The 57,671-nt window shown below is 62.8% G+C and carries 42 protein-coding genes (1 of these 42 running past the window's edge); 20 read left to right on the forward strand and 22 right to left on the reverse strand.

Annotated features, from left to right (window positions below; genetic code table 11):
* Window positions 1-304: 304 nt before the first annotated feature.
* From J5J06_13970 to J5J06_14005, 8 genes are all read right to left on the reverse strand, one after another.
* Window positions 305-913, reverse strand: a complete 609-nt coding sequence (locus tag J5J06_13970; GenBank protein ID MCO6438196.1) for a hypothetical protein — start codon at window positions 911-913, stop codon at window positions 305-307.
* Window positions 910-1,347, reverse strand: a complete 438-nt coding sequence (locus J5J06_13975; protein MCO6438197.1) for a hypothetical protein — start codon at window positions 1,345-1,347, stop codon at window positions 910-912. Before J5J06_13975 ends, J5J06_13970 begins: the two co-directional genes overlap by 4 nt.
* Complete coding sequence (locus J5J06_13980) at window positions 1,344-1,973, reverse strand: hypothetical protein (GenBank protein MCO6438198.1); 630 nt, start codon at window positions 1,971-1,973, stop codon at window positions 1,344-1,346. Before J5J06_13980 ends, J5J06_13975 begins: the two co-directional genes overlap by 4 nt.
* Window positions 1,970-2,560, reverse strand: coding sequence for a hypothetical protein (locus J5J06_13985; GenBank protein MCO6438199.1), 591 nt, complete (start codon window positions 2,558-2,560; stop codon window positions 1,970-1,972). Before J5J06_13985 ends, J5J06_13980 begins: the two co-directional genes overlap by 4 nt.
* 136 nt (window positions 2,561-2,696) lie before the next feature.
* On the reverse strand, window positions 2,697-4,148 hold the full coding sequence (locus tag J5J06_13990; protein ID MCO6438200.1) for an aldehyde dehydrogenase: 1,452 nt from the start codon (window positions 4,146-4,148) through the stop codon (window positions 2,697-2,699).
* A 9-nt stretch (window positions 4,149-4,157) separates the two neighbouring features.
* A complete protein-coding gene (locus tag J5J06_13995) occupies window positions 4,158-4,949 on the reverse strand; it encodes an SDR family oxidoreductase (GenBank protein ID MCO6438201.1) in 792 nt (263 codons plus the stop codon).
* An 81-nt stretch (window positions 4,950-5,030) separates the two neighbouring features.
* The gene (gene tdh / locus J5J06_14000) at window positions 5,031-6,164 is read right to left on the reverse strand and encodes an L-threonine 3-dehydrogenase (protein ID MCO6438202.1); all 1,134 of its coding nucleotides are present in this window, start codon (window positions 6,162-6,164) and stop codon (window positions 5,031-5,033) included.
* 167 nt (window positions 6,165-6,331) lie between these two features.
* Window positions 6,332-7,174, reverse strand: coding sequence for a hypothetical protein (locus J5J06_14005; GenBank protein MCO6438203.1), 843 nt, complete (start codon window positions 7,172-7,174; stop codon window positions 6,332-6,334).
* Between the two features lie 266 nt (window positions 7,175-7,440).
* Between J5J06_14005 and J5J06_14010 the strand changes: the two genes are divergently transcribed.
* From J5J06_14010 to J5J06_14020, 3 genes are all read left to right on the forward strand, one after another.
* Window positions 7,441-8,985, forward strand: a complete 1,545-nt coding sequence (locus J5J06_14010; protein MCO6438204.1) for a hypothetical protein — start codon at window positions 7,441-7,443, stop codon at window positions 8,983-8,985.
* A gap of 120 nt (window positions 8,986-9,105) precedes the next feature.
* Window positions 9,106-10,293, forward strand: coding sequence for a pyridoxal phosphate-dependent aminotransferase (locus J5J06_14015; protein MCO6438205.1), 1,188 nt, complete (start codon window positions 9,106-9,108; stop codon window positions 10,291-10,293).
* Window positions 10,294-10,322: 29 nt separating this feature from the next.
* Entirely contained in the window at window positions 10,323-11,384 is a 1,062-nt protein-coding gene (locus J5J06_14020) for a TlpA family protein disulfide reductase (GenBank protein ID MCO6438206.1), read from the forward strand.
* 19 nt (window positions 11,385-11,403) lie between these two features.
* Here J5J06_14020 and J5J06_14025 read toward each other — a convergent pair whose 3' ends face one another.
* The 4 genes from J5J06_14025 to rny form a co-directional block, all read right to left on the reverse strand.
* Complete coding sequence (locus J5J06_14025; protein MCO6438207.1) at window positions 11,404-11,997, reverse strand: hypothetical protein; 594 nt, start codon at window positions 11,995-11,997, stop codon at window positions 11,404-11,406.
* Window positions 11,998-12,072: 75 nt separating this feature from the next.
* The gene (locus J5J06_14030) at window positions 12,073-13,305 is read right to left on the reverse strand and encodes a tyrosine--tRNA ligase (protein ID MCO6438208.1); all 1,233 of its coding nucleotides are present in this window, start codon (window positions 13,303-13,305) and stop codon (window positions 12,073-12,075) included.
* Window positions 13,302-14,135: a TIGR00282 family metallophosphoesterase gene (locus J5J06_14035; protein ID MCO6438209.1), complete on the reverse strand. Its 834-nt coding sequence runs from the start codon at window positions 14,133-14,135 to the stop codon at window positions 13,302-13,304. Before J5J06_14035 ends, J5J06_14030 begins: the two co-directional genes overlap by 4 nt.
* A 46-nt stretch (window positions 14,136-14,181) precedes the next feature.
* Entirely contained in the window at window positions 14,182-15,777 is a 1,596-nt protein-coding gene (rny, locus tag J5J06_14040) for a ribonuclease Y (protein MCO6438210.1), read from the reverse strand.
* 840 nt (window positions 15,778-16,617) lie between these two features.
* On the opposite strand from rny, the gene J5J06_14045 reads away from it, so the two are divergent.
* Both J5J06_14045 and J5J06_14050 read left to right on the forward strand, forming a co-directional pair.
* Window positions 16,618-19,038: a thioredoxin family protein gene (locus J5J06_14045; GenBank protein MCO6438211.1), complete on the forward strand. Its 2,421-nt coding sequence runs from the start codon at window positions 16,618-16,620 to the stop codon at window positions 19,036-19,038.
* 66 nt (window positions 19,039-19,104) lie between these two features.
* Complete coding sequence (locus tag J5J06_14050; GenBank protein MCO6438212.1) at window positions 19,105-19,773, forward strand: flavin reductase family protein; 669 nt, start codon at window positions 19,105-19,107, stop codon at window positions 19,771-19,773.
* Window positions 19,774-19,882: 109 nt separating this feature from the next.
* Here the strand turns inward: J5J06_14050 and J5J06_14055 are convergent, their stop codons facing one another.
* Entirely contained in the window at window positions 19,883-20,041 is a 159-nt protein-coding gene (locus tag J5J06_14055; protein ID MCO6438213.1) for a hypothetical protein, read from the reverse strand.
* A gap of 83 nt (window positions 20,042-20,124) precedes the next feature.
* Between J5J06_14055 and mutY the strand changes: the two genes are divergently transcribed.
* The 7 genes from mutY (at window position 20,125) to J5J06_14090 (ending at window position 28,383) form a co-directional block, all read left to right on the forward strand.
* A complete protein-coding gene (gene mutY, locus J5J06_14060) occupies window positions 20,125-21,207 on the forward strand; it encodes an A/G-specific adenine glycosylase (GenBank protein ID MCO6438214.1) in 1,083 nt (360 codons plus the stop codon).
* Between the two features lie 337 nt (window positions 21,208-21,544).
* Entirely contained in the window at window positions 21,545-22,717 is a 1,173-nt protein-coding gene (locus tag J5J06_14065) for a hypothetical protein (GenBank protein MCO6438215.1), read from the forward strand.
* Window positions 22,704-23,219 (forward strand): O-acetyl-ADP-ribose deacetylase, encoded by a 516-nt coding sequence (locus tag J5J06_14070; GenBank protein ID MCO6438216.1) that lies wholly within the window; start codon window positions 22,704-22,706, stop codon window positions 23,217-23,219. Before J5J06_14065 ends, J5J06_14070 begins: the two co-directional genes overlap by 14 nt.
* Window positions 23,220-23,512: 293 nt before the next feature.
* On the forward strand, window positions 23,513-26,527 hold the full coding sequence (locus tag J5J06_14075; protein ID MCO6438217.1) for a S8 family serine peptidase: 3,015 nt from the start codon (window positions 23,513-23,515) through the stop codon (window positions 26,525-26,527).
* A gap of 225 nt (window positions 26,528-26,752) precedes the next feature.
* Entirely contained in the window at window positions 26,753-27,217 is a 465-nt protein-coding gene (locus J5J06_14080) for a hypothetical protein (GenBank protein ID MCO6438218.1), read from the forward strand.
* The gene (locus tag J5J06_14085) at window positions 27,214-27,714 is read left to right on the forward strand and encodes a hypothetical protein (GenBank protein ID MCO6438219.1); all 501 of its coding nucleotides are present in this window, start codon (window positions 27,214-27,216) and stop codon (window positions 27,712-27,714) included. The genes J5J06_14080 and J5J06_14085 overlap by 4 nt, the downstream gene beginning before the upstream one ends.
* A 171-nt stretch (window positions 27,715-27,885) precedes the next feature.
* The gene (locus J5J06_14090) at window positions 27,886-28,383 is read left to right on the forward strand and encodes a YHS domain protein (protein ID MCO6438220.1); all 498 of its coding nucleotides are present in this window, start codon (window positions 27,886-27,888) and stop codon (window positions 28,381-28,383) included.
* 126 nt (window positions 28,384-28,509) lie between these two features.
* Here J5J06_14090 and J5J06_14095 read toward each other — a convergent pair whose 3' ends face one another.
* Complete coding sequence (locus J5J06_14095) at window positions 28,510-29,937, reverse strand: adenosylhomocysteinase (protein MCO6438221.1); 1,428 nt, start codon at window positions 29,935-29,937, stop codon at window positions 28,510-28,512.
* Window positions 29,938-30,294: 357 nt separating this feature from the next.
* Here J5J06_14095 and J5J06_14100 point away from each other — a divergent pair, with 357 nt between their 5' ends.
* The 5 genes from J5J06_14100 (at window position 30,295) to J5J06_14120 (ending at window position 35,965) form a co-directional block, all read left to right on the forward strand.
* Entirely contained in the window at window positions 30,295-30,930 is a 636-nt protein-coding gene (locus J5J06_14100) for a sigma-70 family RNA polymerase sigma factor (protein ID MCO6438222.1), read from the forward strand.
* 120 nt (window positions 30,931-31,050) lie between these two features.
* Window positions 31,051-32,733, forward strand: coding sequence for a hypothetical protein (locus J5J06_14105; GenBank protein MCO6438223.1), 1,683 nt, complete (start codon window positions 31,051-31,053; stop codon window positions 32,731-32,733).
* 143 nt (window positions 32,734-32,876) lie between these two features.
* Window positions 32,877-33,719: a hypothetical protein gene (locus tag J5J06_14110; protein MCO6438224.1), complete on the forward strand. Its 843-nt coding sequence runs from the start codon at window positions 32,877-32,879 to the stop codon at window positions 33,717-33,719.
* 9 nt (window positions 33,720-33,728) lie between these two features.
* Window positions 33,729-34,127 (forward strand): NUDIX domain-containing protein, encoded by a 399-nt coding sequence (locus J5J06_14115; GenBank protein ID MCO6438225.1) that lies wholly within the window; start codon window positions 33,729-33,731, stop codon window positions 34,125-34,127.
* The gene (locus tag J5J06_14120) at window positions 34,106-35,965 is read left to right on the forward strand and encodes a flagellar basal body P-ring protein FlgI (protein ID MCO6438226.1); all 1,860 of its coding nucleotides are present in this window, start codon (window positions 34,106-34,108) and stop codon (window positions 35,963-35,965) included. The genes J5J06_14115 and J5J06_14120 overlap by 22 nt, the downstream gene beginning before the upstream one ends.
* Before the next feature lie 46 nt (window positions 35,966-36,011).
* Here J5J06_14120 and J5J06_14125 read toward each other — a convergent pair whose 3' ends face one another.
* Window positions 36,012-36,995: a zinc-binding alcohol dehydrogenase family protein gene (locus tag J5J06_14125; GenBank protein MCO6438227.1), complete on the reverse strand. Its 984-nt coding sequence runs from the start codon at window positions 36,993-36,995 to the stop codon at window positions 36,012-36,014.
* A gap of 221 nt (window positions 36,996-37,216) precedes the next feature.
* On the opposite strand from J5J06_14125, the gene J5J06_14130 reads away from it, so the two are divergent.
* Window positions 37,217-40,357 carry an ankyrin repeat domain-containing protein gene (locus J5J06_14130; GenBank protein ID MCO6438228.1) on the forward strand — a complete coding sequence of 1,047 codons (3,141 nt, stop codon included), beginning with the start codon at window positions 37,217-37,219 and terminating at the stop codon, window positions 40,355-40,357.
* A gap of 148 nt (window positions 40,358-40,505) precedes the next feature.
* On the opposite strand, the gene J5J06_14135 is transcribed toward J5J06_14130, so the two are convergent.
* From J5J06_14135 to J5J06_14145, 3 genes are all read right to left on the reverse strand, one after another.
* Window positions 40,506-43,751, reverse strand: coding sequence for a trypsin-like peptidase domain-containing protein (locus J5J06_14135; GenBank protein MCO6438229.1), 3,246 nt, complete (start codon window positions 43,749-43,751; stop codon window positions 40,506-40,508).
* 221 nt (window positions 43,752-43,972) lie between these two features.
* Entirely contained in the window at window positions 43,973-45,394 is a 1,422-nt protein-coding gene (locus J5J06_14140; GenBank protein ID MCO6438230.1) for a thrombospondin type 3 repeat-containing protein, read from the reverse strand.
* A 3,516-nt stretch (window positions 45,395-48,910) separates the two neighbouring features.
* The gene (locus J5J06_14145) at window positions 48,911-50,611 is read right to left on the reverse strand and encodes a DUF3365 domain-containing protein (protein MCO6438231.1); all 1,701 of its coding nucleotides are present in this window, start codon (window positions 50,609-50,611) and stop codon (window positions 48,911-48,913) included.
* 335 nt (window positions 50,612-50,946) lie between these two features.
* Between J5J06_14145 and J5J06_14150 the strand changes: the two genes are divergently transcribed.
* Window positions 50,947-51,366: a YjbQ family protein gene (locus J5J06_14150; protein ID MCO6438232.1), complete on the forward strand. Its 420-nt coding sequence runs from the start codon at window positions 50,947-50,949 to the stop codon at window positions 51,364-51,366.
* A gap of 140 nt (window positions 51,367-51,506) precedes the next feature.
* Window positions 51,507-52,310, forward strand: coding sequence for a sugar phosphate isomerase/epimerase (locus J5J06_14155; GenBank protein MCO6438233.1), 804 nt, complete (start codon window positions 51,507-51,509; stop codon window positions 52,308-52,310).
* Between the two features lie 117 nt (window positions 52,311-52,427).
* On the opposite strand, the gene J5J06_14160 is transcribed toward J5J06_14155, so the two are convergent.
* From J5J06_14160 to alaS, 4 genes are all read right to left on the reverse strand, one after another.
* On the reverse strand, window positions 52,428-53,210 hold the full coding sequence (locus J5J06_14160) for a 3-ketoacyl-ACP reductase (protein MCO6438234.1): 783 nt from the start codon (window positions 53,208-53,210) through the stop codon (window positions 52,428-52,430).
* Between the two features lie 233 nt (window positions 53,211-53,443).
* Window positions 53,444-53,635 (reverse strand): 30S ribosomal protein S21, encoded by a 192-nt coding sequence (rpsU, locus tag J5J06_14165; protein ID MCO6438235.1) that lies wholly within the window; start codon window positions 53,633-53,635, stop codon window positions 53,444-53,446.
* A gap of 200 nt (window positions 53,636-53,835) precedes the next feature.
* Window positions 53,836-55,179 carry an ATP-dependent protease ATPase subunit HslU gene (gene hslU, locus J5J06_14170; protein MCO6438236.1) on the reverse strand — a complete coding sequence of 448 codons (1,344 nt, stop codon included), beginning with the start codon at window positions 55,177-55,179 and terminating at the stop codon, window positions 53,836-53,838.
* Window positions 55,180-55,210: 31 nt separating this feature from the next.
* A protein-coding gene (gene alaS, locus J5J06_14175) for an alanine--tRNA ligase (protein ID MCO6438237.1) crosses the window boundary here: on the reverse strand, window positions 55,211-57,671 show its 3' portion. The gene runs 527 nt beyond the window's last position; 2,461 of the gene's 2,988 nt are visible here — the last part of the coding sequence; its start codon lies beyond the right edge, outside the window; the stop codon is at window positions 55,211-55,213.

The raw sequence follows: 57,671 nt of genomic DNA on the forward strand, positions 1-57,671 counted from the left end.
GTTGCCGCGCGATTCTCGTCCGCTACAACAAAAAGGCGCACAACTACCTCGGCTTGATTCAACTGGCGTGCCTTCTGCTGTGGTATCGTCGATCATGGCGACTGGCTAATTTGAGATAGTTTCTAAGAAGAAGCCGACCGGTGAGCCGCCGTTTTCAACGCAAAACGGGGCAAGTACAAATGCAGAGAGCAATGCTCCGCTCATTAACGCCGACATCCAGGCAGCCAAGGATATGGCGTCATTCGGGCTGCAGCGACGCGCGACAATAGCTAATCGCCAGGGCTTCGTAATGAGCCCGATGGGCTCAGCGCTCTTGTGCATTCTTCACCTCCCTCCCGCACTCGGGGCAGCGGTTCGGTGTGGCGCGGAGGTCGTAGCCGCACTTGAGGCACAGGCCGAGGCGGCGACGGCGCCGGGTGCGCAGTCTCCTCCACAGGGCGGCGAGCGGGTAAGGCGCGAGGACCGCAACGGGGAACCACGCGGGGCAGTAGACGTTCAGCGTTCCCAGTTTCCTGCCCACCGTCGCCGAGCCGAACGCCAGGCCGTTTGAGATGCTTCGGCTCATGCGAAAGCCCCACATTCCGGTGCCGCGGTAGAGGTCGGTCGTTGCGGACGGAACCACGTAGTGCAGGTGAAGCGAGACTCTTCCGTTACCGCTGACGAGCGCCACGCCCGGCTCGGGGCTGGGGCCGCGCCAATGTACTGAAAATGTCGACAGTCCGAAGAAATTGCTTCGCTGATAGGTGAAGACGAATCGCGTAGTCACGCGTTCTTTTGGGTTCGGGTCGTTCATGACCTTCTTGGCCCCGTGCGGCAGGTACGCAACAACGCACAGGATGGCTGCGACAAGGAGCGCCAGCGCCGTAAGCCCGGCTAACGTCATGTTGAGCCATCGCCCGACGTTACCCATCATGGCTCGGCTCCATCAACCTCCCGACCACACTCGGGACAGCGGCCGCTGACGTTGCCGGTGAGGTTGTAGCCGCATTTGCAGTGGCCGGGTTCGACTCCGCGCGGAAGCACGAGCATCAGAAGGCCAATGGCGAAGCCGATTGCCGCCATTGGCCAAAGGGGCAACCAAATCCCCGGGGGCAACCGACGTGGGAGCAGCCCGAATTGCCAAGGCATGAAGGCTCGGGATGACGTCATTCCGTACCCGCCGTAGGGCAGTTTCTGCGTCAAACTCTGATCGAGGATGACGATTCCCCCACCCACGAACTGAACCTGTGATGCCTGGGCGGTCACGTGCAACTCGCGATCGAACCCTGCTATGACCCACATGCCGATTGCCGCGAGGCAAAAGAGCCATGCGCCGCGCCGGATTCGTATTGTCTTTCTACGAGTCACGGCCTGGCTCCCTCGACCTCCCTCCCGCACTCGGGGCAGCGGTTCGGCGTAGCGCGGAGGTCGTACCCGCATTTGACGCACAGGCCGAGGCGGCGACGGCGGCGGGTGCGGCAGAGGCTGACCGGCACAGAACTGAGAGGCAGGAGCAGGACTGCCGAAATAATGAAACACATCCAGGCTGGGAATTCCAGCACCACCCTGGCCGACCATGATTGGTTCTGCGATATTTGCGCGATGGCCACGCGCCAGCTACGGCTCGTGTAGTAATTTCGCGGCCTCACAGGTGCGACCGTCGGAGTTGTTACGCTGAACGCGACAGCGTGCGAGAAGCTGTCTATTCGAATAGACGCGCTTGCGCTTTCGATGGGTCTTTGTGAAGGCGCCGTACCGAGGCGGCGGGCCAACGACTCGCGAAATATCTGGTACTGCAGGGCATTTTGTGCTGCCGTCCAGGTCCGAGGGGCGTAGTACGTTACGACAAAGGCTGCGTTGGGGGTGCTCAAATACCACTCAAACGGCTCACCAGCCCCATAGCCCAGCGCTCCCACTCCGGCGACGAGCAACGCCCATAGCGTCGCTACGACGACCAGAATACGCCATGACCATCGTCTGAATGCGCGCATCATGGCCACGTCCTTTCGACCTCCCTCCCGCACTCGGGGCAGCGGTCCGGCGTGGCGCGGAGGTCGTAGCCGCACTTGAGGCACAGGCCGAGGCGGCGACGACGGCGGGAACGACGGGTTTTCCAGAAGAAGAATGCCGGGTAGGGTGCCAGAATCGCAAACGGGAACAATGCGGGACATGCCAAGTCGAGCCGCCATTTCCGCGCTCGGTCCCGTTTCTGCTTGTTGGGTGAAAGTGCACTGAAGCCGACGCCACAATGTACCGGCGGCGGATCGGCGATTCGCACGGCCGCGTGGAATCCCAGGAGGTCAAGGCTGCGCGAGTACGTTGGTGTCGTGTCTGCAACGATGCGCTCGCCAGAGACCCGCAGACGCCCACTGTCAACGGCAGCGGCGAACTGGCTCCAACCGCCTTGCTTGGGCAGCAATAGAAGTAACAGGCCGTTGCCACTAAAGGAACGGGCGCACAGGCCCAGAAGCGTTTCGCTGTTGTGCTGCCATCGAGGATCGGGCGTAAGCGACGCCGGCAGGTAGCTCAGCACGCCCAGGGTACCGGCGAGCAGGGCCGCCAGCGTTAGTGAATAAATCACTGTCCTCTGCAACCATCGTCCGACATGCAGCGACACTATTCGCCCCCGTGGATACGCAAGCCGCGTGAAATCCACACCATGGCAGCCACCTATTCTACCGTCGGAATTCGCCGATTGATGCGGGAATCGGCCGGAATCAGCCCGCTTGCATCTTCACGCACACGTTTTTCGCCTCGGTGAAGAAGCGCAGGGCCTCGTCGCCGCCTTCCCGGCCGACGCCGCTCTGCTTCATTCCCCCGAAGGGCACGCGAAGGTCGCGCAGCAGCCAGCAGTTGACCCAGACCGTGCCGGACTGGATGCGGTCGGCCACGCGATGGGCCCGATTCAGGTCGCGGGTCCAGACCGTGGCGGAGAGGCCGTAGTCCGTGCCGTTGGCGCAGGCGATGACTTCGTCCTCGGTGTCGAACGGCGTGATGCTGACGACCGGGCCGAAGATTTCCTCGCGGTTGGTGCGACAGTCCACGGGCAGATCGACGATGACGGTGGGTTCGAGGAAGAAGCCGTCCTCGCAGCGACGGCTGAGCGTGGCGGGGCGGCCGCCGCCGCAGAGAATCGTGCCGCCTTCCTCGCGGGCGAGCTGCACGTAGGACGTGATCTTCTCGAGGTGGACGCGGGAGACGACGGCGCCCTGCCTGGTGTCCGGCTCGAGCGGATCGCCGACCTTGAGCTTGCGGGTCTCCTCGACGAAGCGCTCGACGAAACGATCGTAGATCGGGCGCTCAACGAACACGCGCGATCCACACAGGCAGACCTGCCCCTGGTTCGTGAATGCCGCGCGCACGCTTTCCGCCACGGCCTCTTCCGGGGCGTCGGCGAAGACGATGTTGGGGTTCTTGCCGCCCATCTCCAAAGCGACCTTCTTGAACATGGGGTTGGCGACGCGGGCGATTTCCCGCCCCGTGACGGTCCCGCCGGTGAAGGAGAGCGTGGTCGTCGTGGGATGTTTGACGATAGCCGCGCCGACCTTCGCGCCCAATCCGTGCACGACATTGAGCACGCCCGGCGGCAGGCCCGCCTCGATGCACAGCTTGGAAAACAGGTAGGCCGTCATGGGGGTGACTTCCGACGGCTTGGCCACGGCCGTGTTGCCCACGGAAATCGCCGGAGCGATTTTCCACGTAAACAGGTACAGCGGCAGGTTCCACGGGGAGATCAATCCGCAGACGCCGCGCGGTTTGCGGAGGGTGTAGTTCAGGGCGACCGAATCGGTGAGGTGGCACTCGGAGCGCGTGTGCAGAATGGCCGTGGCAAAGAAGCGCATGTTGGCGGCGGCGCGGGGAATTTCCACGGCCCGTGAGAGCCACAGAGGCTTGCCGTTATCGATGGTCTCGGCGCGGGCGAGTTCTTCGAGGTTGGCGTCGATGAGATCGGCGATTTTCACGAGGATGCGCGATCGTTCCGCGGTGGACATGGTCGACCAAGCGGGGAACGCGTTCTCTGCGGCGGCGACGGCTTCTTCAACGTCGTGCTCGTCGCTGTCTGGCACCTGAGAATAGACTTGCCCGGTCGCCGGTTCGACGTTGTCGAGGTACGCGCCGCTTGCCGGTTCGATCAGCTCGCCGCCGATGTAGTTCAGAATGCGGTTCATGGTGCTCAATCACCACTGCACGGCCGTGCGTCCGCCGTCCACCGGGAGATTGACGCCGGTAACATACGACGCCGCGGGCGAAGCGAGAAACGCCACCACGGTTCCGAGTTCGTTTGGCGTTGCCAGGCGTCCCATGGGAATCGTACCGATGACGGTTCGCTGCACGACGTCCGGCGTGCTCTCCTCTCGTTGGGCCTTCTTCTCGAACAAGGAGTGCAGGCGGGCGGTATCTACGTAGCCCGGCAGGACGTTGTTGACGGTGATGCCGAAGGGGGCGAGTTCACCGGCCATGGTGCGACCCCAGTTGGCCACGGCGCCGCGGGTGGTATTGGATACGCCCAGTCCGCGAATGGGCATGAGCACGGACGAGGAGATGATGTTGATGATCCGCCCGTAATTTTCGGCCTTCATGCCTGAGAGGAGCAGTTGTACGAGCATCTGGTTGCAGAGCACGTGATTGGCGAACGCGGAGACGAAGGTCTGCTCTTCGGCATCGACGATCGGCCCCGATGGTGGACCACCCGTGTTGTTCACCAGGATGTGATACGTCCTCCCGCTTTGGAGAAGCCGCTCCACGCCGCGGCGAAGTGACGCCCGGTCGGCGAAGTCCACCGCCAGGAAATCGTGCTTCTGACCCGCGTCTCTCGGCAGTGATGTGACCGCCTCCTGCAAGGCGGACTCATTGCGCGCCAGGAGTGTGACGCTCGCACCGCAGCGAGCGAGTTCCTCTGCGCAGGCCCGCCCAATCCCTTGCGACGCGCCGCCGATCAACGCCCGTTTATCTTTCAAATCGAACATGATATTGCCGTCCTTTCCTGCTCAGGACCATACAGCGCTGGGCAGGGAACGGCAATTTCGCGGGAACACCGGGCAGCCGCGGTCTTAGCGGTGTACGGGCTCGGCGGTAATGTTGGGATCCGGCTCGCGGCGTCGCTGTTGAGCGGGGATGTCGGCCGGCCTCCCGCCGTTGGGCAGGAGCACGATCTTGCAGGCGTCGCCCCGGCTAAGGAGCTCCATCGAGTCGTTGATTTCCTCGAACGCGATGGTCTTCGTGATGAGCGGGCGGAGATCGACAAGCCCGTCTTCGAGCAGCCAGCGCGTCTTGTACCACGTGCCGAAGATCTGCCGCCCGTTGAGCGCCCGCACGGAGAGGTTCTTGAAGATCATGTTCTCGGCGACGTCAATTTCCACCGGCTTGGCGGGAATACCGAACAGGATCACCGTGCCACCGTTGCGGACGATGCGGAATGCGGTGGTGATGGCCGAGGGCGCCCCGCTCATTTCCAGAACGACGTCGACGCCGTAACCCCGGTTGGCCTTGACGATCTCACCGACGATGTTCTCGCCGAGCTTGCCGGCGTCGAACACGGCCGCGGCGCCCATCTGCGTTGCGAGATTCAACCGCATGGGGTGAACGTCGGACGCGAAGATGGCCTTGGCGCCGACGGCCTTCGCGATGCCCACGGTGAAGAGCCCGATCGGTCCGCAACCCAGCACGGCCACCGACTCGCCGGAAAGATCCTGGTTCATCGTGGAGAAGACGGCGTTACCGAATGGTTCCTGGAGCGTCGCGATTTCCGGCGGAAGCTTCTCGCGGTCCGTGCGCCAGATGACCTTCTCGGGAACCACGACATAGTGAGCAAATGCCCCGTCGCGATCCACGCCGAGAATCTGCGTATTCGGGCAGAGGTGCGGCTGGCCCGTGCGACACTGGTAACACATGCCGCAGGTGACGTGCGATTCCGCGGAAACGAAGTCGCCGACCTCGGCATGCTGAACGCGTTCGCCCACGGCGACGATGGTCCCGCAGAATTCGTGCCCGGTGGTCAACGGCGTCTTGATCCGGCGGGCCGACCATTCGTCCCATTTCCAGATGTGCACGTCCGTTCCGCAGAAGCTTGCCGCCTCCACGTAGACCATGACGTCGTCCGGTCCCGGCGTGGGCACGGGCACATCGACCACCTCGAGCCCCTTGGCGGGCTTCGTCTTGCGGATGGCACGCATCATCTTGCTCATGGAAGATCTTTCCTGGCCATGTGGAACGGTATCGATCCGTCCGCCGTGGAGCCCGGCGGCGTATTACTCCGATGGACGAATCGCTACACGTTCCGTTCCACTCCGGGACGCCCCGCGTCAGGCGGAGTACCTCCCGGAGGCCGACGGCGCCCGTCGGCGGCGAATTCCTATCGACCGCCGTCTGCGTTTTTGGGCCCACCGGCCGGTTCCAGCGGTTCGACCACGAGCTTGTACTTGCTCCACGCCTTGAGCGGCTCGAAGTCCTTCGCGGAGAGACCGACGTTGAGCGACGCGGGCGACAAATCGGGGAAGTCCGCCCGGCTGGTTTCGTAGCCCCCCTTATGGTTCGCCACGATCCGTACGGGAAGGTGAATGTCCCGGAGTACGAAAAAGTCGAGCCGATCGTACTCCCGGGAAAGGCGGCTCTCCTCGCGCGGCACGCACACAAGGTGGTCCGTGTTCGGCGGATCGCCCTTGGCCGGAACTTCCAATCGCACCTCGAAGTTCTTGAGGATCGCTTCCTTGCGTTGGCCGAACGGCAAAGGGAACGGTGCCGTCTCGAGGTCGAAAAGGTCCAGTGTCTCCCCGGGTCGCGCATATTCCTGCTTTGTCACCTGTTCCAAACGCTCCACGGCCTGGTAGAGCCATCGACCGTCAAAAAGGTACCACTCCTGCTTCCCGGCAATTCCGTCCACCTCAGACTTCTCAAAGTGGACAAGGAACTTGGGATTGTCGTCGGTGAAAAGGAACTGCACGTTTCCTATCTTCTTTCGCACGGTCAAATTCACGCGGTCCTCTTCCTCGAAGCGGACCTGGCATCGGATGCTCCGGAGGTCGTCACTGGCCTTTTCCAGGGAAGTCAGTATGCGATCAACTTCCTTGTCCGACTGCGCTTCTGCATTGCTCGAATCCGATACCTGCGCATTCGCGATGGGACCCGCTCCGGCCAACAGGACCATCAACGCGAGGCATCGCGAAAGACAAAACTGTTGCGGGTTGGAATTCATCATGGATGGAGGTCTCGCGGTCAAAATGGTCAGGGCAAGTCGGAAAACACGCCCGCCTTGCCGATTTCCTGCGCCAGCTACCGCAAATGCTACGGCGGGAAGTGGGCATTCTCAAGCTCGTTGCGAATCGAACGGATGAGGGCTGGCGCCCCTTGATCCTGCAATGCTGAATCCGGTAGCATGGTTTCGGGGCCATCCAACAAAAGTGATACGGACAAGAGTTGCGACTGCCGGAATTCGAGTCGCCCCGGGGATCGGGAGGTCGGTCTATGTCATCGTTATTCCGCCGGGCAATCCTCGGCTTGGCAATCGCGAGCCTGGCAAGCCCGCTTACTGCGACCGCCGCGACGACCATCTATGTGGATATCAACGCTGCCGGTCCCGTCCATGATGGCTCGACCTGGTGCTCGGCCTACATCGATCTCAACGAAGCTCTGATTGCCGCCAATCAGGTGGACACCACGATACTCGTAGCCGGTGGCGTCTACGTCCCCTCGCCCGCCGGTCTCGAAGTACCCCGGGCGGCGACCTTCGCACTGCTGTCTCCGGTGACGATTCGTGGCGGCTACGCCGGCTGCGGCGCCCCTGATCCGGACGCATTCGATCCGTCCGCCCATCCCACAGTTCTCAGCGGCGATCTCGGCAACAACGATCATATCGGCTTGAGTGGCAAGCTGGACAACACCTGTCACGTTGTCACCGTGATGGACGATACCGGTGGCGGGCATCGCCTCGAGTACGTCACTATCAGCGGCGGAAACGCCAACGCGAACGATTGCGGGCAGCGATCCGCAGAAGGGGGCGGCATTCTCTGCGTGAACGCGGCGCCGACGTTCTTTCATGCGACATTCGTCGACAACCTCGCCTACTTCGGCGGCGCGATCTACCTTGATGGATGCCGGGCGACGTTCGGCAATTGCACGTTTGAGAAGAACAAAGCGATCCTCGGCGGCGCCGTGATGGATACCGGACTTGTCTCGGCCACGCGCCTCGAGGACTGCACCGTACTGGGTAACGAAGCCACGGGGGACGGCGGAGCACTTTATCTCCTGGGCCGCGTTAATGACAATGTCAAGGCCCCCGGCATTTTCAACACCCTGCTGGCATCCAATCACGCCGCCGGGGAGGGGGGTGCCATCCACAGCGTTGCCCGCGATTTTGACCTTCAGTCCAGCACTGTCGTCGAAAACACGTCGTCCAATGCTGAAAGTGGCGGGATCTACACCTACGAAGCGTCGGCCAGGCTCCTGAACTCCATTGCCTGGGCCAACGAAGGGATCCTCGGCCGGACCGAATTCGCCCAGGTCTTTCCCGACGCGTCGCGCCGCCCGACCGCCGCCGGGAGTGTGTTCGATCCCATCGTGGACTATTCCTGTGTCGAGGGGTGGTCCGGAACGTTCAGCGGCGTCGAGAGTTTCGGCGACGACCCGCGATTTCTGCCCGGCCCCGAAGGTTGCTATTACCTTGACCCTGGCGACATTGAGGTCATCCCGCCGAGCCCGTGCGTGAACGCGGGCAGCGACACGGCGCAGGTGCTGGGGCTTTCTGATCGAACGACGGCGCCAAATGAGGCGTCAGACGAATCGCAGGTTGATCTCGGGTATCACTATCCCATTGCCGGCCGCGGCACCGTCCTCGCCGACTACAACCGAACCGGGCGGGTCGATCTCGCCGACGTTGCCGCATTTCAGAATTGCTACCTCGGGATTCCGCTGGAGGAAGCGCCGATCTGCTGCCGCATTTTCGACGCCACTGCGGACGGGGAACTTGACCTCGTCGATTTCGGGGAACTCACGCTGGACGGTCCAAACTGACGCCGTCGCCTGTTCACTCGGCACTGAATTGAAGCACCGCCGTCTTGAATCTATACTCTTCTTTTGCCACGCATTCGGCTTTCCGCGGGCCGAGCATGTAACCCATTGGGGAGTCTCACGTTGCATCAACCCATCGCCGACCGCGTTCGAACGATTCGCCAATCGGACATCCGCCGTTTCTCGGCCATCTGTGCCGCTCGCAAAGGCGTGAACCTCTCGCAGGGTGTCTGTGACCAACCCGCCCCGGGCGCCGTAAAGCAAGCTGCTCATCACGCCATCGACGCCGACCATGCCGCCTATACCAATTTGCGGGGGATCGCCGAACTCCGCCAGGTCATCGCCCGCAAGATGGCCTCGTTTAACGGGGTCTCCTGCGATCCCGAGTCGGAAGTGCTGGTCACGGTGGGATCGGCCGGGGCGTTCGCGTGCGCGGCTCTTTCGACGCTGAATCCCGGCGACGAATGTGTCGTGTTTTCACCGTACTACAGCTACCACGTCCACCTGCTGGAGCTTTTTGGCGTGAAGGTCCGCTACGTGGACCTGGCGCCGCCCGACTGGCGCTACGATTCCCGGCATCTCCGCGAGGCATTCAGCGACAAGACGCGCATGGTCGTCGTGACCACGCCCGGCAACCCCACCGGCAAGGTCTTTTCAGAAATGGAGCTCCTGGAAATCGCCGAGCTCGCCGGCCGACATAACGCCTGGATCGTCACGGACGAGATTTACGAATACATCACCTATGACGTGGAGCACATCAGCGTCGCTCGCTACCCGCAGGCCCGACCGCGAACCATCACACTCAGCGGAGCTTCCAAGACCTATGCCGTCACCGGCTGGCGGGTAGGGTATGCCGTGGGACCTGCTGCGGTTATCGACCGCATGGCCGTGGTCAGCGATCTGCTTTACATCTGCACGCCGGCGCCGCTTCAGCACGGCATCGTGGCCGGCATGCAACTGGGCGAAGATTATTACACGCAGATGCGCGCGGATTACCTCGCCAAGCGTGAGCTGCTCGTGAACACCCTTCAGGGCATCGGCTTCTCGCCGTTTGTTCCGCAGGGCAGCTATTACATGCTCGCGGCGTTTGAGCCGGGGCGCTGGGCGGACGCCACCGCCGCGACGGAATCGATCCTGGAGGAAGTCGGCGTCGCTACCGTGCCGGGGCGCGCTTTCTATCGAAACCCGGCCGACGGTGAGAATCAGTTGCGTTTCTGTTATGCCAAGAAAATTGAAGAGTTGGAGGAAGCCTGTCGCCGCTTGAAGAAACTGGGCAGCGGGCGAACCGTCGGAGCCGGCGTGAACATCTAGGTCGCCGGCGTCCCCAAGAGAGAAAAACGATGAGAAGTGTTCTTTCGATAGCCGTTTTGTCGGCCATGATTCTCCCTTCGGCTTCGGCGCAGGCTCTTGACGTGGGGAGCCAGGCGCCGGATCTCAAGATTGCCGAGTGGGTCAAGGGAGAAAAGGTCGACTTGAGTAAGGACGCCGACAAGCGCGTTCATGTCGTTGAGTTCTGGGCGACCTGGTGCCCGCCGTGCAAGATCAGCGTTCCGCTTCTCACCGATCTCCAGAAGAAGTACGGGAAAGACCTCGACATCATCGGCGTCACCAAGGTCGATGAGCGCAATAGCAAGGGCGATATCCGCGAATTCGTCAAGCAACAGGGCGACGCGATGGGCTACACCGTCGCCATCGATGATAACGACAAGACCTACGCTGCCTACATGGATGCGGCCGGGGCCATCGGCATTCCCCATGCCTTCGTCGTGGGCAAGGACCGCCGCGTCTACTGGCAGGGCAGCCCGCTGGATCCTGAACTCGATCGCGTCCTGGCTCAGGTCATCGCCGGGACGTACGACATTGACACCGCGCTGCGCCAGGCGCGCGTCGCCGAGGACGTCAATCGGCGCTTCCAGGAAGTGTACATGTATACCGAGTACGAGCAGTGGTCCCGTGTGTGGGATGCCCTCGTCGGAATACTCAAGCTCGATCCGGCCAACGTCGAAGCGCTGGACTGGATGATGCAGGTCTACGTCAGCGGAAAACGCGACCGTGACGATTTCCGCCGATGGGTGAGAACGCACATCGACGACAATCGTGAGAACGCCTTGGCGATGCAGAACCTCGCGCGGGCGCTTTGTTCCGATCCCAACTTCGCAACGCGCCTGCCCGACCTGGCCCTGGAGGCCGGCAAAGCTGCCTACGACGCCACCGGAGGCAAGGACATTGTCGCCGCCTCCACGTACGCCCTCGCGTTGTACCAGATTGCCGACCTCGACAAGGCCATCGAGGTGCAAAAGGCAGCGCTGGAGACAGCGAACGGTCCATTTCGCGAACCGGCTGAACAGGCCCTCAACTTCTACATGCAGTGCGAGCAGTTACGGCAATCGGAAAAACCGTAGAGCCGGCTTCACCAGCTTCTCAGCGCTGAACGGTGTTTCGTACGGTATTGAGAATGTCCTCTATCGTCCGGTCTGCGTAGTCGAGTTTTCCAGGTAGCGGCTTGCGGCCGATCCACAGCGCCGACGCCGCCAGCAGTTGACGGCAAACGTCCATCCCGCCCAGTACATCGTCACCGCCGCCGTACTTCACCTCTCCCAGCCATCCTGAAACCTGATGGGATGCCGACGCCGGATACACCACGGCCGTAACGTGCGGCGGCTCCCATTCATAGATCCGCCCGAGAATCCCCTCGGCCGGGCAGGGCAACGGGCGTTCTTCCGCTGCGCGGCAGAGCCGATCGTAATCCGCCCGCGCCGCAATACCGTCGCCGCGCAGAAAGCACATGGCCTCCCGCGCCGCCAGCCGCTCGTCCGTCACGCCGCGAAGCTCAATCCGTCCGCATTCATCCACGCGATAGATCTGGTACGCGGTGCCCCCTCGGTGGGCTTCGCATTCCCGCAACAGGCGGATCTCCCCGGCCGTGTATCCCACCGAAACATGCGAACCGAAGTCGTAGACGAACAGGCCGATGTAGGCGTGGGGGTCGGAAAGTGGCGGGAGGGGAGTATTCACGACGTTGACATATCAAGATTGGCGGATTACTCGGCGATTTCGCGGTCCTCGAACGATGTCACGGCGATGCATGTCTCACCCAGTTGGAACGATCCGCAACCGCACGAATTTCCTCTTTCCGCGCTGAAGAATCGCTCCGTCGGGAATATCCACCGGCGTGTTCGCATCTTCGACGATGCTGCCATTCAGGCGATAGCCCCGCTCGGCTATGGTCCGCCGAGCTTCACTGCGGCTCTTTTCCAACTGACAATGCATGATCAGATCGACGGGATTTACACGTCCTTCAGCCAGCAGCGAAGCAGGTACGTTCACGTCGGGAATATCATCGGGCAGCCCGCCTCCTCCGCCGCCGCCATGCACCCGGCGGAATTCCTCCGCGGCGGCCTCCGCTGCCTCCACCGAGTGGTATTGGGCAATCAGCATCCGCGCCAGCACCTCCTTACTGTCGCGCGGATTGCACTGCGCCGGATCAACCAGACGGGCGATTTCCTCGGACGGCGCATCCGTGAGTAGCTCCAAATAGTTCCGCATGAGCTCATCCGGCACGCGCATGATCTTCCCGAACATCTCGCCGGGCGGGTCCGTCACGCCCACGTAGTTGCCCAGCGATTTGCTCATCTTGTTCTTGCCGTCGATACCCACGAGCAGGGGCATGACCATGACGATCTGCGGCGGCTGCCCCGCGTTTCGCTGGAGATCGCGGCCGCACAGGTTGTTGAACGTCTGGTCCGTTCCGCCCAGTTCCACGTCCGATTCGATGGCCACGCTGTCTCGGCCCTGCATGAGCGGATAGAGCAGTTCGTGCAGGTAGATCTCTTTCGCTTCCGCCTGCCGCGTGGCGAACGTGTCCCGCTCCAGCATCCGCGCCACGGTCATCTGGCTCATCAGGCGAATCACGTCCGCGACGCGCATCGGCGCAAGCCACTCGCTGTTGTGTCGTACTTCGAGCCGGTCAGGCGAAAGATCGAGCACCTTGCCGGCCTGTTGCAGATAGGTCTGGGCGTTGGCCTCCGACTCCTCCGGTGTAAGCATGGGACGCGTCTTTGACCGGCCCGTGGGGTCGCCGATCATCGCCGTGTAATCCCCGATGATCAGGATCGCCTTGTGACCCGCGTCCTGGAATTGGCGGAGCTTGCGAAGCACGACCGTGTGCCCCAGCGTGAGGTCCGGCGCTGTCGGGTCCATGCCCAGCTTGACGCGCAGTTGCTTCCCGGTCTTCAGCCGCTCGCGAAGCTCCTCCACCGTGTAGGTGTGGTCCACGCCGCGCAGGAGCGCCTGCAATTGCTGCTCGTCGACGGCGTGGCTCATTTGTCCGAATCCTCCGTATATCCGCTCGTGGACACGTCCGTCTGGTTGATCCGTACGCGCTCGATCGACGTGGCATGCTTCGTTGCCGGGTCGACATTGACGATCACGCCGCAGAGTCGTGCGTCGCCCTCGGCCACGTCGAACCGCTCGGGGACGCTCGTGATCATCGTGGACAAAATCGCTTCCTTCTTTCGCCCCAGGATCGAGTCGTAGGGCCCGCACATGCCCAGATCCGTAACATAGGCGGTGCCCTTGGGGAGAATCGTTTCATCGGCCGTGGGGATGTGCGTGTGCGTCCCGAACACCGCAGTAACCCGCCCGTCGAGATGCCACCCCAGCGCGACCTTCTCTCCCGTCGCCTCGGCGTGCACGTCGACCAGGATGGCGGCAAGCCCGTCCGGCAGCATCTCGAGCACGCGGTCCACCGCGGCGAATGGGCAATTGCCGATCAGCCGCATGAACAGCCGCCCCAGAAGCGAAATCACGGCGATCCGCTGTCCGTTGTTCGTTTCGTGAATCGCAAACATCTGCCCTGGGGCCGCCTCGGGAAGATTGGCCGGCCGTGCAATCCGGTCTGACTGCTCCAGCACCGGAAGCACATCCTTCCGCCGGAAGATGTGATCGCCGAGCGTGATCAAGTCAACGCCGTAGTTTACGAGTTTCTGATAAAGCGGGGCAGTCAGTCCGGAGCCTCCGGCGACGTTTTCCGCATTGACCACCACGCAGTCGATGCGTTGCCGGGATCGGATGAGCTTCAGTCCCTCGCGCAGAATGGATCGACCGGGCGCGCCGACCACGTCCCCTACGCACAAGATGGAAAGTGACGCCATGGTCGTGCCGCCCGTCAATGCGCCTGCGGTGAGCAGGCGCTACCGGCTATCTCGCCGTGGAGACCGCGCGAACTTCGCGCAACACGGTGACCTTGATCTCGCCGGGATAGGTCATCTTCGCCTCGATTTCATGTGCCACGTCATGCGCAATCTTGGCCGCGACGGCGTCATCGACACGCTTTGCATCCACGATGACCCGTATCTCCCGCCCTGCCTGAATAGCGTACGCTTCCTTCACCCCGGGCGGAGCCTTGGCGATCTCCTCGAGCTGCTGCAACCGCTGGATATAACGCTCCAGCGACTCGCGCCGCCCGCCGGGTCGCGCCGCACTGATCGCGTCCGCGGCCATCACGATTACGGTGTACGGACTGGTCGCGGGGATGTCCGCGTGGTGTGCTTCGATGGCGTTCAACACTTCCGGCCGCTCATTGAATTTGCGGCAGAAGTCGGCGCCCACCTTCGGATGGCTGCCCTCCATGTCATGATCGATGGCTTTGCCGATGTCGTGGAGTAGCCCGCAGCGTCGTGCCAGCCGACCGTCAAGCCCCAATTCATCTGCGATGACCTGGCAGAGGTATGCCACCTCGATGCTATGCTGGAGGACGTTCTGGCCGTAGCTCGTGCGATAGCGAAGGCGACCCAGTAGATCGAGCTGCTTGCGATGCAGCCCACCGACGTTTGACTCGATCGAGGCCTTCTTGCCGATCTCCAGGCACTCCTCCTCGACTTCCTTTTTCGTCTGCTCGACAAGTTCCTCGATGCGCCCGGGATGGATGCGCCCGTCCTGGATCAGGCGCTCCAGTGAACGCCGCGCGATCTCCCGGCGCACGGGATCGAACGCGCTGACCAGTACCAGCCCCGGTGTGTCGTCAACGATCACGTCCACGCCCGTCGATTTCTCAAACGCCCGGATGTTGCGGCCCTCACGCCCGATGACCCGGCCCTTCATGTCGTCCGAAGGAATCTCGACGCTCGACACCACGCTGTCGCAGGTGTGCTCGGCCGCGTAGCGCTGGATGGCGGTCAGCGTAATCTCCCGAGAGCGCGAAAACGCTTCGTCGCGGGCTGCCGACAGCGTACGGTCGATCAGCTCTGCCGCTTCCTGGTCGAGCTCGCGGCTCAGGTCCTCGAGAACCTGTCGTCTGGCTTCTTCCAACGACAGGCCCGAGACCTTCAGCAACTGCTCCCGCCGCTGGGCGATCAGGCTTGTAATCTCCTCCTCGCGTTTCTCCAGTTGGCCGGAGCGCTCCTCCAGGCGCGATTGGGCCTGTTCGAGGTTCTTTTCCTTGATCTCCAGTGTATCAAGTTTGGCTTCAAGATTGTCCTCGCGTTTCGCAAGGCGCTTTTCCGTTTCCTTGAACTCGGACCGCATCTGGTCCGCCTCGTGCCGGAGTTGCTCCTGGCCTCGGAGCAACTCGGCCTTGGCTTCGACCTCGGCCGTGCGCTTGAGCACTTCGGCCTCGGTGGCGGCTTCGTTCAAGCGGCGCTCGACTTCGCGCTGGGCGTCCTCCAGCTTCGAACGGGACATCCAGCGGATGAAGAAGAAGCCCACCAGGACGCCGATCGCCGAGCCGGCAATAAGCCCCCCGGGATAGCTGGCGAGTTGATCGCGGATCGCAGCCAGAATGAGGGTATTGGTCATGGAATGATCCCGCGAACCCAAGCGGCGTCCCAAGTCTGGCACGGTTCCTTCCGACCCGACCGGGACTGACTGTTGCTCAAATCGGTTGCGGGAACAGACAAGCAGCGCCCGATGAAGCCACGGAGTCGCCTCATTCGAGCTGCAGAGGATGGTCTAGGCCCATGCGAGCCGGGAGCCTACGGGCTGGGGCGGCGGATCGACTCCGCAAGAATGGCATGAGAAACTACCGAGACTGAAAGCATGTCGTGGTTTCGCCAGCCATATTGTCTTTCAAATCTGGAAATCACACGCCCCGATCTAGCTTGCAAAGCGAATCGCCTCGGATGCAGAACCGCCATCAGAAGTGACGCGCCCGAAAATGCCTCGCGGCCCGGGAGCCGATCATCCTTCGCGCTGCCTGCCCTGCGGCAGGCTCGTCCAATCCTGTCTCCTGCAACGGACTTGAACATCTATGTTAAAAGCCTGGCGCAACGAATACGCAGGCGCAGTCAATACATCCACGCTTTAATACAAAGCACGCACAAAAAGCTGTCGCGATTATAAGGTCAGCTTAATACGTGTCAATTGATGCTCCTCGGCTTTGCGGCCAATGCGCCCGAAAACGGACGATCGGTCCTTGGTCATCTTCACGGCAGCGCAACTGTTCGAGACAGGGCGAGGCAACGCTTGCCATCCGCGCGTACACTCGAGCATCCACAGGCCGGGAACTTCTCGCCGCCTCACAGCGTAAGCCTTGTGACGGCCGGGTTGTGTTACAATCGCCGAGCCGGGAGCATCAAAAAGCAAACAGAATGTGTCGAGGGGCCCAGCCCTCAACGGAACTCGAGAAGCGGAGGTTTCATGGTCAGCGCGATGATCACGCGGTTTCTACGCCTTTGGGCGGTGCTTGCCGTTGTCCTGTACTCGGGCAGTCTGGTGCGGGCTCAGACGGATCAGGAAGACGAGCGCCACGCCCGGATCGACCTGTTGGCGTCGGTGGCGGAAGTCGTTCCGGGTGAGCCATTTGATCTGGGCCTCCGATTCGAGATCAACGATCATTGGCACATCTACTGGATCAACGCGGGCGACTCCGGACTGCCTCCACGGGTCGACTGGTCGATGCCGTCCGGTTTCTCGGTCGGCGAGTTGAGATTTCCGGTACCCAAGCGGCATGTGTCCGGCGGGGACATCGTTACCAACATCCTGGAAGGGACGCCTGTGCTGCTTGCCGGCGTGGTCCCGTCTTCCGATGTTCGCGCCGACTCGGTTCGAATCGCGGGCGATGTACGATACCTGATCTGCAATACATCCTGCCTCCGAGAGCAGGTCAGTGTTGAGCTGACGTTGCCCGTCGCGTCTGCGGGAGGTGAGCCGGTGCCGTCCCACGAGGATGTCTTCGCGTCGGCACGTCGTGCGCTCCCCAAGGAGACCAGCCGGTTCCTCGATGTTTCTCTCGCGTTGTCAAAGGGCGGATTCAATCCCGGCGATGATTTTGATCTTCTGCTCAATATCGACATCAAGCCGCAGTTCCACATTCAGTCAAACGCGCCGCTCAACCCGGCTTTCGTGGCGACCGAGGCGTTCATCGAGCCGGTTGCCGGAATCGGATTCGGCCAGCCTGAGTTCCCCCCGCACAAGACGCGGGAGTTGCCCGTAATCGGGAAAGTGGCCGAGTTTGCCGGGAAGCTGACCGTCCGCGTGCCGGCCAAGGTATACGAGGCGCCGACCGTCGAGCCGATTCGCTTCGGCGGCGTCCTCAAATACCAGGCGTGTAATGAGACCGGCAACTGCTTCCCTCCCGAAGCCGTCGAATTCTCGCACCCCTTCAGCCCGGATCATGCCGTGGTCGCCCACGGGGGCGATTCCGTTGCCCCCGCGGTACCCGATGGGAACGTCGTCGGCGCGCAAGGGCCGACGGGGGAGGCCGAGACGGCACAGGGGGCACCCGCCGCAGGCGATTCCGAAACGGCGAGTCTGACCGACTGGCTGCGACGACTGGGACTTCCCGGACTGCTGTTCGGCTGTTTCCTTTACGGTTTGGCCATCAACCTGACGCCATGCGTCCTGCCGCTGCTCTCGATCAAAGTGCTGGGGTTCGTGCAGCAGGCGCACGAATCGCGGGCGCGGACCGCTGTATTGGGTCTGTCGTTCGGTGCGGGTGCCGTGCTGTTCTTCGTGGTGCTGGGATTGCTTGCCGTTGCCGGAACCAACATCCTCCAGTATCCCGTGGCGGTGATTGCGCTCGGTGCCGTGGTGATGGCACTGGCTTTGAGTCTCCTCGGCGTGTGGACGCTCCAGCCGCCGTCCGCGGCCACTTCGCTCGACGCCCGTCTGCAGCAGGAGGGGATTGTCGCTTCATTCGGCAAGGGGATCCTGGCTCCCGTCCTGGGTTTCGCATGCACAGGGCCATTCATGGCCGCCGCCTACGGCTGGGCGGTGCTGCAACCGCGCGGCATTGCCATGCTGGCGTTCCTGGTAATGGGGCTGGGCATGGCGGCGCCCTATGTGCTCCTGGGATTCAATCCGCGCTGGCTGAGCTTCCTGCCGAAACCCGGACAGTGGATGATCACCTTCGAGCGGATCATGGGCTTCCTGCTTCTGGCCATGGTTATCTGGCTGATCAACCCGCTGGTCACGCAGCTCGGTGCCGCGGGGAGCCAGTGGACCATCGTGTTTCTCATCGGCGTGGCCCTGGCCTGCTGGATCTGGGGCCAGGTCAACCTGACCATGTCGGAAGGTCGTCGCCTTTCCCTCCGGGCACTGGCTCTGCTGGTCGTCGTGCTGACCGGTGGAACGATCTACGGGTGGATCTACCCGATTGGCGAAGCGATGGCCCGCCAGCAGGCACAGCTCGAGGCGCGCTACGCCGCGGGGGAGGACTGGGCAGAGGGTGTTCCGTGGCGTCGGTGGTCAAGGGATGCCGTTCACGATGCGGTGTGCGCGGGCAAGACGGTCTTTGTCGATTTCACGGCAGCCTATTGCACGCAGTGCAAGGTCAACAAGAAGTTGGCTATCGAGACTTCCGAAGTGCGGAACAAGATGCGGACCCTGGACGTCATTCCGTTCCAGGCCGACTTCTCCTTCCAGGATCCTGATATCGCCGATGAGCTGCACCGTCACGGAGCGGCCGCGGTTCCGTTGAACCTCATTTACGAGCCGGGCAAACCGGAGAATCCCACCGTCCTTCCGACGGCGCTGAGCAAGTCGGCCGTCATCCAGTCGCTGGAGAAGGCGGGGCCGTCGCGGGTTCTCCTGGCGTCAGCTCCTGATTGCGATACGTAAAAGGTGCGGTCCTGGCGGTCATTTGCGGAACAACACTGCTCGAACAATTCTTTCACGGCCAGACGCATGAAGTCCTACGAGTCCTATCGCACGCTGATTTCGGCCGAGCGCCAGCGCCGGGATAACTTTCGCACGCTTCTCTCCTGCGTGCTTCCGCGGCCGATTGCGTTTGTCTCCACCGTCTCGGCTGACGGGATTCCCAATCTGGCCCCGTTCTCGTTCTTCAACGCCGTCGGTTCGAATCCGCCGGCGGTCATCTTCTCGCCCTGCACGAAGGCGGACGGAACGTCCAAGGATACGCTGATCAATCTTCGCGCGGTTCCGGAGTTCGTGGTCAACGTCGTGCCCCACGCGATCCGCGAGGCGATGAACCAGGCGTCGTTCGCCTATCCGCCGGAGGAGGACGAATTCGAGGCCGCGGGATTCACGCCGCTTCCATCGAAATACGTCCGACCGCCGCGCGCGGCCGAATCCCCGGTCCATCTCGAGTGTCGCCTGGTGCAGATCGTGCCGGTGGGGGACGGTCCGCTGTCCGCCAACATCTGCATCGGCGAAGTCCTGTGCTTTCACCTTGCAGAGGACGTAGCCCTTCCGGACGACACGGCGGACGCCGGACTGCTCGATCTTCTCGGCCGGCTCGGCGGCGACGACTACTGCACCATCCGCGACCGCATCGCCATACCGAAGCCCACGGCCAATCACCGCTCGACGGTCGCCGAACGCCGCTTTGAATAGGATTGATCGGCCTATTTGTCTCGCGTCGGGTGCGGCGCTATACTCGTCGCGCTTCCACGGGACGGGCATGTTCCTCCGACGTGGATCTACTTCCTGATCAGGGGCGCCGCTACCGGCCATGTCGTCCACGCTGATTCTTGCCCTCTTCGGACTGCGACAGGAACATATCCTGCTGCTCATCGCGATCGGCGTCATCGCCTTCCTGCTGAGCTCGCCGCGCCGCGGAGGTCGCAGGTGCCGTCGTTGCCAGGAGATCAATCCTTCCCACGCTCGCTACTGCTCGCAGTGCGGCCAGATTCTGAATCGCAAATGACGGTTGGCGAGCGCCCGATTCGTACCAACGACACTCCAGTGCCGCATGACAGGCGGCAGATCCAGCGGATCCGCCGCCGCTTGCTGGCCTGGTACGATCGCGAGCGCCGCGATCTCCCCTGGCGACGCCGCGCGAAGGATGCCTACGCCCAGTGGGTCGCGGAAATCATGCTCCAGCAGACGCGCGTGGAAACGGTGATTCCCTACTACGAGCGTTTCATGGCACGTTTTCCCGACGCGGACAGGCTCGCCCGGGCCGGACATCAGACGGTGCTCAAGCACTGGGAGGGTCTCGGCTATTACCGGCGTGTCATGCACCTGCACGATGCCGTGCGCCAACTGCGAAGCGAGGGACGCGGCGTCCCGACGAGCGCAGCCGAGCTGCGTGAGCTGCCCGGCGTCGGAGAATATACTGCGGCGGCAATCAGCTCGATCGCATTTCATGAGCGGGCGGCGGCCGTGGATGGCAACGTCGCGAGGATCATCTGTCGGCTCTTCGCGCTGGAGGACGATCCTAAAGCACCTGCCGGGCGCGATGCCGTTCGTGCCATTTCGATGGCACTTCTCTCACCACGACGGCCGGGCGACTTCAACCAGGCGTGGATGGATCTGGGAAGTGCCGTCTGCAGGCCGCGCCGGCCGGATTGCCCCCGGTGCCCGCTTCGTTCGGCGTGCGTTGCCGCGACGGAGGGATCACCCGAGCAATGGCCTCGGCGGGCAAAGCGGAAAGCCGCTCCACACGTATCGGTATCCGTGGCGGCGATTCAGTCCGGGGGCCGGATGCTGGTCCGGCGCCGGCCCCGCGGCGGACTCTGGTCGGGATTGTGGGAGTTTCCATCCCGGGAGTGTCGGGAGGGAGGCACGGGTATCGATTCGCTGAGGGAGTTGTTGCACGCGCTGGGGATCGAGCCGAGTTTCATTCATTCCCCGCTTCACGTGCGGCATCAGCTCACGCACCGCGCGCTCGACTTCGAGGTATTTCGCTGCGACGTTTGCTCGGCGGCGCCGTCGGAATCCGGCAACCGTATGACCCAATTTCGGTGGGTTTCGCCCGCACAATTTGAGCGCCTGCCCGTTTCCACCGCCCACCGGCGGATTCATGCGGCATTGTCTCGATCGTGACGCACGCTACTGGAGCAGCTGTCGAGGCTGCCTTACAATCCACACGTTCTCGCGATCTGGATGCGCTGGCTGCTGACGCTGCACGATGAACGTTCGTTCCACTTCCGCCCCGACCGGCACCACTCGGATGAATACTCCGGCAAAGTCCGAAGTTCCTCGCTCGAAGTTGCGGAACACTGTTGAGGGAGATGCGCATATTCGATGGCATCTTGCTAAGCAAGCGGCCGGGTTCGCGTTGGATGATGTAGACTGGTTCGAACTCCCGTCTTGTGCGTTCGCAAAGTGTATCAAGACCGGTGACGGACGGTCCACGTGGCGCGTGGATGTCCGGGGCCAGGTGCTCTACGCAAAGGCATTCGAGCGCGCCGGTCGATCGGGTTCGGCCCGCTTGATGGCGAGCGTTCGTCGCCGGTGGGCGGCATGGGCCGGCCGGGAGGTCCCGAAAGTCGCCGCGCGCGAGTGGGCGGCGTTTGAGCGCGCTGCAGATCGCGGCATCCCCACGATACGGCCCGTTGCGCTGGCGGTGCAGCAATCTTCGGGGCGCTCCATCTTGATCACGGAGGGCGTGCCCGACGCAAGTTCGCTTGCCGATTTCTGGATGACTCTAATTGCGGAGAATGCAACGCCGGCTGTACCTAACGTGACGACTCGGAAGTTGACTTCGGCATCGGCCGAGCTGCTTGCCCGAAGTCACGACCGCGGATTCCTCCATCTGGACGGTCATGCTCGGAATATCCTTGTACGGGGCGTAGCGGGGGGTCCGGGCTGCCTCTACGCCGACGTCCATCCCGTTAGGTTCCTTGCACGCGCCGTTTCCGACCGGGAGGCGGTGCGAAGCCTGGCGCAACTCGACCAGTTTTTTCACCGGGTGGCGACGCGTTCGCAGCGCCTTCGATTCCTCAAAGAGTACCTTCGAATGCGAGGGGTTTCCGACGCCACGTGGAAGAGGAATGACGATTTAAAGCGATGGGCGGTTCAGATACAGCGCCTTCGACTTCGAACCGCCCGCCGGCTTGCGACCCATCGCGATCGCCGTTTTTTCCGCGCCCACGGAAAGTATTTCGCGGGGATCGACCTGCCGGGCGGGTGGAGCGGCGTGGTCGCGTGCATGCTCGCTCGGCGTCATGTTTTTCCGGAGGCCGACGTGCCGGACCGTACGATCCAGGACTGGCGCCGGCTGCTGGACGGTTTTCGTGAGGCTGGAGCAGTTCAACGACCTCTGTATTCAGAAGGTGCGGCGTCCGGTGTCAGAGTCTCACTGTTGTCCGCCAAGACGATCGGGCAGCGGTTGGCGTGGTCGCTCCTGGGCTCGCCGGCGCGGCGCGCCTTTCGCCAGGCCCATCGGCAGCGCCATCGCGACTTGCCGGCCGGGCTGGTCCTGGGATACCTCGAGCACCGGCGGTTCGGATTAATTGACGGGGCCATGGTACTGCACGTCGATCGTTCCTGTGCTTTCTCTCCACGCCCGAATAACAGCGATCCCCGGGAGCCTGCGTATGAACCGCATTGAGATTGTTCGTGGCGATATTACCCGCCAGGAGGTGGACGCAATCGTCAACGCCGCCAACGAGCGACTGGCCGGCGGCGGGGGTGTCGACGGTGCGATTCACCGCGCCGCTGGTCCGGAACTCCTCGTCGAGTGTCGGGGCATCGGCGGTTGTCCGACGGGTGAGGCTCGAATCACCAAGGCGTACCGGCTTCCCGCGCGGTTCGTGATTCATACCGTCGGTCCCATCTGGCGGGGCGGAGGATCGGGCGAACGGGGTCTGCTCGCCGGATGTTATCGCTCGTCCCTGGCGCTGGCCCGTGAATACGGGTGCGCGACAGTGGCGTTCCCCGCAATCAGTTGCGGTGTTTACGGGTATCCGATGGCGGAGGCGGCCAAGGTCTCGCTTCGCGCGGTACTTGATGATCAGGCTCAATTCGACTCGCCCAAGCTGGTTCGCTGGGTCATGTTCGATGACCCCGCTTACGACGCCTGGACAGCCTCGATCCGCGAAATCCAGACCTAGGCGGCGTGCGCTGAAGCCGCGAAGCGGTCCGGGATCGCCGCTTGACAGGGCATTTCGATCCCCGAAGAATGCTCCGGTGAGGGCCGAGTTCGGCACTCGACCCTCGAAACCGGGCCAAGCCGCTCGGCATAGGTCCGGGACGTGCAGGTGAGCAGCCGCCGCGGCGGCCCTGACGGCGTTCCGCGGCGTCGCGTCCAGCCGGTGCGCTGCCCCGTCTGGCACACCCCGATTGAATCGCCCGGAAGTTCCGTGCCGGCCCGCGAGTCCGATTCCTGATGGTAGGTGAATGCAACATGCGACGGAAACACCCAGTATCCCGTTCAACACAATTCCTTTCACTCCTGACTGTTGCGCTGGTCGCCTTTGCGGCCCGGAGCGCGCTCGCTCAGGATCACTACATCGTCCAGCCCGACGGCAGCCGCACGCCGCTGGTCCGGTCGGAGACGGAGTTGGCCGTTATCGTTTCCGAAGGGAAGCCCGTCGCAGCGATGAGCCGCACGCTGGCAACGGAGGACATCGGCGTGATCGAGGACTTCGACCACGCCCCGTTCGCTCCCGTCAAGCGCTTACGCACCAACGGGCCGGCCAAGGCGCGGATGAGCGCCGCGAAGGCCCAACCGGGAATCATCGAGGTTCATCCGATATTTCGAACAATGCAGGGCGATCTTCCCCTGGTCTCTACGGGTACCATCAACGTTCGTGTGGCCGCCGATCTCTCCGAAGAGGAGCGGAACAAGCTCTGGACCGATTATCGCCTGGCGGTCGTGCGCCCCGTCGAAGGTCTTAGCGATGTCTACGTCGTCAGCCCGATCGATCATGACGAGGATGAGGTGACTCGCGCGGCCGACATGGCGATTGATTCGCGGATTGTGTGGTCACAGCCGAATTTCCGTACACCCATACGGACCCATCAAATCGCCATTTCCGATCCGCTTTACAGTTTTCAGTGGCATCTGGACAACCGCGGTCAGCGGGGCGGGCTTGCTGGTGCCGACATCAACGCGCCCGAAGCTTGGAACACGTCCACCGGCCTGGACGTGCTCTTCGGCATATTCGACGATTCCTGTGACGTGGATCATCCCGATCTGCGCGGCGGATACATCGGCGTGGGGCAGGACCTGGCGCTGCCTTCGTCGGCGCCGGGATCCGACGATCCGCGTCCCAAGTCGATCGGTGACGAGCATGGAACGGCCGTAATGGGACTCGCCGCGGCCCGGGCCAATACGATCGGCGTTCGCGGCGTCGCTTATCTCTCACAGTTCACGGCTTCGCGGGGTTTGAATGATTTCATCGACGATGCAGACATAGCCGGGGCGTACAATTTCGCGCGCCAGCAGAAAGTGGACGTCCATATCAACAGCTGGGGCTTCTTTCCCGGTTTTCCCGCTCCGGCGATCATCGTGGAAGCGATCGATCTGGCCTTCAGAGACGGTCGCGATCTGGATGAGGACGGCCCGAATCTGCCGAGGGGCATGGTGCTTGTCTTTGCGGCGGGCAATGACGGTATCGAACTGGACGCGAATGACGATCTGGCGTCACTCAACACGGTCATCGGTATCGGTGCGTCCAACATCTTCGACCAGATTACCAGCTACAGCAACTTCGGTCGCAATATCGATGTGCTGGCTCCGGGTGCGGATGACGACGGCCTGATCGCCACGACGGACAACAATGACAATGCCGGCTACGTTGACGACGGGTACAACGTCGGCGGCTTCGACCAATTCACCGGGGAACCGGAAATCGAGCCGACCGGATTGTACACCGGCAATTTCTCCGGCACTTCCGCGGCATGTCCGATTGCCGCCGGTACGGCGGGCCTCATCCTGTCCGTCAATCCCGACCTCACCGCCACCGATGTCCGGCAGATCCTCGAGCATACGTGTGATCGGGTCAGCCCGGAGGATGCCGGGTACGATCCCATCACCAAGCGCAGCCTGCGCTACGGCTTCGGCCGCATCAACGCCCAGCGCGCCGCCGAAGCGGCCCTGCAGGCCGCCTCCGGGAATGGTCTGACCTGGCCTTATCCTCCGGGCAACTTCCGGGTCGGGGCAGGTGAATTGCGGTTTACCCAGAACGGCAGTCAACTCGAATTTCGGTACCAGGAAGAGGATTTCGAACCGGATGATCCGGACGCACCCCCTCAGCCTCGGGCGTCGACCGAGGACTTTCTCGTGGTCGCCAGCGACAGTCCTTTCACTTTCGATGCGGATGAGTTTCCGGTCGACGGTGTCTGCTACGACGATCAACAGCTAGGTTGCAGCGGGGCTGTACTCCAGACGCTTCCCACTGGCGTTTCCGTAATTGCCGTGGGCTGCGCGCTTTCCTGCGACGGTTCAGAATCGCTGTGCGAGGCGGGTGCGGATAAGTGCGTGGGCTTCCTCACGCCGGCCGGCACACGCTATTTCGGCATCTATGCACGCAACTCGCTTGGACGGTACTCCCACGGCGTCAAGGTGGATTCGGAAGGCAACATCCTCGACCCGGGATTCATTCTTGGTGAGACCACGGGCGGTGGGGGCGGCGGCGGCGGTGTTCCCGTTTCTGCTCCGCGGGTGTCCATTGAAGCCACACCGCTTTCTGGAACGTCACCGCTTACGGTACGGTTCGCTGGGAATGCGACCAGCGCGGTGCCCATTGATTCGACCAAGACCGCCTGGGATTTCGACACGACGGATTCGGTGGCCATCGATTCAACATCTCGTAATACGTCCTACACCTACGTCGTACCGGCCGGGCAGACGAGAACGTTCATCGCCCGCCTGACCATGCAGGACACGGAGGGTCGAGCCGGCTTTGCCCAGGCGGCCATTCGCGTGGAGGGTTCGGGCGGCGGGGACGATTCCGGTCAGGCAGGGGAAGCCTCCATCATCATCAGCATACCCGGAACGGTCGGGTCCGACGTAGATTCCGGAACCTCTCCTTTCACCGTGCAATTGAGCGTGGATACCTCCGGGCTCGTCGGAACGTTGCAGTCCGTGCGCTGGGACCTTGGTGACGGAACCACGGCCAACAGCCTTTTCGTCAGCCACACGTACGTCAATGCCACAGATAACGCATTGCGGCTACCTGTCACGGCCACGGTCAACACGGTTACAACCGGCGGTACCACGCTCACGACGAGTGTCTCGCGGACCATCACCATCCTGCCCGGCTCGGGCACCGGTCCGATCGAGCCTCCGCCGCTGGATGGAACGACTCCGGAAGGACCGGGCGGTTCGGTGAATCCGTGTGCGGCCATGGGAATGCTGCCGCTGTTCGTGATTTCGTTTACGCTGCTGGGCATGCGTCGTCGAAGGCGGCGCTAGGGCCGGGCAGCGCTACCCGTTCTGCTGCAATTCCGTGTGCCTTTCCTAGGCGCGCGGATTGCGCGCATCCGAGCCGACCGCCCCCGCAAGGTTTGCCTGCCGGGCCGCGCGCCGTCATACTGCCATCCAGCGTGGGCAAGCCGCCGCGGGCACACGGTGCCTTTGCGGCGTGCCCGGCTTGCCGCGACCAACAACCGGACCCAATCGCGCAGGGATCATCTGCTTATGCTTCCGAAATCCAGCCCGCGTATCGCTGAAGTTGTCCGCCTCGCCAACGTCATTGCCCGCGAGCACGAGCAGGAATACGTCGGCACCGAGCACGTGTTGCTGGCCATCTTTCGAGAAGGGCAGGGCGTCGGCGCCCGCGTGCTGGCGGGACGAGGCGCAACGGAAAAGGCGATCAAGCAACAGATCGACAAGCATGTGAAGAAGCAGATGGAGGACACCTGGGTGTTCGGCCGGCTTCCCGGCACGCCGCACTTCAAGAACGTAGTGGCGACCGCCATCGAACAATGTCAGGAACTCGGTGCCAAGGAAGTCTGCACCGACCATCTCCTGCTGGCGTTGGCCAAGGAGGACGGCTGCACGGCGCAGAAAGTGCTTCACGCCCTTGGCTTGAAGTTCGCCGACTTGCGCAAGGACGTTCTTGCGCTGACCGGCCAGGCCCCCGCGTCGAAGAAGACAAAATGACCAGCCACGAGACACCACCGATCGGCGCCTCGTCGCCTTCTGCAGGCGAGTCCAGGTGGCCCATCGCGATCGTGGTTTTCCTTGCCGTGTTTCTCGTGTTTCTCGCTGTTTCCCGGGCCCAGACCCTCCAGGCTCGACTCGCCTGCCAGCAGCACATGCAGGCGCTGTGGGAGAAGCTGGTGACGCAATGTCCCGATGGTCCTTCCGGAATTTGCTTCGAGGAATTCGTGCTCATGAAGCACTTGAGCCAGGCTGATGTCAGTTGCCCTTCATGCAAGGGCGCTCCGTGCCAGTACGTCGTTCCAGGCTTCTCGGTGTATCCGCCGCCGTGCGGCGACGTGTTGATTTACGAGCGCAAATCCAACCACGGCGGAACAGGGGGAAACGCATTGTTCCCGGACGGCCACGCGGAGTTTCTATCGGAGGCGGATTACGATCGCCTATTTGGGTGTATGCGCGTTCCGGAAGTGATCGGTCAATCCTTGGACGAAGAGTAGCGAGATCGCAGATCCCCTCGCCGAAACCTCCGACCGGTACGACGCATCCAACAGCCTGGACGCAAGCGTGGGAAGCTGCGTGCGAGTAGTCCGGACGTCGGGCCGGCAGGATTTCTTGGAGGAATGAGAATGTTGATGAACATCCGTACGAACACGATCCGATCGGCCGCGTTGGTGGCGGCGTTGACGGTGTCAGTGGCAAGCGCCTGGGCTGGGAATCCCAAGGAGGAAGAGTCCCTCCGCAAGATGCAGTTCAATCTCGACAAGAACGGGCTGGCGATTGAGGGCTACGACCCCGTGGCCTATTTCCCGGAAGGCGGAGAAAAGCCCGCCAAGGGTTCGCCCGACTACCAGGCCACGCGGCTCGGCGTGACGTATTGGTTTGTCAACGATGAAAATCGCCAGCGATTCCTGGCCGATCCGGAGAAATACGAACCGGCCTACGGCGGGTGGTGCGCATACGCGATGGGGGCCAAGGGCGCCAAGGTGGAAGTGGACCCCAAGGCGTACGAGGTCCGCGATGGCCACCTGTTCCTCTTCTATCGAAGCATCCTCACGGATACGCGGAAGCCCTGGGGCAAGAATCGCGATACGCTGAAACCCGCCGCCGACAAGAACTGGGAGCAGGTCATTCACGACCCGGCCGACAAGGCGAAGAAGGGGAAGTAGTCGCCCCACTGGTGCGGGGTTTCTGCAAATCCGAGTCAACCCCACAACGAAAAAGGGGCAGCACGCGATAGGGTGTGCTGCCCCTTCTCCACTGTTGCCTATTGCCCGTTGCCTGTTGCCTTCTTCCTAATACCGATACTGGTCCGGCTTGTATGGGCCGTCCACGCTGATGCCCAGGTAGCTCGCCTGTTTCGCCGTGAGCTTGGAGAGCTTTGCCCCGAGCTGGCCGAGGTGCAGACGGGCGACTTTCTCGTCCAGGTGCTTGGGCAGCGTGTAGACCTTCTTGTCGTAGTTCGCGGCGTTCTGGAAAAGTTCGACCTGGGCGATGACCTGGTTCGTGAAGCTGTTGCTCATCACGAAACTCGGGTGACCCGTGGCGCAGCCGAGATTGACGAGTCGGCCTTCCGCTAGCACCAGGATGCAGCGGCCGTCGGGTTGTACCCACTTATCCACCTGCGGCTTGATGTTCACCTTCTTGACGCCGGGCAGCTTTTTGAGCCCGGCCATGTCGATCTCGTTGTCGAAGTGCCCGATGTTGCACACGATGGCCTGGTTTTTCATCTTGGCCATGTGCGAGGCGAGAATCACGTCACAGCAGCCCGTGGCGGTGACGAACAAGTCGGCCGTGGATACCACGTCTTCGAGCGTGACCACCTGGTAGCCCTCCATGCAGGCCTGGAGAGCGCAGATGGGATCGACCTCGGTGACAAGCACGCGGCACCCTTGCCCACGCAGGCTCTGGGCGCATCCCTTGCCCACGTCGCCGAAGCCCAGCACGACCGCGACCTTGCCCGCCAGCATGACATCCGTCGCCCGCATGATGCCGTCGACGAGCGAGTGCCGACAGCCGTACAGGTTGTCGAACTTGCTCTTGGTCACGCTGTCGTTGACATTGATCGCCGGGAAGAGCAGCGTGCCTTTCTCCTGACGCTCGTAGAGCCGGTGCACGCCCGTCGTTGTCTCCTCGCTGACGCCGACGAGCATCTCGGCCATGCGGTGCCAGCGCTGCGGCTCGCGCTCCAGACCGTCGCGAATGACGCGAAGAATGACGGCCATCTCTTCGTTGTCGGTTGCGTCCGGATCGGGCAGGGTTCCGTCCTTCGCGTAGCGCTCCTCGGCCTCGTAGCCGAGGTGGATCAGCAGCGTGGCGTCGCCGCCGTCATCGACGATCAGCGTCGGTCCGCCTTCGGGGAAGGAGAGCGCCTGTTCCGTGCACCACCAGTATTCTTCGAGGGTTTCGCCCTTCCAGGCGAAAACGGGCGTGCCGGCCTTGGCAATCGCCGCCGCGGCATGGTCCTGCGTGCTGAAAATGTTGCAACTTGCCCAGCGGACCTCCGCCCCGAGCTCGACGAGGGTTTCGATCAGCACGGCCGTCTGAATAGTCATGTGCAGGGAGCCGGTGATGCGCGCGCCCTTGAGCGGCTTCCTGGTGCCGTATTCCCGTCTCGTGGCCATGAGTCCGGGCATTTCGTGTTCCGCCAGGACGATCTCCTTGCGCCCGAAATCCGCCAGCCCGAGGTCCGCCACCTTGAAATCCTGCACCGCCGTGGTCATATCCTTCTCCGTGGGTTGAATTCGAGTCGTACCGTACGTTGGTTTCATCGGGGAGTATCTTAGCGTAACTGGCGAATTCCGGCCCGCCACTGCGCCGGGTGCGTCCCACCGACTTTTTGGGGCGCAAATCCCCGAGCCGCAGCAATAGGCCGCCTGACGATGCTTGTCAAGTTGTACTGATCGACTTGACCGATTTCGGACGGAAAACGGGGTCGATTCGGCGCAGATGGGGAAATCCCGGGGGCGCATTCGACGGGAAAGGCCGATAACTAAGCTGGCGATGGCGTTGGGAGGGCGGGATCGAATACTTTCTTCATGGTGGCGGCGCGGAATCCGCGCTGTTCGGGAACCCGGCACGTGGTGAAGCGTCCAAAGTCTCAGCGAGGCGATGTGCTCGGCGGTGCCTCCCGTCCCGTGCCCATGGAAGACCTGGAGCTTGCCGAACAGGTGCGGCAGGGTGATGTTGAGGCTTTTGCCAGGCTCGTGGAGAAGTATCAGGATCGCCTGTTTAACACGTGCTGGCGAATCTGCGGAAACCTGGAGGACGCCCGGGACCTGACCCAGGACGCCTTCTTGCGGGCATTCGAGAAGTTTGCGTCGTTCAGGCATCAGTCAAGCGTCTACACCTGGTTATTCCGAATCGCCGTGAACTTGGCGCTGAGCTATCGCCGGAAGCAGGCCGTCCGATCGGAGGTTACTTTTGATGCGGATGCGCACTTCGGCGCACAGGCACGGGGGCTCGTTCAGCCGGGAACAGCGGGCAGCGTTGAGGACGAGCCCGATGCGGCAGTGGCGGGTCGAGAGCAGCAGCGGAAAGTGACGGACGCGCTGCGGCGGATGGACGCCGAACAGCGGGCGGTGCTGGTGCTGCGGGACATCGAAGAGATGAATTACGAGGAAATCGGCATCGTGCTCGAGCTGCCCGTCGGCACCGTGAAATCGCGGCTGCACCGGGCGCGGATGACGCTGCGTGATATGGTTTCGGGCGCCTAGCCGTCTGTCGGGGGCTGGAAGTGGATGAAACGGATTTCGTGAGTCCTGTAAGGAAACTCGCAACGGGAAGGATCGCGGCGGTCTGATTTGATGAACGCGGATCGGTCAAACGACAGGGAAGTGTTACTTTCGGCGTACCTGGATGGTGCGTTGGCCGATGGCGACCGCGCCAAGGTCGAGGCGCTTCTTCGGCGTGACGCCGATTTGCAGCAGTTGCTTGAAGATCTTCGGGCGAATCGTGAAGCGCTCCTGTCGCTGCCGCGTCATTCTGCGCCCGCGACGCTGCTGAGCGATATCCGCGCACAATTGGAACGGCAGGAGTTGCTCTCGGAGGATATGACGCGTCCGGTGGCGGTCGGTGGCGGGCGCAGCGGGTGGTGGGCGTTTGCATCGGCGGCGGCCATGGTGGGGATTGTCGCCCTCGGCACCTACTGGGTAACGAGTGATCGAAACGGTACCTCACCGTTTATTCCGGGCGCGCAGTTGGCGATGAAGAGCCCCGGCAAAGATGCGAAGGGGCCGGCGGGAGCGACCCCCGAGTCCTCTGTTGCTTCCGCTGAGCGAGCCGCACGGCCGGATGCAGCCAAGGTGGACGAGGTTGAGCGCCACCGGTCTATGGAAAAAAGCAGCCCGGTTGATGCGGGACGCGACCGGGCCGACAAAGAAACAGCACGGACGAAGGTTGCGACCAGGTCGAGGGGAGCAGATGAGGCTCCCAGCGGATCGCCGATCGCCGCCACGTCGGAGGCGGTACGACTCGGCGCGAAGGATTCCGCGAAATCTCCGCGGTTCCTCGGACAGCCCGATTCGCGCACGGATTCGGATGCCCCCAAGCTGGAAGGTCGGCTCCTGGCTCTGGCCGACGCAGAACGGAAGATTGACGCCGGCATCGATCCGCGACAACTCGTCGAGCATCCGTTCGCGAATGAGTCACTTCGGCTGGCGGTAACGGCCGCATCGGATCGCCGGCGTGAAGCGATGGTCAAACGGCTGGTCGATGATCTTGCCTCGCTGGGCGCTGAAGATGTTGAATCGGTGTCCGATGACAGATCCCGGCTTCGCCAGTTCTATGTTCAGGGAAAACCGGGAAAGAACTTTGCTTCACCCGGAAATGAGGTTGAACTTCTGGTACGCGTCCGCGCGGATGAACTGCCTTCGCTGGTCGACAGGGTTTGTGGGCGTGCCGCCGGATCGGAGACCGTGGCGCTGGAATCGGGGCCGGTGGTTATCGTCGGCCGGAGTGAGATTCGCGCCACACTGCAAAGGCGTGCGACATGGGACCGTACCATGCCGCTTGCGCCCGTGTTTCCGAACGATGGCTCAAAGGCCGTTGCCGGAAACGAGACGGAAGGGTCGTCCGCCAAGGCGAAGTCGGAAGCGAAAGAGACACCCCTCGCGGATTCCGAGTGGTTGCCGTGGGGCGGGTTGTTCCCGCTCGTGGGGATCGATCCGGCAGCGCTCCGCAGTACTGGGGATTCCGTGCCTGCTGAAACGACCGAGGATGCGAGTCCGGCGGTCGTAAAGGGCGATGATGGTGCCGTTGTGCCAGCCGCGGGATCGCAACCGGTTTCGGGTTCGGAATCAGCACAAGGGCCTTCGCTGGTCGAGCGACGAATGCAGGATCTTCGTCCCGAGCGCGCGGAACGGGGCCAGACGTCTGCCGGAGTTCCCATCGTGGATGATCGGTTTGTCACGCTGCTGATACGCTTCGATTCGCGCCCTACGGTTCCTTCAAAGGCACCGGCGGCGGCGACTCCCGGTTCCGAGGCCGACAGCGGCGACAAAGAGGGCATTCACAAGTAGACGCATTCTCGTCGTTGCCATCGCCAGGCTAAATCCCAACAGGGCGGTTGCTCAAAGGCCGTTCTTCACAGAACATTAAGGCTTGCGCGTTCGGTCCGCCCGGGGGCGGCGCCACGGCATTGGGGCAACATCGGATCACCATCATGCCGCGAATCCCCACCGATTCAGCAGCCTCCGCCGCGGGCAATGTCAATACCCGCGACGGGGCAAGCGCAACGAACAAGGAACGCAGCGCGTTGCGATCTACGCCGGAAATCGAGTCCGGTTCGCACGAAGGAAACGAGGCGGACCGGGCATCCGGACACACCGATCTGCCGGTTGCGCGGCGTGGCCGCCTTGGACGTTGGGTGGCAGCCGTGGTGATTGGAGCGGTGGTCGGCACGCCGCTGGCGTGGTTGCTGTCCCATGCCGCGTTCCTGCCGTTCTTTCTGGGGCTCTTCTTCTTCGCGCTATTCGGATTGGTGGTCGGCGCGCTGATGCATCGGATTGCGGCGGCCGGTCGACCTTACGCCGCCATGCCCATCGTGCTGGGGACCACGGTGGTGGTGCTCTGGATGTGGGGGTTTTCCATCTACAAGGAGAGCCGGGACTTTCCGGTGCAGCGCGCCGAGGAGACGATGGAGGACCGCCGGTTGGACCTGGGCGATCATACGCCGGCTTCGTATCGCGCGATGGTCCGGGAGAATGTGCAGTCCTATCTCCGTCAGGCGTACGCTCCCGGGGGATTCCTGGGTTACGTTCGGTTCGTCGTCCGAGACGGAGTTCTGCCCAAGGGTACCGTCGAGGGGATACCGCGAACGCAGCGGGCAGCGCACCGCGGGGGGGTCTGGCTGCTTCGCGCGGGCCTGTCGATCGGCCTCCTCGCATTCGGGGTCGCTTCACAAACCAACCTGCTGCGCCTGAAACGCGATCCGGCGGTGCGAAAGATCGATGAGGCCAAGGCCGAGGCAGCGGCGGAGCGAGGCTCTTCGCCGGGAGAGACATGATACGTGGCTGTGCGCCGCAAGAGAAAGCTGTACGTCGCGGGGATCATCGAGCGAAGCGACAACGTGATACTGATCCAGGTTTCACCGGAAACCGGGGACGGCGAGCGACGCTGGCAGTTTCCGCGAGGGGCGGCGCGGGAGGACGAGTCGCCGGAAGGGGCGATGCGTCGCGTGGGTCGATCGGCTGCGGGAGCGCCTGTGGAAATCGTTGTCGGTCAGCCGCCGCTTCTGGCGCAGATCGATGGCGAAGAAGTCGAGCTCCGCTATTTTTTCTGCGGGGTGGCGTTGAGCGAGACGCGCGAGCTGGATGAGGCGAGATGGCGATGGATCCGCAAGGGGCATCTGCGCGAATACGATTTCGATGACCCCTCGAAAGAGGTTGCCGAATGGTTGTTGGAGCAGGGGTAGGTTCGTCGGGCGAGCGGCAAGGACGGCAGGGCACTGAATCCCTCCTCAATCGTGAGGTCATGGCCGTGATCCGGGAGAATCGAATTCGAATGAACGGGTCGGATCAAACCAGGAACATCCAGTTCGTACTCCGCGGGATCATCCTGGGGAGCCTGCTTCTCGCGAGCGGCTGCGTCTGGGAGCGCGAACGAGCAGCGAAGCTGGACTGGGGCGTTGCGCCGCAAGCAGCGGGCAGTGGTTCGCCCGCCACGCGCGACACCATCGGATCGCTGAGCTACTACGACAACCTCGGTTCGCTGGAAGTCGGCGGATACGGGCTGGTCATCGGACTGGGCAACGCCGGCTCGAGCGATTGCCCGAAGGCGGTTTTCGATCAACTGGTGGAGGAGCTCTACAAGGAATATGAGGCCTTTCATGGCGGCAGGCTGCCGCGCGGGCTCACGCCGGAGCGGCTGATCCGCGACCCCGACACGGCGGTGGTCGTCGTGCAGGGGCGAATTCCGCCGGCGGCGACGCCGGGGACGCGGTTCGAGGTGGCGGTCAAGGCCCTGCCGGGAACCCAGACGCGATCACTCCGCGGCGGTCGCCTCATTCCTACGCCGCTCAAGATCCACCGGAGTACGGCGACAGGCCGCGTGCTGGCGGGAAAGACGCTGGCCAAGGCGCAAGGGCCGGTGTTCTTGAATCCCTTTGCCGGAACCGGTGCGGCAGTGAGCGAAACGCCGCTGGAGGGCGTCCTGCTGAGTGGCGGCGTAACGCTGGAACCTCGTCCCGTTCGCCTGGTGCTTTCCACTCCCTCTTACCTCGCGGCGCGCCGTGTGCAGGATCGCATCAACGCCCGTTTCACCGGCGGCGCCCGGATCGCCAATGCCACATCGCCGTCCTACGTGGAGGTTCGAATTCCCGAGGAATTCCAGAGCGACGAAGGGCATTTTCTGGCACTCGTGCGAGCGCTGTACCTCTCGACCGATCCCGCCTTCACCGGGGCGAAAGCGCGGGAGCTCGGTCAGGAACTCCTGCGCCCGTCGGCTCCGCACGCGCGAATCGCGCTGGCATTCGAAGGCATGGGGCGCGAATCACTGCCGGTCCTTCGCGAGCTGTACGCGAACTCGCAGGACTACGTGAGTTTTTTCGCGGCCGCAGCGGGATTGCGCCTGGGGGACGATCTGGCGTGTGACGCGATGAGCCGCCATGCCGAGAGCGAGAGCAGTCCGTTTCGTCACCAGGCGATCCGTGCGCTGGGGGAAGCGCGGGGCATGGCTGCGGCGGGGATTACCCTGCGACGCCTGCTCCATGCCGACGACGTGCGCGTGCAGATCTCCGCCTTTGAAGCGCTGTCCGCACGAAACGATCCGGTGGTGGATGCGGAGATGATCGGCGGGGACAACCTGGCGCTGGCGCAGGTTCCGGAAAGCGCCTCGCGGTTTGTGTATGTCCGGCGGACGGGCGAGCGCGAAATCGTGCTCTTCGGAGACGATCTGCGCGTCGTGCCGCCTTGCCTCTATCGATCTCCGGACGGCTCACTCACACTGCACGCCTCGGCAGGTGACGAGGAGGTGACACTGCTTCGTACGGTCCCGTCCACCGGCTCTGCCTCGCCGCCGGTACAATCCAGCCCAAGATTGCACGATCTCGTAGAGATGATGGGAAGCGACGCGGAGGTCGATCTGCACGGGAAGGTCCTCGGGCTGGGTGTCGACTATGCCGCCGTGGTTCGTGCCCTGTACCAGCTCAGTCGCGATCAGGCCATGAACGCAGAGTTCGTGCTCGAGCAGCCCAACCTGACGGATGTTCTCGGGCCCCTGCGCGAAGGCGGTCGGCCGGAATCGGAGCTGTAACCGGCGATGCCATAACGGTTGTCGTACGCGCCGTCGCCAGGGAATATCAGCGCACGCTCAGTACGACCTTGCCCAGCGGTCCTTGGGCGAGCCGCTCAAAGGCGGGCACAAGCTGATCCATCGGAAACACCGTATCGACGATCGGGCGGCGGTGGATGCGCTCCAGCGAAGCGACGATGTCGCCCCATGCCGTGTGTGCCTCGGTGGCGGAATAATCCGACACCGAGACGCCGCCGATTCGCAGCCGCTTGAAAAGCAGCTTGGCGGTATTGAACCGGGGTACCGGACCTGCAAGCATTCCCACGACGCTGATGCGTCCGTGGGGACCCATCGCATCGCAAAGACGCGAGAAAATCTCACCCGCAACGTTATCCACCGCGAGATCCGCGCCCCGACCATTGGTGGCATCTTTGACTTGGCGAACGAAGTGCTCATTCTCCGGATCGAGGACCAGATCGCAGCCCTCCTCGCGCAGTCGGTCGTATTTCGCCGGGCTCCGCGACAGGCCGATGACCCGATGACCGGCGGCCTTGGCCAGATGCACCGCGGCGAGTCCAACGCCGCCGGATACACCGCTGATGATGACGGCGCCCGCTTCGCCGGATCCCCATTGGAACAGAGCCTGATGGGCCGTGACATAAACGAGTGCGGCCGCGGCCGCCTCCGGATCGCTCCATTCCGCCGGAGCGGGAACGACGACCTCCTTTGGGACGGTTACGTACTCCGCGAATGTTCCCGGACGTGACACGCCCGCTTCGCCGCGAAGCACGATCACGCGCGTTCCGGGTCGGGCGTCCGATACGCCCTCGCCAAGGGCCTCGATTGTGCCGACCCCGTCGCGTCCGAGGATGTGGGGCAGGCTCGGGCGAGCGGGGTAGAGATTCTCCGCCAGGAAGCGATCGGCCGGGTTGAGCGAAGCGTGGTGCAGTCGGACGAGCACCTCTCCGGGGCCCGGATGCGGCTGAGGATGATCCGCCACGAGTCTCAAGGCCGACAGGCCGGTGAATTCGTCCAGCAGCCATGCTTTCATCGTCCGTCTCCTTCCGAGAAGTTCGCTGTCACCGGGCACCGTCTGCTGCAAAGAAATGGAGGGTAGGCCTCGGGCGACCATGTGACAAACGACGGATAGTCGACCCGCGAAACGATACATTTCAGGTTCGCTTCGGGCGTCCTAAATTGAATCAGGGAGGCAATTTAGGTATGCTGGAGAATCGGCATTTCTTGGTTCTTGTCGCGGAAGGAGCAGGTTGCATGAATCGGGATGGGTGGGGAATCGGATTGTGCGGGCTCGCCGTCGTATCGTTGGCTCTCCTGGCGGCGCAGGCAAGCGCCGGGCCGAATGAGTCCAGCGTAACGCACCAGGCCATTGCGAAGTTCGATCTGGCAGGGCTGCGGGCTTCGCTCGCGGCACAGCCGGAGAGCATTGACTCGCGTGGTGCGGATGGCCAGACGCTTTTGCAGACGGCCGTGCGCATCGGGGCAGTCCGCGAAGCGGAGTTGCTCATCGAAAGCGGCGCGGACGTTCGTGCCGTGGATGCGTGGGGCCGAAGTGCCTTGCATTACGCGGCAATGGAAAATCAATCCGCATTGATTACCAGGCTCGTCGCCGCAGGTGCGGATGTCGGCTCACGTGACGTCTGGGGCGAAACGCCATTGCAAACGGCGGCGCGCCGGCTCCAGATCGAAGCGGCGGAATCGCTGCTCGAGGCCGGGGCGAATGTCAGCGCGGTAAACGATGATGGTCGAACAGCTCTGCATCTTGCCGTCGATCAGGGTTCCTGCCGGTTTTCTGATGAAGATCGTATGGTTCGGTTCGTGAGTCTGCTGCTGGGCGCGGGTGCCGACGCGGCGGCCATTGATGCACATGGTTCAACGGCGCACGCCATCGCCGTCGCACGCGGTTACGGACGTACCGCGGCGTTCCTGGACACGCGCGGCGGGAAGATTGCGGGCGAGGTTCCGCCCGCTGAGGCCTCGCTGTCGGACGGGAATCCGACGCCGGAGGGCCTCCTGGCCGCCTACCGCACGTACGCCGAAATCGGGCCGCTCATGTTGGATATCGAGACGAATTATCCGACCATCGCAAAGCGGTACGATCTCGGGCTGAGCGTGCAGGGACGGCATCTTTGGGCCATGCGTCTGAGCGACAACGTCACCGTCGAAGAGGACGAGCCGGAGATGTTCTACATTTCCACGATGCACGGAGACGAGATCGTGGGGATGGAGAATTGCCTGCAATTCATCGAGTACCTGACCGGTCAGAACGGCATCGACTCGCGGGCGACGGACCTGGTGAACAACCTCGATCTGTGGATCCTGCCGCTGATGAACCCCGACGGATACGATCGTGTCTCCAAGATACGGTACAATGCCAACGGAGTTGATCTGAACCGCAACTTTCCCGATCCGTTCACGAGCCCCAACAACACCACGGCCGGACGCCAGGCGGAGACCGCGGTCGTCATGAACTGGGCCTTCGGGCGGTACTTTGTTCTCGGCGCGAACCTCCACGGCGGAGAGCTCGTCGTCAATTACCCGTATGACAACAACCCCGGCGGTGATTCGGTCTTCACGCGGTCGCCGGACGAGGACTCCTACGTTCCCATCAGTGAGTCGTATTCGATCGAGAATCCGCCGATGTGGTCCAGTCCGTCTTTCTACCACGGGATTACCAATGGCGCGGCCTGGTATTCGACAATGGGTGGGCTGCAGGACTGGGGATATCGCTACATGAACAGTCTCCAGACGGTAATTGAACTCAGCCTGAACAAGCAGCCGCCCTCCACGGACATCCCCCTGTACTGGAATAACAATCGTGATGCCATGTTCGCCTATGCGGAATGGACCCTGGAGGGAATTCGCGGCATCGTGACCGACCGGGACAGCGGGCTACCGATTCAGGCGGCGGTTCGTGCGGATGGGCGGGCGGTCGACTCTCTTACGGATCCGAGCGTGGGCAATTACCACCGAATTCTCAATCCAGGTACCTACGGCATGACCGTCAGTGCGGCCGGGTACGACACGGTACGCGTCGAGGGGATCTCGGTGAACGCCGGCGGTGCCACACGCGTGGACGTGGCCATGGGCGGCCCCGCGGCGCAGGTGCAGGGCCCCGACGGCGGGGAATCGCTGGAGCTGAATACTCCGGTGATGATCCAGTGGACGGGCGACGCCTCCGCCCAGTTTCAGGTGCAGCACACCACCGACTACGGTGTGATCAATGTTGATACGGACGATTTTGAAAGCGGTGTCCTGGGCCCGCAGTATGCGACCGGCGGCCAGTCCGCTTGGCTTGTAACCAGCAGTTCATCCCATGGCGGCGCGCAGTCGGTTCGAGCCGGGGCGATCGGCAACGATCAGAACACCTGGCTCTCACAGTGGGTGGAGGCGGACCAGGTGAGCTTCTGGTATCGGGTGAGCACCGAATCGGGCTACGATTTCTTCCAGTTCTACGTGGACGGCGAATCGCGCGTGCGCGCCTCGGGCAACGTGAACTGGACCAGCTTCTCCACGGCGCTTTCGCCCGGACCGCATCTGCTGCTTTGGGAATACGCCAAAGACGGCAGTGCGACCGGTGGCAGTGATACCGTATGGGTCGATGACATTCAGATTCAGAAGGACGACACGGCGTGGCAGGATGTTGTCCCGCTGACAGGCGTGGGGGATTCCTCGACGTCCTGGACGCCCACGACGGAAACGACCACGGGGCGCGTTCGTGTCCGTGCCTTTTACGGTGATGGAGCCTACGGCCAGTGGGATGTCTCCGGCAGCGACTTCACAGTTGAAGACACGGGTGGTGTGAGCGCGCCGCTGGCAGCCGGTGCTCCACACGATGTGACCAAGGAGCGATACATCTCCTTTGTTCCCAACAACGCAAATCCGGTGGCGTTTGAAGTGGCCTTGGACAGCAGCGTATATTTTCCGGGCTCGGTTGGAACACTGGGCTGGGTGGATGTGCCGGATGTCAATGGCGTCTCGCGCATCAGCAACACACCGGTATTCCGGACTTGGTCGGAGCCAGTGCTGCATGTTGGTGATTGCCCGATCACCCCTGCGGCGGCGTATTCCCTTCGGGCCACGACCAACGGCACGACATTCTCCGCACCCCTCTTCGTGAACACGACGCCGGTACCCAGTCCGCGAGCGTGGGGCGATGTGGTCGGCGCACCCAGCGGTGGCGTCTGGCCGGCGCCGGACGGTACGGTCAGCGGATTTGACATATCGGCTGGCGTGCAGGCGTTTCAGCAATTATCAACAGCACCGCACTTCACGCGCGTGGATGTGAACCCCGCAGAACCGGATAGCGTGGTCAATGGCGCGGACATCCTCCAGGTAGTCCGCGCGTTTCAGTTGATGGCATATCCGTTCCCCGCGCCGGCGGATTGCCCGTAAGGGTTGCTGCGGTAGTCGTGCGACCCTTGTGGGTGCGACGCCGGGTAGTGTCGAACGACAAAAGAAAAGGTGCCTCATCCGTGATCCGGATGAGGCACCTTGTTTGACACGACGTAACTACTCTCCGGTTTGGAGAGCGTCCGCTCGACTACGGACAGTTGTCCGGCGTCACGAACGGATACGGCCCCTGGCTGAAGGCATTTACAACCTGGAGGACGTCGGTTCCGTTTGCAACCTTGTCCGGTATCTGCGGATTCACGTCGACCCATGTCATATGCGGCGCCGACGGGTCATTGGCGAACCGCTCCAGGACCGCCACGATATCGAATCCGTTCACCGTGCCGTTGGGCGGATTCCAGGTTTGTGTGCCCGAATCGAAGGACCCAACGGTGTCGCCCCACAGGCGGCCGTCCGATGGCTGCGGCGTCGTCGAGACACCGTATTCGTCCGAGAAATTCGTGCCATCGAACGTGGCGCGGATGCCATACTGGGCACCGGGCACGATGGCGCAATCGCCGATGTGAATGACGGCCTCGGCCCACAGCGGTGCGGGTGTGATCGGCGTGCTCCGCAGGCGGGCAATGCCGTTCCCGTCCGGGACGTCCACCCAGCCGACCATACCCGGCGAGCCCGGTCCGGCCAGCATTTCCACCTGGAAATTGACCGGGTCAGCGCCGTTGTTGGGGCTGAAGGAGATGTAGCGGCTCTTGGTCATCGCCCACGTGCCGATCGGGGCGACCGGCGGCTGTGCTCCGCAATTTCCGCCCGCCGAAAGGTCCATCTCATTGTAATCGGGAGACAGGCCCAGGCCTTCCGACAGACCCGCGATGCCATCCACCGCAGCGATCTGCGTGTAGGCGAGATGGATCTCTCCGTCGAAGAGCATTTCGATCTGGAAGGTATTGCTGTTCAACGCATTGTATTCCGTCACGCCCAGCCACGTGACCACGACGCGATCGGCGAGCTGCTTCCAGCTCACCGCTCCGGCCTGGTTTGGAGAGAGGTCGTCGTACAGTGCCGAGATGCGCGGCCGGTTGAAGTGTTCCGCCAGCGTCTCGGTGTAATCGCTGTCGCCACTGTTGAAGGTGATGTAGCCGTTACTGCCCACGTAGAACGTGGTGTACGAAACACCATACAGCGATACGCTTGCCCCGCCGGTCAGGGTGACGGTTGCGAAGGCGTCGTCCCCGAGAGAGAGACCTGTTCCACCGGTCGGGTCGGTCGGCAGCGCAGAGATGGGCTCCACGCAATACGAATAGAAGTCGATTGTGCCGTTCGGCGAGAACGTAATCAACTTGTTGTCCAGGTCATTGTCGCTGGCTCCGTACTCTTCCGTGAAGAAATCGGGCACTTCCGGCGTGGTGAAGGTGTAGCAGGCACCTCCGTTGTTATCCGAGCCGGTGTTTTCGGCCTCGTCGGTCGCTTCAACGGCGTAGTAGTATGTCTGATTGTCCTGGAGGCCGCTCACCGTCACCTGCGGAGCGTTGGAATACGTCGTGTCTTCGGCGCTGCCATTCAGCACGCCGCAGGACAGGCCGTAACGAACGCGCCCCGAAGACAACTCGTCCGTGTCAAAGCTGATGGTCACGTCCCTCGGACCCAGATCGACGAGCTGGACGTTGGAAATTGCCGGGGGCGTGCAGTCGACGGGCGCCGTCTCGACGACCGCGATATTGGTGCCGCCCTGGCCGTCGTCGGCGTCGATATACGTGGCCGAGATGGTGTCACCGGCGGAGACCAGAAGAACGCCGGGGGCGTTTACCGCGCCGAGCGGCATGACGCCTTCGAACCGCCCGGAATCCAGGAACTTCTCCGTCAGGATCATCGTCTCGCCGGAAGGTTCCGAGTCGGAGGAGATGACCATCGTTGCAGTGTCCAGGGCTGTGGGACTCAGATTCAGACCACAATCGACCAGCTCGACCGTGACCATGCCCGAACAGCCGTACTTGCCCGCATCGAGCTTGACTTCCCCGGCGTCGGAGCAAAGCGTTGCCAGTGAGACGGTATCCACCGCCATCAACCCCGTGTTGCCCGTATCGAGCCAGTCGCTGAGCCTCGAGGACGACGAACCTCCGCCGGTCCACGAGACCGAGAACTTTCCGTACCAGTCGGAATCGTTGTTGCCGCAAGCGGCATACCCGCCGTGAAGCTGGCCGATGACGCGATGGTCCTGATTGAACACCGGCGATCCCGATGAGCCGGGTTCCGTCGTGCCCAAATCCCAGTCGATAATCCGCACGTGTGACCCGTTACCAGGAACGGTGGTGCCCAGGTAACTGGTCGTCTGCGTGGACTGATATTCGAAGCTGATACGCTTCTCGTCGGTATTCGGGTGGTGGATACCAATGGCCGTTGTGGCCTCCGCCCCGCTGCGGTCCCATCCGGCAAAGGAAATGTTCCAGGCCGGGTTGGGGTCCTCATCAAGCTCGACCAGTGTGAAATCCGACGTCGAATAGGACGAGCGGAAGAACGAGCCAGACTGAAACTGATTCAGCAGACCGTCGCCCGGGCCGCCACTCGCGGGGCTTCCCGGCGTTCGGCACGTCGAGTTCTCGTAGTTCCAATAGACCACGAGCGAGGCCGCGTTCCCGCTGCTGATTCCGCAGTGGTTGGCCGTCATGAAATAGGGTTTCAGGTCCTGCGCCGTGTTGTTGACCATGAAGCCGGTGCAGAACGTCGATCCACCCGTGGAGATGACGCCGATCGCCGGAATGTCCAGCCGCCAGTCGTCTCCCTCCGGGCAAATCACGTCCACGTTGCACGATCCCGACAGGGCCTCGGGAAGCTCCGGCACATCCCAGAACCCGCGATAGCCGTAATTGATGGATGTCAGCTCCAGTCCCAGTTCGCCGACCTTGTCGGCCGGGATTGTGACCTCGACCACCATCTCGCCGCCGGGGAGTGCCGGCGTCCAGAGCTCGCCGTGTGCCGCGTTATCGCGAGCGGTGAACGGCCGCACCGTCTGTTGATAGTCGGGCGTGTAGATCATCAACCGCCCGCCTTCCGGCATGGCGTACCGCGTGAACCCCAGGTTGACCGACGTTGCCTCCGGTGCAATCACGCGCAAACGCCAGAGCATCGTGCCGTCGGGCAGCTTCTCCCACGTGCCGGAGTTGTCCGGCGTGAAGAACACTTCGTTGGGAATTGCGTAGCGCGGGGGCAAACCGGCCTCGTTACGCTGATCATCCTCCAATGCCACGGCATCGCGGTCCACCGCTTCCACTTCTGCGGACGTGACCGCATTCAGGGGCAGCACGTCGAACTGCCGCGCCGTGGGCACCGTATCGAGAAGCGCCGGTCCCTTGTCCGCGCCCCACGCCGAGGTTCCCGTGGCCAGCAGGCCCGCAACCCCGAGGGTGCAAATACTTCGCCAAAAATCCAGTCGCTGTTTCATAAATCATCCCTTCCCATCAGCCCTTCACCACTTCGGACGACGTCCAGTGTCGTCCAATGGGGATCAGTGAACCATCAAAAAAAGACCCCACGAGCCGCAACACAGACTCGTGGGGTCAAAAGCATTAATCGTCACTCCGCGATCGCTTTGGCAAACTCCTTTGCCAGAGTGCAGACCAAGGGTGGCGGGCACGTGCCCGCCACCCCGGGATTCACAAACCCTTAGCTCAACGCGGCCTCACGACGACCGAAGTAGAGCTTGCCGCCGACCAGCAGCAGGAGTGCCAGAACCGCAAGACCCCACTCGGACGCGGCCGGAATCTGGCCGACGCAACCCGGAGCGAAGACCGCATCGTCAACGCCGATGCACTGATCGTTGCAGTTCAGGACGCCGTCGCCGTCGTCGTCGCCCAGTGCGCCTTCCGCACCGTCCGGCTTGTCCGGGCACTGGTCGCAACCGGTGCCGTTGCCCGGCACGCCGTCGCCGTCGGCATCGTCGTAATCGTCGAAGCCGGGGCAGAGATCGCAGGCGTTGCCGTTGCCGTCACCGTCGCTGTCGACTTGCGTCGGGTTGGCGGTGTTCGGGCAGTTGTCGCAGACATTGCCCACGCCGTCACCGTCGCCATCCGCCTGGTTCGTATTGGGGATGTTCGGGCAGTTGTCGCAGCCGTCGGCAACCGTATCGCCGTCCGCATCCGCGAAGTCGTCGAAGCCCGGGCAGGCATCGCAGCCGTCCGGAACCGTATCGCCGTCCGCATCCGCGAAGTCGTCGAAGCCCGGACAGATGTCGCACGGATCGCCGTTGCCGTCACCGTCCGCATCCTCCTGGCCCGCATTGGCATCATTCGGGCAGTTGTCGCAGAAGTTCGGCACTTCGTCGCCGTCGTCATCGTCCCACGGACCCTGGACCACCGGCGAGCTCGGACCCACCGTGATGGTGTAATCCTCGGTCTCGCCCCAGGTGAAGGTGCCGCAGGAAGTGGTCGAAGATTCCGAACCACTCTCGCGAACCACGACGCGCATCCGCGTATCACCCAGCGTGGCGCCCGCCGGCACGGTGAAGCTGCCGGAGAACGTCTGCGGGCAGGACGAGGAGGTCGCACCGGACGTGTAGACCTGCTCACCCGCATCGGTGAAGTCGAGGTCCTGGTTCCAGTCGATGAACACCTTGGCCCACTTGCCGTAGCAGCCGCCGCAGGTATCCACGGTCACATCGACGCTGTACATCGAACCCTGGTTCAGCGTCGTCACCGACGCACCCGTGAAGTCGGAGTACGTTGCGCACGTGCCCGTCGTATCATTGACGTAGCCGTTCAGGGCGACCTTGCCGCACAGCGAGTCGGCGCTGCTCGTGGCACCCGACGCACAGTACGCGGGGCTGCAATTCGGTGGCGTGGAGCACGAAGCGCCCTCGGTAACGAGTAGTTCGACCGGGCCCGTTCCCGTGCTGCTCAGCCAACCGCCGACAGTGATGTAGTACGTCGTTCCGGCCTGCGAGCACCAGGTGAACTGGGAATCGTTCCCGCAGGTTCCGCCGCCCTGATCATTACCGCCGACGCACGTAAGTTGAGCGCAGTTGTTGCAGAACACGCTCATCGTGGTATCCGGGTGGGTCGTCCCCGGATTGCAGAACGACGCGGTCATCTGATTGCCCGTGCCGACCACGGAGAACCAGATGTTCTTGAACGGACCGGAGCTCAGGCCGCAGGCCGTCGTGATGTCGTCTGTGGCACTCGTGTTCAGATATGTGGCAGGCGTTCCCGGCGTCACCGGGATAGCCAGATCGCACGTATCCGCACCCGGCTGCGGGCAATCGTTGGGCGTGCAGGAAGTGCCATCGCCGCTGTAGCTGCCGCCGGCGGTCAGGCAGTCACCCGCGTTGACTTCCGTGCAGCTTCCGTCGGCGATGCAGCAGGCGCCCGTGACAGTGAGCGGGGCACAGGTCACATCGATGGTCGTGAGACCGCCGCCTTCCGCCGTGCCCCAGTCACCGGCCTGGATCCAGTACTGCGTACCAGCCGTGGCACTAACGATAAGCGTGTACGGCTCGGGCTCGTCATCGCAGGTCAGCAACGACAGATTGTTGCAGTCCGGACCACTGTAGATCGCGCCGACGCCGTCGTAGGTCGTCGGGTCGATCGTTGCGCTCAGGAGGCAATCCACCGTCGGCGTGTAAGTCCACCACGTATCATTCTGCATGACCGTGGCGCTCGTGGAGTTGCAACCCGTCTGGGCTGCTGCCGGAGTGCCCGCCGCGGCCAGATCATTGTCAACGAGCGAGCTGAAGGGCACCGACGGGATCACCGTGGCCACATCACAAGTTTCCGCAACCGGAGCCGGGCACATAAACGCCGGGCAGGCTTCACCCTGGAACCACTGACCACCCGCACCGTCGCAGGCCGCCTCACCGCTCGTGCTGTCGCACGTACCCATGACGCAGCAGGCACCGGTGCACGGAATCGCCGTGGAGCAGGCGCTGCCACCGTCGGTGACGTGCAGCTCGAAGTTGCCTCGCGCCGTGCTGAACCCACCGACGTGGATGTAATAGGTATGGCCAGGCAGCGAGCACCACGAGAAGCTCGACTGGAGCGTGCCGCCCGAGTCGTCGTTGCCGCCGATGCAGCCCGCCGGACCGCAATCGCAGAAGACCTGTATCTTCGTGTCGAAGTCGGTACCCGCGAAGATCGTGCTGGCCGTCAGCGTGTTGCCGTTGCCCACCACGGTGTACCACAGGCCCGCACCCGGCGAGCTCGTGCCGCAGGTCGGGGCAGCGTCATCGCCGGCGTACTCGTTGTTGCCGAAGACCGGCGTGCCGAGCGTGACCGCCTCGGCCACGTCGCAACTGTCGTTGGCCGGGCAGGGGTTCGGCGAGCAGGTCGAGTCGTCGCCCAGATAAACGCCGCCGGTCAGATCGCACGTGCGGGACGATACGTCGCCGACGCAGGTGCCGTCACCCGGGCAGCAGCCGCCCGTTGGACACGGAGCGCAATCCAGCGACACCGTGTAATCGGAACCGCAGTCGATGCCGGTGAACACGCTCGGGAGAACGAGCAGCCAGTAGGTGCCCGGTCCGAGGCATTGCGTCAGGTCGACCTTCTCGCACTCGTCGCCCGTGGCACTGGCGATGACGGTCGCGCCGGCGCAACCGGCGGTCGTGTCAACGATGAATGCCGAAACCGGGAACTCGGCCTCGACCGACCAGGTGATCTGCTGTTCCGTGGTAATGGTCAGCTCGTACCAGTCGGTGTCACGATAGTCGTCCACGCCGAACGTGAACGTGCCGGCCTCGCCGCAGATCGTGTCGCCGCAGGCGACCATCTGGAATACCTCGGGAACCGAGTTGCAGCCGCCGTTGTACGTGTCGTCATAATCTTCGCCGCACAGCGGCTCGCCTTCCGCAAGGGCACCCTGCGGGCAGGGGACGACACACGGGCAGATGCCCGCCGTCGCGCACGAGGTGAACTCGCCCTGGAAGATGAAGTCACCGCTGGCCGTGTCGCACTGCGAAGGCGGAACATCGGTGCAGCCGCCGACCACAATGTCGCAGCAGGCGCCGGTGATCTGACCGCACGGCGGGTCGATGTCTTCGCAACGCGTCTCGGCGAAGAAGAGGGAACCCGGATCACAGGTGCCCTGTACGCAGTCCTCGCAAACGCCGGTCAGGTTGTCGCAGCACGCACCGTACGGCGGCGGGCCGGAGCTACCCGACAGGCAGAACGCCAAGTTGTAGTCAGCGCCGAATACGGACACACCCGGATCCCAGTTCGGGGTGCTCGGGCCGTAGTCCAGATAAATCGGCGAACCGGGCTGCGGCTGGGGCAGTCCGTTGACCGTGTAGGTGGCAATGACGAGCCAGGCCTGACCGCCGACCGGAACGTCCTGCACGGCGCGGAAGCCGAACCACCAGGTGCCGGCCGTCAGATTGATGTTCAAACCGGTGATGGAATAGAACTGGATCGGGTCGCCGAACAGCGGACCGTCAAGCGTATCAATCCGCGTGGCAGGAACGCCCGCCCCGGAATCAAACACGGAACCCGGGGCGCCGGCGGCATCGTTGAGAACGATGTAGTCGGCCGTGCCGGTCCAGTTCATCGTGACGGGGTCGTTACCCCACCAGTGGATCCCGGTGATGTTCGTATCCGCCGCGAGCGTGGCATCATCAACGACGAAACGGGCGAGACTGCCATCCGTGCGGCGCTCCGCCGAAAGGGAGTTGATATCGGGATCGTTCGTGTCGTACGTGCCGTTCGAATAGGCAACGCTCGGCAGATTGGAGCAGTCATCTCCAATGGCCAGAGCGGCACCCGGCGCGCCGGCGACGGCGGCCTTGTTCGCCGGAACCTCGACCGGCGGAACGGTCTTGGCAGGCTCCAGCGTGTTGCGACCCGGCTTCAGGTCGGCAAGCTGGTCGACGTATTCGGCGCGAGCGCCTTCGTTCGTCCAGCGCACCAGAACCGAGACGTCGCGGGAAGGAAGATCGAGCTTCACTTCCGCACGGGCATCGCCCGGGATGCTGAGTTGAACGGTCGCCCCGTCGGCGGTCGTTCCCTTCACATTCCAGACGCCAGGGCTGGCTTCGGCGATGCGGCTGTTGTCCGCACCACCCGTAACCCAGTCCACGTGGACGTCGGGCATGAGATTGCCGGCCGCATCAACGACCGCAATCTCCACATTTCGCGGCTGGCTTGCCTGCACCGTGCAGACCATCAGCCCTACCGCACAGACGCACAGCGCGCCTATCCGAGAAAACTTGTACGTACCCATGATCCCTCCCTTTCCAAGTTGCACAGCGCCGTTTCACTCGGCTCACCCGGAGAAAAACGACATCCCTACCTGTATTGATGTGACGGCCTCGTGACGCGGGAGCCCTGCGGGATATGCCCAATGAGGTGCTTCTACCGCCTCCGACAAGGTCGCAAGCTCCGATACTAAGTAGTTACGTCAAACGTTGCAAGAAAAAACATTGGGAAGTTTGCCCCCTTTAGCATTGCCGCTGGAGTGCGGGGGATTGGGCAGGACTAGGTCGAGAACGGGCGGGAAGGCCGGGTGATCAAGCGTAAAGATTTTTTTAATATGGTCTTATAACTACAGGCTGGAGACAGGAGGTCGCCTGTGCTTCAATGAAAACATATTTTTTACGTTTTTATTGGAATCTGAGAATCAGAAATCACTCAGGGACGCTTCGCCGGAAAACGCGTGTTGCTCGAACGTCGCTCCAGTTCGTGCACTGCCGGTCTGGCGCGGAGCGGAACCGTTCGGTCGGGCCCTTGTTGCATCCGTCATCGAAGCGCTCCCGGTTGATCGGCCCTCGGCCTTCGACGATTGCCTGCTACCGGATTCGCCGTTCACCATGCCGGCCAGGTGATCCACCATGGACATCAAGCTGGCCGCCTGAGCGCTGAGCTCTTCAGAGGCCGCGGCCGATTCCTCGGCTCCCGCGGCATTCTGCTGGGTCACGCCGTTCATCTGCGAAACCGCTGTGTTGATCTGCTCCACGCCCGACGCCTGCTCCCGGGAACCGCGGTTGATTGCATCCAGCAGATCCGCGATGCGCGCTACGTCCGAGCTGATCGTCGTGAGGGACTCTCCGACGGCGGAAGCCACGGCCGTTCCCTGCTTGGCATTCTGAACGGACGCGTCGATCAAGGTTGTCGTCTCGCGGGCCGCCTGTGCAGCCCGGAGAGCGAGATTCCGCACTTCGCCCGCCACGACGGCGAAACCCTTGCCGTGGTCGCCGGCGCGAGCCGCCTCGACCGCAGCGTTCAGCGCCAGCAAGTTGGTCTGGAATGCGATTTCCTCGATCACCTTGATGATCTTGCTGATCTGCGAGGACGAGCTGTCAATCCCGTCCATGGCCGTGGTCAACTGGGCCATGACCTGGTCGCTGTTTCGGGCGGCCTCACGGGCCTGATCGGCAATCCGGTTCGCTTGTTCCGACTTATCAGCGTTGTCGCGCGTCTTCGAGGAGAGTTCCTGAAGCGCGGCCGACGTCTCTTCCAGGGACGACGCTTGTTCCGTGGCGCCCTCCGCGACCTGTTGTGCGGCGGAAGAAACCTGCTGCGAAGCATCGTCGACCTGCTCGGCTCCCTCGCGCATGCTGCACACCACGGCATTCATGGGTCTGATCACCTTGCGCGTCAGGATGACGAAGAACAGCCCCGATCCGGCAATGATCAACACGGCGACCATCAAGCCGGCCTTTCGCATCGATGCGGCGATCTGTGCGTCGGCTTCATCCAATGACTGGACAATCTCGAAAGCGCCGTGGATCTCACCGACCTTCCAGTTTTCCATCCGGGTGCCCGTGGGGTCGAGCCCCTGGTCGTTTCCCCAGTATTCCGCCGACATCTTGGGATCGCCGTGGCAAAGCATGCAGTCCTGCGTGAGCTTCACGGGGCGGAAGTAACGAATCGCGTTCCGCTCCTTGTCGATCTCGTAGTATTCGGCCAACGATTGCTCATGCATCATGTTCAACACGCGAGCCTCGAACGCGTCCGGCTCGTTTTGCGGATTTCGGGCCTGAAACTTCGGTACACGGAATTCGAACCCACCCTCCTTGGCTTTGGCCATGGCGGCTTGCCAGGCGGTGACCACCGGAACGGCGCTGAGAACCTTGCCCAGCTGTTTTTCATCCGCCCACTTCTTGAGTTCCGCAGCCGTGAAGATGCCCTGATCCCACTTCTTTCCCATTTCCTCACGGGTCGACTCGGCCGTCAGGATCACACTGCGGGCCTTCTCGACGTACTGTTGCGTGACCTTGTCCTTCGCCTCAAAGTAGTAGAAAACGAAGAGCACGACGGCAACCGCCACGAGCTGAAGGGCGGCGATGGACAAGACGCGGGTACGAAGGTCCAGACGCATGCGATGAACTCCTGAGGGCGCGCCGATTCCGGTATCCCATTTAGGAACCGGTGGGCGCGTTGTTCGTTTCTGTCATTGGATAGAATCGGATTTAAACGAATCCTGATTCATCATGCCGAGCGGCCTCAGGAACGCTCAACGCTGTGCGGCGTGCCGTCCCGAAATAGCGCGCGAACCGCGTCGGAACAAGGCGCATTCGACTACATGCGGGCGAGGCACGGTAATGCCGTCGGTCTCTTCCTTGCGGAAGACGGTTCTACATCTGCATTATTGCCCGCGAGAATCAATTGGCGAGGTCCATTTATTCAGGACAGCTTGGCGGAGAGGGATCTGGCATGAAGTCTCACCGAAAAGAACTTGTCTTTAATACGCCCGGCCGCCGGGCGTTTATCAACATCACGTCGCAGGTTCAGGCCGCAGTGGATGAAAGCGGTGTCCAGGAAGGTCTTTGCCTGGTCAACCCGATGCACATTACGGCCAGCGTGTTCATCAACGATGACGAGCACGGTTTGCATCAGGACTACGAAGCGTGGCTGGAGCGACTCGCCCCGCACGCGCCCATCGAGCAGTATCAGCACAATCGCACCGGCGAGGACAATGCGGACGCCCATCTCAAACGTCAGGTCATGGGACGGGAAGTCGTCGTGGCGATCACGGGCGGCGCGCTGGATTTCGGGCGCTGGGAACAGATCTTCTACGGCGAGTTCGACGGCAGGCGGCCCAAGCGCGTGCTGATCAAGATCATCGGAGCGTAGCCGGGGGACGGTTCCAGGCACGGCAGAGTTTGCCGTCAGGACCGGAACGAAGAAAATGGCCAACTCGTCATTCCTGCGGAGTGTCGCCCCAGCGCGAATTCGCAGGCTTTGTCTCGCAAATGTTCCACGGGGAGTAGCCCATGCGGGCGGATCGCGTCGGCGTTGATCTCGACGATCTTCGGTTGCCGCTCAAGACGGCGATGGCCGCGGCATCGGAGCTGGATCTGCGCTCCGTGGAGTTTGCCACCGTCCGCGGTGAGCTTGCCCCGCGAAATCTGTCGAGTTCCGGGCGCCGGCATCTGGCCAAGCTGGCCCGCGACGTGGGATTGTCCATCGAAGCGCTGACCGCCGACCTGCCGGGGCTGCGATTTCACGATCCGGAGACCGTCGACGAGCGCATCACGCGCACCTGCGAGGTCATCGAGCTGGCCGCCGAAATGCGCGTGCCCGTGGTGACGGCGGTGGTAGGATCGCTTGGAAAAGGGGAAAGCCCGGGCGCGGAGGCGATGGTGCTCCAGGCGCTCCAGCAGGTGGGCGGCGTGGCCGATGCCCGCGGCGTGACCTTCGCGATTCGTCCGGCCCGCGACGGCGCGGACGAGGTCGCGACGCTCCTCAAGCGGCTGGGTTGTCCGTCCGTGCGCGTGGGACTCGACCCCGCTGCGCTGGTTATGCATGGCATGAACCCCTTGAAGATCATCGAGTGGGCGGCGCGGGACATTGCCCTGCTTCATGCGCGCGATGCGACGGCGGGGCGGGTGGACCGTCCCGGCCACGAATCGCCGCTGGGAGAAGGTGAGGTCGACTTGGCCGGCGTGATGGCCTGCCTGGCGGCGGCGGACTACGGTGGACCCATGATCATTCGGAGAACGCAGTCGGCCAACCCGAGAAACGACATCGCCCGGGCAAGCGCGATTGTTCGGGGACTCCTCCCGTCCGGTGCTTGATTGACCTCCATTCAACTTCCGCAGCGACTCGAGCGCTTTGCCCTGTGAAATGGCAGGTCAGGAGAGGGGACCATACCGTTTCTGGCGCTGCCGCTGGCGGATGATCGCTTGCAGTGTTCAGAGTTCCCGCAGGTGCCAGCCGCCGTCGACGTGCAGCACGAGACCCGTACTGAAGGGAAACGACCCGCGAGCCACCGCCCCCACGGCCGCGGCGACTTCCTCCGGCTTGCCCCAGCGATTGATGGGGGCCATGCCGTCGGCGAGCTTGCTGTTGTAATAGGCACGGGTTGTATCTGACGACGTCATGTCTGTTTCGATGATCCCCGGGGCAACTTCGTAGACATTGATGCCAAACTCCGCCAGGCGGATGGCGAACAGCGTCGTCACCATGCTCAGGCCGGCCTTGCTGATGCAGTACTCTCCATAGTTTCGGGCGGCGGTGTAGGAGCGGAGTGATGAGATGTTCACGATTGTACCGCCCTGGATCGATCCGTCCTTGATGAGGTTGATCATCTCGTTGGCCACGCGCTGGGTCATGAAATACGGGGCGCGGAGGTTCACGTTGAGGATGCGGTCGTAGCTCTTCTCGTCCGTCTCCAGAATGTCCATGCGCACTTTGGGAGCGATACCCGCGTTGTTGACCAGCAGGTCGATGCGTCCGAAGCGCTCCATGGCGAACGCGACGATAAGGTCGCGGTGTGACTTGGCGGCAATGTCGCCCTGGCAGATGTCCACGGGCACGCCGGTGGCTTCGACCTGTTCGCGGGTACGCTCGGCCGCGCCGAGGTCGTTGTGGAAATTGATCACCACGGCATAGCCGGCGCGAGCGAGTTCGATGCATATCGCTCGCCCGATGCCTCGTGATCCGCCCGTAACCAGCGCGACTTTTTCTTTAATCATGGCCCGCAATCTCCGCGGTGGATGGTCTCGAGGAGGGCACTATAGCGAACGCCCGGTGCCGGGTCACTATCGGCGGCGGGGAAGAATGGTCGGCGATTGGCTGCGGGAATCCGAATCCCCTCGGATGAAGCCGTGTTCAAGCCATGGACTCGTGGCGTGTGCTGTGCGCACGGGAACTGACCGGACTTGAAACCGGCCGCGTGCTGCTCGGCAGGAGCGTGGAGAGTAGGGGCCTAGCGGGGAAGATCGTCGCGTTCGGCCTTGCGGGCCATCTTTCGCGATTGACGACGCTTCCGCTCGGAGGGCTTTTCGTAATAGCTGTGGCGCTTCATGTCGCGCGTGAGGCCTTCGCGCTGACAGAGGCGCTTGAAACGCTTGAGCATCTGCTGGATCGACTCGTTGCCTCGGGGTCTGATCTTTACCAAGGGTCCTCCTCAATCTGAAATCGAATGCCGCTCGTTACCTCAAACCCGATCCCGTTCCCACGGGGGCGGGGCATTGTAAGGCGGATTGCAGCCGGCCGCCAGTGGTCAAGACGATCGCGTCAAGGACAACGAGCCTTGCTCTGCAAGGTCCGATAAATTATCCGAAATGCCCTTCCTGCCTATCTTACGGAATCTGCGCGTCACAGGATAAATCGGCTCAGGTCGGCGTCCTGGCTCACGTCCGCGAGGCGTTCGTTCACCTTGGCCGCGTCTATGACCACCGTTTCCCCGGCTCGGTCGGGGGCCTCGAAGCTGAGGTCTTCCATCAGCTTTTCCATGATGGTCATCAGCCGGCGGGCGCCGATGTTCTCCGTCGACTGGTTTACCCGCTGGGCGATGTCGGCCAGGGCGACGATGGCGTCGTCCGTGAATTTGACCGTGACGCCTTCCGTGCCGAGCAGGGCGATTTGCTGCCTGGTAAGGGCGTTTTCCGGCTCGCGGAGGATGCGGATGAAGTCGTCGCGGCTGAGCGCGTCGAGCTCGACGCGGATGGGTAACCGGCCCTGGAGCTCGGGCATGAGCTCACTGGGCTTGGTGGCATGGAACGCCCCCGCGGCAATAAAAAGAATATGGTCCGTCCGGACCGGCCCGTATCGCGTGGTGACCGTGCAGCCCTCGATAATGGGCAGCAGGTCGCGCTGCACGCCCTGCCGGGAGACATCCGGCCCATGCTGCGAGCTCGGTCCGGCAAGTTTGTCGATCTCGTCAAGAAACACGAGCCCCGAGGTCTCCGTCCGCCGCAGGGCAATCTCCTGCACCTTCTCCCGATCGATGAGGCGGTCACATTGCTGCTGGAAGAGGATGCCCCGCGCCTCGCGAATGGGAATCGAGCGCAGCTTGGATTGCGTCGGCATCAGCTTCTCCATGAAGCTCTGAAAGTCGGGGTCGAGCTGATCCATCCCCACCGTGGCCATGATGCCCGTCGGCGCCGCCCGCGTCTCCACTCGAATCTCGACCATGCGCTCCTCGAGGTCGCCCGCGCGGAGTTGGGCGCGAAGCTTTTCTCGATTCCGGCGGCGTCGCTCGGCGATGTCCCCGTCGCCTTCGGAGACGGACCGATCCGCCTCCGTGGCGGGAATCAATGCGTCGAGAAGTTGTTCTTCGGTCAGGCGATCGGCTTCGGCGCGGACCACTTCCGTCTGCTCCGTCCGGACCATGTGAATGGCCAGTTCCACGAGGTCGCGGATGAGGCTCTCCACGTCGCGCCCGTGGTAGCCGACTTCGGTGAACTTCGTCGCTTCCACCTTGATGAACGGCGCGTTGACCAGTCCCGCCAGTCGCCGGGCAATCTCCGTCTTCCCCACGCCGGTCGGGCCGATCAGGATCATGTTCGCGGGCATCACCTCGTTGGACAGCTCTTCGGGAAGCTGTTGCCTCCGCCAGCGGTTACGAATGGCAACGGCCGCGGCGCGTTTGGCCTTGTCCTGCCCGATGATGTAACGGTCGAGCGCGGCGACGATTTCCTTGGGTGTCAGTTCGCTCATGTTCTCTTTCGTGATTCGTCCTCGCGGACGCTCATGACATCTTGCCGGTGATGAATTCGCGGGCGCGATCGAGGGCCTTGCTCAGACCGGCCGGATCGGTTCCGCCCCCCTGGGCCATGTCGGGACGACCGCCGCCCTTGCCGCCCACCAGCGGGGCGATTTCCTTGATGACATCGCCGGCTTTGATCCCGCGTTCCACCACGGCCTTGCTCATCCCCGCCAGCAGGGTCACCTTGCCCTCGTCGGCGAATCCCAGCACGACGGCCGAGGCGGAGGTCTTCTGGCGGACCCAATCCACCGCGCCGCGAAGAGCATCGGCCTGGGCCGCTGGTACCTCACCGATCACGACCTTCACACCGCCCGTTTCGGTCGCGCCGCCGAGCAACTCCTCGACGCGATCCATCACGGCCGATCCGGCGTCCGCGGCTGCCGACTTCGCCTGCTGCTTGACGACCTTCTGCACGTCGGTGATGCGTTGCTGGATTGTATGTCGAACAAGAAGCGGTACGGGAAGTTCGCCGATCTTCTGCTGGAGGGCGGCGACCCGTGTGGGCAGATCGGGCGCGCCCTGTCGCGCGACGTTGTCCAGCTCATCACAAATGGCGAGCAGCTCCTCGCCATATGCCACGGCTCTCTTCGCCGTCTCGCCGCTGACCGCGACGATGCGTCGCACGCCCTTGGCCACCGCTTCCTCCTCGGTGATGACAATGCGCTCGGCCTCGCGCGAGTTTTTCAGGTGCGTCCCGCCGCAGAACTCGACGGAGTATTGCATCCACTTGGGGTCCGTGGGGCTCTTCATGAGCCAGTCGGACGCGCCGGCCTGCTTCGCGTTTTCCTCGGAAATGGGGGCCCCGATGGACACCACGCGAACCACGTCGGGGTATTTCTCTCCGAACACGGCGCGGAGTGTATTAATCTTCAAGGCCGCTTTCTGTTCGACCTCGTCGGTGTACACCTTTTGATCTTCCGCCACCTGCTTGTTGCAAAGCTGCTCGATCTTCTCGATCTCCTCGGGCGTCAGGGCCTTGGGATGGGAGAAGTCGAATCGGGTCTTCTCGGGATCGACCAGCGATCCCTTCTGCTGCACGTGACTGCCCAGCACCTCGCGCAAGGCCCAGTTGAGGATGTGCGTGGACGTGTGGTTCTTTGTCGTGAACTCCCGAGTTTCCCCATCTACATACAAGTGAACTTCTGTCGCATCCTCGTCGTGAATGGTACCTGTTTTCACGCATCCAATATGAAAATGAACGTCGCCGACGCGAATCGTACTTCGTATACTCACTCTACCTTCCGGAAGGACAATCTCGCCGCGGTCACCAACCTGCCCGCCAGATTCTGCATAAAAAGGCGACTCGGTCACCGCGATGGCCACCTGATCTCCTTCGTTGGCGACTTCTGGGAAGTAGCCGTTGCCCCGAGCCACGAATATCTTTACAAACGAACTAGAAGCGACCTCTAACGACGAATAGCCAAGAAAGCGTGTGTAAGGAACAGTTCCTGATTTGACAATCTCCATTAGAGAGCATTGGTCCGGTCCGCCCTCGGACGCCGCTCCTCTTGCCCTCTCCCTCGCCCCTTCCATCAACCTCTCGTATTCCCCGATGTCGATCGTCAGCCCCCGCTCTTCGGCCATGAGCTCGGTCAGGTCGATGGGGAATCCGTAGGTGTCGTGAAGCTTGAAGGCGTCGTCGCCACGGATCTTGCCGTGGTGGTGACGCTCGGCGTGGTCGGCCGCTTCGGCGAACAGGCGCATGCCCCGATCGAGCGTCCGCAGAAACGACGCTTCTTCGTCACGTATCATCTCCGCGATGTACTTCGCATTATCGCGTGGCGTCGCCGGCACCGGGCCGACGCGCAGCTCCGGGAAGAAGTCGCCCATGTGCGCAACGAGCGGCTCGACGAGATCGCACACGAACGGCTCGTGCATGTTCATGTACTGCCGGCCGTAGCGCACCGCCCGGCGGAGGATGCGCCGCAGGACGTACCCGCGACCCTCGTTCGAGGGGATGGCCCCGTCGGTCAGGGCGAAGGTAAGGCAGCGCACGTGATCCGCGATCACGCGATAACTCACGTCGACCATGATCTGGTCGATTTCAGATTTGGGACTTTGGAGGTCGGATCGGCCGATTTCTTCCCCTTCGTGGCTCCGTGGCTCCGTCGCTTCATGGCTTGGCAGTGTTCCCGCATACGGCGGCGCCCCCGTCCGCTTGCGGATCGCCTCGAAGATCGGCGTGAACACGTCCGTGTCGTAGTTGCTCACCTTGCCGAGCTTGTTTCGCTCCATGCCCTGGAGCACGGCGCAGAGTCGCTCGAAGCCCATGCCCGTGTCCACGTGGCGTGCGGGCAGGGGACTGAGCTTGCCGTCGGCCCCGCGGTTGAACTGGATGAACACCAGGTTCCAGATTTCCATTACGCGGGCGTCGCCCTTGTTGACCAAACCGGCCCCCGACTTGTCTGGAGTCAGGTCAATGTGAATCTCGCTGCACGGCCCG

This window comes from Phycisphaerae bacterium (assembly GCA_024102815.1).
Classification (GTDB): Bacteria; Planctomycetota; Phycisphaerae; order UBA1845; family UBA1845; genus JAGFJJ01.

Coding starts and splice junctions, on each gene's coding strand:
- J5J06_14110 (MCO6438224.1), top strand. CDS start 32,877: ATGCCGCGAATCCCCACCGATTCAGCAGCCTCCGCCGCGGGCAATGTC.
- J5J06_14150 (MCO6438232.1), top strand. CDS start 50,947: ATGAAGTCTCACCGAAAAGAACTTGTCTTTAATACGCCCGGCCGCCGG.
- J5J06_14085 (MCO6438219.1), top strand. CDS start 27,214: ATGACCAGCCACGAGACACCACCGATCGGCGCCTCGTCGCCTTCTGCA.
- J5J06_14035 (MCO6438209.1), bottom strand. CDS start 14,135: ATGGCGTCACTTTCCATCTTGTGCGTAGGGGACGTGGTCGGCGCGCCC.
- tdh (MCO6438202.1), bottom strand. CDS start 6,164: ATGAGCAAGATGATGCGTGCCATCCGCAAGACGAAGCCCGCCAAGGGG.
- J5J06_14130 (MCO6438228.1), top strand. CDS start 37,217: ATGAATCGGGATGGGTGGGGAATCGGATTGTGCGGGCTCGCCGTCGTA.
- rny (MCO6438210.1), bottom strand. CDS start 15,777: ATGACCAATACCCTCATTCTGGCTGCGATCCGCGATCAACTCGCCAGC.
- J5J06_14095 (MCO6438221.1), bottom strand. CDS start 29,937: ATGACCACGGCGGTGCAGGATTTCAAGGTGGCGGACCTCGGGCTGGCG.
- J5J06_13980 (MCO6438198.1), bottom strand. CDS start 1,973: ATGATGCGCGCATTCAGACGATGGTCATGGCGTATTCTGGTCGTCGTA.
- J5J06_14160 (MCO6438234.1), bottom strand. CDS start 53,210: ATGATTAAAGAAAAAGTCGCGCTGGTTACGGGCGGATCACGAGGCATC.
- J5J06_14135 (MCO6438229.1), bottom strand. CDS start 43,751: ATGAAACAGCGACTGGATTTTTGGCGAAGTATTTGCACCCTCGGGGTT.
- J5J06_14075 (MCO6438217.1), top strand. CDS start 23,513: ATGCGACGGAAACACCCAGTATCCCGTTCAACACAATTCCTTTCACTC.
- J5J06_14030 (MCO6438208.1), bottom strand. CDS start 13,305: ATGAGCCACGCCGTCGACGAGCAGCAATTGCAGGCGCTCCTGCGCGGC.
- J5J06_14155 (MCO6438233.1), top strand. CDS start 51,507: ATGCGGGCGGATCGCGTCGGCGTTGATCTCGACGATCTTCGGTTGCCG.
- J5J06_14050 (MCO6438212.1), top strand. CDS start 19,105: ATGAAGTCCTACGAGTCCTATCGCACGCTGATTTCGGCCGAGCGCCAG.
- J5J06_14125 (MCO6438227.1), bottom strand. CDS start 36,995: ATGAAAGCATGGCTGCTGGACGAATTCACCGGCCTGTCGGCCTTGAGA.
- J5J06_13970 (MCO6438196.1), bottom strand. CDS start 913: ATGATGGGTAACGTCGGGCGATGGCTCAACATGACGTTAGCCGGGCTT.
- J5J06_14070 (MCO6438216.1), top strand. CDS start 22,704: ATGAACCGCATTGAGATTGTTCGTGGCGATATTACCCGCCAGGAGGTG.
- J5J06_14005 (MCO6438203.1), bottom strand. CDS start 7,174: ATGATGAATTCCAACCCGCAACAGTTTTGTCTTTCGCGATGCCTCGCG.
- J5J06_14020 (MCO6438206.1), top strand. CDS start 10,323: ATGAGAAGTGTTCTTTCGATAGCCGTTTTGTCGGCCATGATTCTCCCT.
- J5J06_14045 (MCO6438211.1), top strand. CDS start 16,618: ATGGTCAGCGCGATGATCACGCGGTTTCTACGCCTTTGGGCGGTGCTT.
- J5J06_13990 (MCO6438200.1), bottom strand. CDS start 4,148: ATGAACCGCATTCTGAACTACATCGGCGGCGAGCTGATCGAACCGGCA.
- J5J06_14140 (MCO6438230.1), bottom strand. CDS start 45,394: ATGACCGCGTCGTTCTGCAATCCGGGGACGACCCACCCGGATACCACG.
- hslU (MCO6438236.1), bottom strand. CDS start 55,179: ATGAGCGAACTGACACCCAAGGAAATCGTCGCCGCGCTCGACCGTTAC.
- J5J06_14145 (MCO6438231.1), bottom strand. CDS start 50,611: ATGCGTCTGGACCTTCGTACCCGCGTCTTGTCCATCGCCGCCCTTCAG.
- J5J06_14080 (MCO6438218.1), top strand. CDS start 26,753: ATGCTTCCGAAATCCAGCCCGCGTATCGCTGAAGTTGTCCGCCTCGCC.
- J5J06_14120 (MCO6438226.1), top strand. CDS start 34,106: ATGGTTGTTGGAGCAGGGGTAGGTTCGTCGGGCGAGCGGCAAGGACGG.
- J5J06_14010 (MCO6438204.1), top strand. CDS start 7,441: ATGTCATCGTTATTCCGCCGGGCAATCCTCGGCTTGGCAATCGCGAGC.